Genomic DNA, 55,302 nt, shown 5'->3' with positions numbered 1-55,302 from the left:
GCTGCGCCGTGTACGCGATCAGCCCGATCTGGACGGCCGCCATCGCGACCAGGATCAGAATGGGGATGAACCCGAGGTACTCCAGGGCGACCTGGCCCCGGTCATGGCGTCTGCGGGTGTACGGCATGTCAGTCCGTCGCCTCCTCCACGGCGCCGGCGTGACCGGCGACCGTGAACGGGAAGTCGATCAGCCCCGGGAAGAGGACGGGGACCCGGAGTTCGACGTCGGCCGTGACGTAGCCGCCGCCGGTCGCGCAGTCCACCCCGGCCCCGCCCCGCCAGGCGTCCGACAGGTCCGCAAGGCCCGCCCGCCGGCACGCGGCCGGCCGGCTGCCGCGGTCCGCCGCGGTGCCCGCCCGTACCGCTTCGTCCGCGGCGTTGCCCGCGAGCGTGTACGTGTATCCCAGCAGCACGCACTGCCACAGCAGCACCAGCGTGACGAGGATGGCCGGTGTCATGCCGAGGAACTCGACGGCGACCTGGCCGCGGTCCGACCGCAGCCGCCGCGTCACGGCCGTGCGCACGGTCATCCTCCTCCCCCTCCCCCTGTCTCCCGGCGCCGCCGGAAGCTGACCGCGCCGCGGTCGCCGCCCCGCACCCGGCCGCCGCTCCTCGCGGCGCGTCCGCCCGCCTTGACGATGCCCAGTTCGCCCGCGAGGGACCACAGGGCCTGCTTCACCGTGCTCCTGCCGTCCAGCTCGTGCACGCGCCCGGCGTCGACGGCGCCCTGCAGCTCCTTGAAGTTCGCGGGGACCTGGGTGCCGGCCACGACGGTGCCGGTGATCCGCTGGATGAGCGGCGGCTGGATCTCGGTGCCGCGGGTGTGCCGGTTGACGACGATCGTCGTCTCCTCGGCCTTGCGGATCTGCAGCCGGTCCCACATGCGCACCGTCCGCTTGGCCGCGCGGACGGCGACCACGTCCGGGGTGGTCAGCAGCAGGGCGGTGTCCGCCATCTCGATCGCGGCCGCGCCGGCGCCGCTGAGCTGGGCGCCGCAGTCGAGGACGACGACCTCGTAGCGGGAGCGCAGGGCGCTGACGATCTGGCGGGCGGCGCGGTCGGTGACCTCCTCGCCGCGTTCGCCCTCGCCGGGGGCGAGCAGCAGGGCGACTCCGGTGTCGTGGCGGAAGACGGCGTCGGCGAGGACGCGCGGGGAGATGTCCGTGATGGCGGCGAGGTCGACGACGGAGCGGCGGAACTGGACGTCGAGGTAGGAGGCGACGTCACCGGCCTGGAGGTCCATGTCGACGAGGGCGGTGCCGTACCCGGAGGCCTGCGCGGCGAGGGCCAGCTGGACGGCGGTCAGCGTGGTGCCGACGCCGCCCTTGGCGCCGCTGACCGTGACGACCCGGCCGCCGACGCCGGTGAACACGTCCCCGCCGTGGCCGAGGTGACGCCGCACGCCCACCGACCACTGCGCCACCGCCTGGACCCGGCTGGCCACGTCCTCGTAGCCGAGGGGCAGCGCCACGACGCCGCGCGCGCCGGAGTCCATGGCGGCCGAGAACAGCGCCGGGCCGGCGTCGGAGGTGAGGAGGATGACCCCGACGGCCGGGAAGCGCAGGGCGACTTCGCGGATCAGCTCCAGGGCGGGCACCGGGCCGATCCGCTCGTGCACCACCACGACCTCGGGCAGGTCGTCCACGGACTCGGCGGCGAGCCGCGCCAGGGTGTCGATGAGCTGGGTGGAGTCGGCGACGGCGGACACGGGCTCGGCGTCGGGAAGCTGGCTGAGCAGTGTCGTGAGGGACCGGACCGCGTCCGCGTCGCCGACTGCCGGGAGGATCCTGGTGGGCATGCGGGCCTCTCACTTGTCCTTCGCGAGTTCGTAGGTCCGGTCCGTGGCCGGGACGCCCGCTCCGCCGCCGGGTGCGACGAGCGCGAGCCGGACCCGCTGGGCGAACGACTCGGCGTAGGTGATGCGCTGGGCGTCGATCGTGGAGAGCGCGAAGGTGATGGGGACGGCCTCGGTGGGCTGCCGGTTCCGGTCGTCGGCCTGGGGTTCGAGGGCGGTGATCCGGCCGACGTCGAGCACCCTGGCGTTGGTCACGATGATCTTGGACTGGGCGGGGTCGCCCTCCCGCTGCCCCTCGAAGGTCGCGTACACGTTGACCGCGGAACCGGGTGTGATCTTGCCGGCCACGCCGGTCGCCGCGTCGATCATGATGGCGACCTCCTGCTGCCCCGGCTGGAGGGCGGGCCGGTCGACGATCATGTCGCTCTGCAGCAGGGAGCCCTTGCGCAGCGCCGTCACGGCGATCTTGCCCCGGATCCGGTCGAGGTCGGTGACGGCCGTGGACGACAGCCACCGCTCGGGCATCCGCACCTTCTCGAACTGGCTCCTGGTGAGCGTCGTGTACGGCGGCACCCCGGTGCGCACCCGGTACGCGGTGATCTCCGGGCCGACCTTGGACTTCACGTCGCTGATGACGGAGAGCACGCCCGCGAACGCGCCGAGGGCGCAGAGGACGGAGAGGACCAGCAGTATCACGCCGCGGCGCTGACGGGAGTTCATGAACCGTACAACCTCGATTGCGGAGATCGGTCGAGCGGGATCGGTCGGTCTGAGCGGGGGTGCGTGACGGGTTCCCGGCCGCGGGGGCCCGGTGGGCGCCCGGGCGGTGGGGTGCTCACCCGGCGGGGGCCGGGTTCTCGTGGACGGGTGGCGTGGCGCAGCAGAAGACGCAGCGGTCGCCGATGACGTCGATGCCGCACCAGTGGCAGGTGTGCCGGCGCACGGAGGTGACCAGTTGGTAGAGGACCGAGAGGTCGGGCAGGTAGGTGCAGAACTCGGTCAGCCGCCCCGTCCCCCACCAGCGGGCGGACTCGGCCGGCAGGGGTGCCTCGCGCAGCCCGAGCACGTTCCAGGCCGGGGCGAGGGCCGTGGTGATCCAGTCGGTCTGGAGCTGGCCCCTGGCGACCAGCATCCAGCTGCCGAACTCCGGTCCCGGCAGCGTCGCCTCGGGCCCGATCCTGACCAGCCGCGGCTCGGGGTGGGCGATGACGCCGAACTGGCTGCCGGGCACCCAGGACTTGGCGTGGGTCCGCAGGCCGACGGGGACGTGGTCGAGGCGGGTGACGGAGTTCAGGACGGCGCCGGCGTGGAGGTAGTGCGTGAGCAGCCGGCCCGCCGAGGCGAGCACGCCGGGGCCGAGGTCGCAGGAGGCGAGCTGCCGTAACTGGCGGGCCAGGACGGCCAGTCCCAGCGGCGGCAGGGCGGGGCGGAACACGGCGATGCGGTCGCTCTCCAGCAGGGACCGGACGATGTGCAGCCGGCGGGCCACTGCGGCCGGGGCGGCCCGGGAGCACAGGACGATCAGGTGCCCGTGCTGGTCGACCAGCGTCTGCATGGCCGCCAGCGACTGATCCAGCGGCTGCCGGTCGAGGTCCTGCAGGACGACGGCGGGCAGGGTCCGTTCGTCCTGCGCCGGCAGCGCCATGTCGGCACTGGTCACAGCGATGGCAGTTGGCACGCCCAGCTCCCCGTTCCACGCCACCCGGCGCGCCGGCGGTCCTCCGGCTCACCACGTCGACTTCACTGCGTGACTACGTCAGCACTGTATCCACGCCTTCGTGGCCGGAGAACAGCGAATGTCCAGCCGACCGGCAACTCGGGGTGCACAAGCTGCCGCAAAGCGGGACAGGTTGAGCATCCCGCGGACGGGCCGGACGCCCTCGGGCGGCACGGAGCGGGGCGGCGGGGCGCTGCCGCGGGGTGCGCGACGGGGGTGTCGCGGGAGCCGCGGGGCGGGTCGGGCCGGCACGACGCGGGACGCGCGGGGCGGGGCGGGGCCCCGGGACGGGGCAGGGCGCGCGACGGCCGGCCGGGGCCCGAACGGCAGGGAACGCAGGGGCGTTGAGCGCACGCCGAGGGCCGCTCGTCCGATCCGGACCCTTGACAAGCGCATTGGTCTGGACCAACTTGTCTACGACTGAACGGTGGCCACCGTCTTCTGCTCGTCCCCCTCTCCCCCTCTCCCCCTCTCCCCCCACCGGAGGCCCCAGTGGACCGCGCACCAGCCATGCCCAGACCCCTGCCCGGACGCGGGCGCCGGATACGGACCTGGTCGGGGGCCGTCACCGCGGCGCTCGCCCTCTGCCTGCCTCTAGCGGCGGCCGGCCAGGCCTCGGCGGCGGACGTCAACAACGCCCGGAACGCCGGCTTCGAGTCGGGCCTGGGCAACTGGACCTGCTCCGCCGGCAGCGGCACGACCGTCTCCTCCCCGGTGCACGCGGGCTCGGCCGCGCTGAAGGCGGCGCCCAGCGGCCAGGACAACGCGCGGTGCGCCCAGACGGTGGCGGTCAGGCCCAACTCGACGTACACCCTGAGCGCGTGGGTGCAGGGCGGGTACGCCTACCTGGGCGCGAGCGGCACCGGCACCACGGACGTGTCCACGTGGACGCCGGACACGGCCGCGTGGAAGCAGCTGTCGGCCACCTTCACCACCGGCGCCTCCACGACGTCGGTGACGGTGTACCTGCACGGCTGGTACGGCCAGGCCGCCTACTACGCCGACGACGTCTCGGTGTTCGGCCCGGACGGGGGCGGCGGCGGTGATCCGGCGCCGACGGTCCCCGCCGCGCCGGGCGGCGTGCGGGTGACGGGCACGACGTCCTCGTCCGTGTCCCTGTCGTGGAACGCGGTGTCGGGCGCGACGGGCTACACCGTCTACCGCAACGGCACGAGGGCGACGGCGGTGACGGGAACCACCGCGACCGTGACGGGCCTGTCCGCGGCGACGGCGTACTCCTTCCAGGTCACCGCGGCCAACGCGGCGGGCGAGTCGGCGAAGTCGGCGACGGTCACCGGCACGACGGCCGCGACCGGAGGCGGCGGCAGCGGCGCCGCGCTCCCGAAGCACGCGGTGACGGGCTACTGGCAGAACTTCAACAACGTCGCGACGGTCCAGAAGATCGCGGACGTGCCCGCACAGTATGACATCATCGCGGTGGCCTTCGCCGACGCGACGACCACGCCGGGAGCGGTCTCCTTCACCCTGGACTCCGCCGGCCTCGGCGGCTACACGGTGGACCAGTTCAAGGCGGACATCAGGGCGAAGCAGGCGGCCGGCAAGAAGGTGATCGTCTCGGTCGGCGGCCAGAACGGCACGGTGTCGGTCAGCGACGCGACGTCGGCGGCGAACTTCGCCGACTCCGTGTACGCGCTGATGCGGACGTACGGGTTCGACGGCGTGGACATCGACCTGGAGAACGGCATCAACGCCACGTACATGACACAGGCGCTGCGCTCGCTGTCGGCGAAGGCGGGCTCCTCCCTGATCATCACCATGGCGCCGCAGACGATCGACATGCAGTCGACGTCCGCCGGCTACTTCCGCACGGCCCTGAACGTCAAGGACATTCTCACGGTCGTCAACATGCAGTACTACAACAGCGGTTCGATGCTGGGCTGCGACGGCAAGGTCTACAGCCAGGGCACCGTGGACTTCCTGACGGCCCTGGCCTGCATCCAGCTGGAGGGCGGCCTGGCCCCCTCCCAGGTGGGCCTCGGCCTCCCGGCCTCGACGCGGGCGGCCGGCGGGGGCTACGTCTCCCCGGCGGTGGTGAACAACGCCCTGGACTGCCTGACGAAGGCCACCAGCTGCGGCACGTTCAAGCCGTCGAGGACGTACCCGGACCTGCGGGGCGCGATGACCTGGTCGACGAACTGGGACGCGGCGTCGGGCAACGCGTGGTCGGGCGCGGTCGGACCGCACGTGCACGCGCTGCCGTAGGCGTCCGCCCGCGGCCGGCACGGCCGATCCCCGAACGCCCGCTTCCCGGCGACCTGCCGGGAACCGGGCGTTCGGCTGTGGGGCCGGGCGTTCGACTGTCCGAGGGCGTTCGGCTGTCCGTAGGCGTTCGGCTGTCCGGGAGGGGACGGCCCGTCAGGACTCGTCGCCGTCCGCGGTCTTCACACCGTCCCCCGCGGACTTGCCGGACCCGGCTGCCTCGGCGTCCCCGGCGTCCTTGGCGGACTCGGCGTCCCGCGCCCGCTCCGCCTCGCCGTCCTCGAAGTACGCGTCCAGGACCTCGTCCAGCCGCGTCTCCCACTCCTGGAAGCGGCTGCGGGCCGGGGCCTCGATCTCGATCGGGTACCACCGGCGATCGGGAGTGTGCACCGTGACGGTGAACCGCTTGCCGAAGCGCGGGACTTCGGTCTCCACCGCGCCGATCTCGTCCCAGCGGAACTCGCACTCCTGGTCGTCCAGGCGCAGCCGTACGCCCCTGCGGTCGGCGACGATCCTGGCCCGGCGGTCGGACGCCTCGAACACAGGGCCGTCCGCGGCCCCGTCCTCGGTGTCGCCGGCCGGGACGTCGCCGGCCGGGACGGCGTCCGCCGGCTCGCCGGCGCCCGGGGAGCCCCCGGCGGCCTCGGCAACAGGCGCTTCCCCGGCCGGGGAGCCCTCCTCGGCCGGAGATTGATTGTCCGGCCTGGCGTCCCCCGGACCGGCGGCCGCAGCCGCGACGGCGGGGGCGGTGAGCCCGGGGATGAAGGCCGGGTCGAATCCGGCGCCCTTCACGGGCTCGACCTTCAGGGGCTGGCTGCTCGAACCTATGCGCTGCTCCACAGCGGGCAGTATGGTCGACAATCCTGTGTCCGGAACAGCCAGCCCCTACTTCGTTATCGGACGCCTACACCGTCCCGGCGCCCCTCACCGGACGAACACGCTCAGCACCGCGGCCACCGCGAACCCGGCCACCGACAGCACGCTCTCCAGCACCGTCCACGTCCGCAGCGTGTCCCGCTCGCTGATGCCGAAGTACTTCGCCACCATCCAGAAACCGCCGGTCGTGCTCGGCGCCCTTGTAGCCCTCGGGCCCCTCCGGGCCTTTGGTGAGCTGGGCGCCCGTCGCCCGTCGCCGCTCGTCGCGCACGGCCAGCCGCGCGTCCTCCGCGGCCTCGACCATGTCCTGCGGCACGGGGACGAAGATGCGCCGGCCGATCCACGCCGAGAACGCCCACGCGGCGAGCACCGCCGGGATGCCGCAGACGATGCCCATCAGGACGACCCAGCCGCGCGGTACGTGCAGCAGACCGGCGGCGGCCACCGGGCCCGGGTGCGGCCAGCAGTCCGGTGGTGCCGTCGACGAGCAGGAGCAGGCCTCCGGTGTGCGGCGGCGCGTCCGCGGCTGCGGCGAGCGAAGGGGACATACGGGGGTCCTCTGCGTGAATGCATACAGCTTTCGGGCAGGGCGGATCGCGGCACGGCGCGCCGGGATGGGGTGGAGGGCCCCCTGCCGGCCCGGGCGGAGCCGGGAACGTGCGGGTGGGGCGCCGTGCCGTGAGGACGTACGGGAGTGCGGGAAGGTGCGGAGGCACGGCTCGGGGGAGGTACGGGTCGCGCGACGTACGGGACCCGGAAGGCCGGGGCAGGCCGGGAGGCGGGGAGGCGGCGCGCGGGGCCGCCCATCCCGGCGGCACCGGCCGGGTGCGGCGGCCTCAGCCGAGGACGGCCAGGGCGTCGATCTCGATGAGGAGTCCCGCGGGAAGGCCGACGTAGACCGTCGTGCGTGCCGCGGGCGGCTGGGTGAGGCCCTGCTCGTCGAAGTACTGGTCGTAGATGTCGTTCAACTCGGCGAAGTGGTCCACGTCGGTCAGGTAGACGCGGATCATCACCACGTCGTCCCAGCTCGCGCCGCCCTCTTCGAGGATCGCCTTGACGTTGGCCAGGGTCTGGAGGGTCTGCTCGCGCAGGGTGGGGCCGGCGGGTGTGGGGGGCCTGCCCTCCTGGGCGGGCAGGAAGCCGACCTGGCCGGCGACCTGGAGGACGTTGCCCTTGCGCACACCGTGGGAGAACCTCGCGGGCGGGGTGGTGTGGGTGCTCGGGGTGAGCGCGGTCTTGTCGGTCATGCGGTGTCCTTGTCGGTCGGGCCGGCCGGGGAAGTCCGTGCCGTTCACACGGAGTTCCGGCCGGGGTCGGTCACCGGCGTCCTGCCGGAGTACTCGCCGCTGATGGTGTCCGCGGTGGCGCGCACCAGCGGGAGCAGGGTGAGGAGTTCGTCGGCGGTGACGACGACGTTCGGCGCGGAGACCGACATCGCGGCGACCACCCGACCGTCGGCGCCGCGGACGGGGGCGGCGACGCAGTTGATGGACTCCTCGTGGCCGCCGAGGTCGGTGGCCCAGCCCTGTTCGCGCACGGTCGCCAGCTCCTTCAGGAAGGCGGCGGCGTCCGGTGTCGAACGGGCCGTGTAGAGCGGGTATTCGAGCCGCTCGGCGACCGCGCGGCGCTCGGCCTCGGGCAGGTCGGCGAGCAGCAGCTTCGCCACGGCCGCGACGGTGATGGCCACCGGTTTGCCGATGCGCGAGTACATGCGCACCGGGTAGCGGCTGTCCACCTTGTCGATGTAGAGGACCTCGTTCTCCTCGTACACGGCGAGATGGACGGTGTGGCCGCACGCCTCGTTGAGGCGGACGAGGTGGGGGTGGGCGATCTCGCGGACGTCGAGGTTCTCCATCGCCTCCTGGGCGAGGGCGAACAGGCGGGCACCGAGGCGGTAGCGCTGGTCGGACTGCCGGTAGACGAGGCCGTGCTCGTGCAGGGTGCGCAGCAGGCGCAGGGCCGTGGACTTGTGGACGCCGAGGCGGTCGGCGACCTGCCCGAGGTCGGCGGGGCCCTCGGCGAGCAGCGGCAGGATGCTCAGCGCGCGGTCGACGGTCTGGCTCATGGCGTGTGTACCTCCTCCTCGGCCCCCTCGCCGGACCCGTCCCCGGAGCCCTCGACGGACCCTTCGTCCGGGCCCTCGCCGGCGTCTTCGCCGGTCCGCGTCCAGCCGGGGCCGAGTCGCAGTCTCCCCCACGCCTCGTCGTCCAGGGCGGCGAGGCGGTCGGCGTGGTGGCGGGCGGGGGGCCGGGCGAGGTCGCCGGGGACGGTGAGCGCGGCGGAGGCCGTGAGATGGCCGTGCCGCAGGCGATCGTGCAGAGGCAGCCCGCGCAGGGTGGCGGACAGGAAACCGGCGGCGAAGGCGTCCCCGGCTCCGACCGCGGCGACGACGTCGACGCGCGGAGCGGGGACGAAGCACCCGGATCCCACGGCGCCGCCGGGGCGGCCGCCGGTGTCCCCGTGGAACGCGGTGGCACCGGTACTGCCCTGCTTGACGACCACGGTCTCCGGTTCGGGCAGCGCCTCCCGGACGGCCCGGGCGTCGTGCAGGCCCCAGGCCCGGCGGGCCTCGTCCGCCCCGACGAACACGATGTCCGCGCCCCGGGCCAGCTCCAGCAGCACCCGGGGGCCGTCCGCGTCGCGCCACAGTCCGGGCCGGTGGTTGACGTCGAAGGAGACCAGGGGGCGGCCGGGCCGCCGCGCGGTCAGCTCGTGCGTCAGGCGCAGGCACCGCGGGGAGAGCGCGGCCGTGATCCCGGACAGGTGCAGGACGCGTGCGGCGCGCACGGCACCCAGGTCGACGGTGTCCGCCCCCATCGCCGAGGCCGCCGACCCGGCCCGGTAGTAGGCCACCTCGTGCGCGTCGGTGGCGCGGTCCGCGGCGGTGCGGAAGTAGACGCCGGTCGGGCGGGCCGGGTCGCGGCGCACGTAGGTCACGTCGACGCCCCAGGCCCCGATCGCCTCGACCAGGTGGTCGCCGAAGCCGTCCGCGCCGGCCCGGCTCACCCACCGCGCCGAGTGCCCGGCGGCCGCCAGCGCGCAGGCCACGTTGGACTCCGCGCCGCCGATGGCGCGGTCGAAGGAGGGCACGTCGGCGAGGCGGCCCGGGCGGGAGGGCAGGAAGGTGACCATGGACTCGCCGAGCGCGGCGACGTCCACGACGTCGGGGGCGCCTGCGGCGTCGGCGCCGGGACGGCCGTCGGGGGTCACGGTGGCGAACTCCTGGTGGGATCGGCGGGATCGGTGGGGCCGGTGGTCTCGGGGGTCGCCCCGCTCCAGCGGATGCGACAGCGTGGGGAGGGTCGTCGTGGATCCGTTGACCCCCGTCCGCCGAGATGTTAGACAGCCGTAAGCGCGTACCGCAATGAGCGTTGCAGAAGATGCAACGCACCTGATCAGGGAGGTTTCATGGCCGACGCCACGCCCGTCGATCCCTGCGCCCCGCAGACCCTGCCCCCGGCCGCCGGGTCCGCCCGGGCAGGGGGGACGCATCTCGCCGGGGAACGCGTCGACCACCGCTTCAAGGGCCTGCCGCCGGACGCCCACGGCCTGACCGTCGGCGAGCTGGCCGCCGAGCGCCGCAACCTGTTCACCGGCGGCTTCACCACGCCCGTTCTCGCCCTGTCCGCCGAGCGCCTGGAGCACAACCTGCGGCTCATGGAGACCTACGCCGCCCGGCACGGCCTGGCCTTCGCCCCGCACGGCAAGACCTCCATGGCGCCGCAGCTCTTCCAGCGGCAGATCGACCACGGGGCCTGGGGCATCACCCTCGCGGTCCCCCACCAGTTGTGGGTGGCACGGGAGTTCGGCATCCGGCGGATCTTCCTCGCCAACGAACTCGTGGACGGCGCCGCGCTGCGCAGGATCGCCGCCGAGCTCGCCGCCGACCCCGGCTTCCGCTTCGTCTGCTACGTCGACTCCGTCCGCGGGGTGCGGCTGATGGACGCGGCGCTGGCCGGGGCCGGGGGGACCCGCCCGGTCGACGTCGTCGTCGAGCTCGGCGCGGGCGAGGGCGCGCGGACCGGCGCGCGGACGGAGGCGGACTGCGCCGCGGTCGCCGACGCGGTGGCGGCCGCCGGCACGCTGCGTCTGGTGGGCGTGGCGGGGTACGAGGGCGAGGTCCCGCAGGCGGACCCGGAGCGGGTGCGGGCCTGGCTGCGCCGGCTGGTGGCCCTCGCCGCGGACTTCGACGCGGCCGGGCGCTTCTCGGGGACGGGCCTGGAGGAGATCGTGGTGAGCGCGGGCGGCAGCGCCTGGTTCGACGCGGTCGCCGACGTGTTCGCGCAGATTCCGGGACTGTCCCTGCCGGTGCTGAAGCTGCTGCGCTCCGGGGCCTACGTCTCGCACGACGACGGCCACTACCGCAAGGTCACCCCGTTCACCCGCGTCCCCGAGGAGGGCGCCCTGCACCCCGCCTTCCGGCTGTGGGCGCAGGTCGTCTCCCGGCCCACGGCGGAGCAGGCCTTCGCCAACGCGGGCAAGCGGGACGCGGCCTACGACCTCGGCCTGCCCCTCGCCCAGGTCGTGCGCCGGGACGGTGTCGAACGCCCCGCCGACGGCATCTCGGTCACCGGGCTGTCCGACCAGCACGCCTGGCTGAGCACCACACCCGAGGCGGACCTGGAGGTCGGCGACTGGATCGGCCTCGGGCTGTCCCACCCGTGCACGTCGTTCGACAAGTGGCCGCTGATCCCGGTCGCCGAGGCGGACGGCACGGTCGTCGACTACGTCCGCACCTACTTCTAGGGGCGCCGCATGGACCCCGTCGAACTCGCCGATCTCGCCGACCTCGTCGTCCGGGACGCGGACGTCGTCGACGGCACCGGCGCGCCCTCCTACCGCGCGGACGTGGCGATCAGGGACGGCAGGATCGTCTCCGTCGTCAAGGAGGCCGCGGCGGCGGGCTGCCAGCGACCGCACGCACGGCGGGAGCTGGACGCGGAGGGCCTGGTGCTCTGCCCCGGCTTCATCGACATGCACGCCCACAGCGACCTCGCCCTGCTGCGCGACCCCGACCACAGCGCGAAGGCCGCGCAGGGGGTGACCCTGGAGGTCGTCGGGCAGGACGGGCTGTCGTACGCGCCGGTCGACGACCGCACCCTGGAGGAGGTGCGCCGTGCGATCAGCGGCTGGAACGGGTACGGCGAGGACGCCGACTTCACCTGGCGGTCCGTCGGCGCGTACCTGGACCGGCTCGACCACGGCTTCGACGGCGAGGGCATCGCGGTCAACGCCGCCTTCCTCGTCCCGCAGGGCACCGTCCGCGCGCTCGCCGTCGGCTGGGAGGACCGGGCGGCCACGCCCGCGGAGCTTGAGCGGATGCGGCGGCTGGTCGCCGAGGGCATGGAGCAGGGCGCGGTGGGCATGTCGTCCGGGCTGACCTACACGCCGGGCATGTACGCCACCGGCGCCGAACTGACCGAGCTGTGCCGGGTGGTGGCCTCCTACGGCGGCTACTACTGCCCGCACCACCGCTCCTACGGGGCGGGGGCGCTGGAGGCGTACGCGGAGATGGTGGACCTGGCCCGCCAGGCGGGCTGCCCGCTGCACCTGGCGCACGCGACGATGAACTTCGGCCCGAACCGCGGCCGGGCGCCGGAACTGCTCGCGCTGCTCGACGAGGCGCTGGACGCCGGTGCCGACATCACCCTCGACACCTATCCGTACACCCCGGGCTGCACCACGCTCGTCGCCCTGCTGCCGAGCTGGGCGAGCGAGGGCGGCCCGGAGGAGACCCTCCGGCGGCTCGGGGAGGAGGCGACCGCCGAGCGGATCCGCCACCAGCTGGAGGTCACCGGCTCCGACGGCTGCCACGGCGTGCCCGTGGAGTGGGAGACCGTCGAGATCTCCGGCGTCACCGCTCCGGCGCTCGCCGGGTACGTCGGCCGGACGGTGCGGGAAGCCGCGGACCTGCGCGGCGAGGCGCCCTGGACGACCGCCCGCCGGCTGCTGACCGAGGACCGCCTCGGCACGACGATCCTGCAGCACGTGGGCCACGAGGAGAACGTGCGGACGATCATGCGCCACCGCGTCCACACCGGCGGCTCGGACGGCATCCTCCAGGGCGGCAAGCCCCATCCGCGCGCCTACGGCACCTTCCCGCGCTACCTCGGCCGGTACGTGCGGGAGCTGGGCGTGCTGTCGCTGGAGGACTGTGTCGCGCACCTGACGGGACGGCCCGCGGCCCGGCTGCGCCTGCCGGACCGGGGCCTGGTGCGCGAGGAGTACCGGGCCGACCTGGTGCTCTTCGATCCGGCCACCGTCGCGGCGGGCGCCACGTTCGACGCGCCGCGCGTCCTGCCGACGGGCATCCCGTACGTCCTGATCGACGGCCGGTTCGTGATCGAGGACGGGCGGCGGACGGACGTGCTGGCGGGGCGGGCGGTCCGCCGCACCCCGGGGTGACCGCCCGCCCCGCCCGCCGGCGCTCCGCCGCCCGCCCGTCGCGTCAACCGTTCGCCGCCCGCGCGCCGGCCGGCGCGCGGGCTCACGGCCTGGGCAGGGTGCAGCCGCTCGCGCTCAGGTCGAGCCGGTTGCCGGCGCCGAAGCAGGCCGGGATCTGGTAGGTCTCCTGGGCGTAGTTGATGCCCTGGCGGACGGTGACGGTGCCGTTCGCGTCGACCTCGCAGGGATTGTTGTCCGTGCAGCGCCGGCCGTCCTCGTTGCCGGTGTTGTTGACGGCGACGACCCTGCCGGTGGCGGTGTCGACGACGGGCGAGCCGGACGTGCCGCCGATCGTGTTGCAGGCGGAGGTGTAACGGACCGAGTCCTTCCAGGTCCAGGCGCCCTCCTTCAGGCGGTAGACGAAGCCGTCGACGGCGCAGGTGTAGATCCGCTTCCAGTAGCCGGAGACGACCTTGATGCTCGTGCCGGCGACGGGGTGGGTGTTGTTCACGGTCAGCGCGTTGATGCCGTACGTGCTTCTGATCTGCGCGTAGGTGCGGGTGAGCTGGTAGATCGTGACGTCGGTGTCCGTCATGGTCGAGTAGGCGACCTTCGACGCGCGCAGGGTCCCGACCTGGGAGCCGGAGGAGTTGAGCAGGCCGAAGGAGCGGCTGGACGCCTGGTCCACGACGACCTCGCCGGGGTCGGGGAAGCCCGTCTCCAGGCAGTGGCCGTTGGTGAGGACGAGCGCGGGGTCGCTGTCCACCGAGGCGGGGAAGCGGACGACGGAGCCGGAGCAGTTGCTCAGTGCCACGGTGCCGGCGAAGTCGACCGCCTGGATCGCGGGCGCGGCGGCCTTCGCCCGGGCCGCGGGCGCCCCGCCCGGGGCCTGCGGGGCGGCGGCCGCGGGTGCCGCGACCGCCCCGGTGATCACCAGGGTGGCGAGCGCGGCAAGGAGAGGCTTCTTCATGGGGGTCCCCTCTTCAGACGTGAGCGACCGGAGATCTTCCGGTCGCCTGTCTTGTCATGCGCATTGTGATGGCGCAGAGAGGCCGCGACAAGAAGCCGTGCCCGGTGCACAGGGGGCGGACGGGACGTCACACCCGAGGCGCACGGGACTACTTCGGGCGCTTGGGATTGCCCCTGCCCGGCCAGCGGTCGGTGGAGGTGCTGGTCGGCGACGGCGGCTGGGCGGTGGCGCTCGGCCCGGAGGCGGTGGCGGTCACCGGAGCGGAGGGCGCCGGGGTCTCGGGCGCCCCACTCGTTCCCCCTGGCTCCGGGGCGCCCTGCGAGGCGCCGGTGCTCGCGCCCGGCGAGGCGGTGGACGGCTTCGTGTCGCCCGACGGGCCGCCGGCGGCCGGAGCGGCGGACGACGCCGGGGCACCGGACGCCCCGGGTTCGGACACGGACTCCCCGGCCGTCGGGGTGGAGCCGTCCGGCCTGCTCCGCGGCGGGCCGGACGAGGAGTCGAGGGCGGAGAAGCCGGCGATCACGGCGAGGGACACGGCCCCCACCGCTCCGGCGGCGAGGGCCGCGCCCCGCAGCCGCCGGTCACCGCCCCGCCCCTTGCCGCGGCGGCCGCGCCGCCCGCCGCGGTGACCTTGCGGCCGTCCGGCCGGCGCACCGGACCGGTCGTCCGCGACCACGGCCAGTTCGCTGGTCTCGTCATAGGCGTTTTCCCACCCGTGGGCCACCGCTGGATCGGCGTATCCCTCGTAGGACGGGGTGGCTGCGGGCTGCGGCAGGTACACGTTCGGGGGCCCCTCGGGCGTACCGCCCGCCGGAGCCCCGCCGTGGACGTCGGGAGGCGTGGACATGACCGGAAAGTGTAGGGACAAGGCAGGGCCGGCCGGACAGCCCCCGTCCCTCCTGGGTGTGCCGACACGTCCCACGTGGCGGAAAACACCGCCCGGGGACCGTGACCCCGCCGTAAGCTCCCCCCATGCAGGTGATCCAGTCGACCAAGCTCGCCAACGTCTGTTACGAGATCCGGGGCCCGGTGCTCGAGGAGGCGATGCGGCTGGAGGCGGCCGGGCACCGCATCCTGAAGCTGAACACCGGCAACCCGGCCGCGTTCGGCTTCGAGTGCCCGCCGGAGATCCTGGAGGACATCCTCCGCAACGTCTCCTCGGCGCACGGCTACGGCGACGCGAAGGGCCTGCTGGCCGCCCGTCGCGCGGTCGTCATGCACAACCAGACCCTCGGCATCGAGACCGACGTCGAGCACGTCTTCATCGGCAACGGCGTCTCCGAGCTGATCGTGATGGCGATGCAGGGGCTGCTGGACGACGGCGACGAGGTCCTCGTGCCGGCGCCGGACTACCCGCTGTGGACCGCCGCCGTGTCCCTGTCCGGCGGCACCGCAGTGCACTACCGCTGCGACGAGCAGTCCGACTGGATGCCCGACCTCGCGGACGTCGAGCGGAAGGTCACCGACCGCACCAAGGCGATCGTCGTCATCAACCCGAACAACCCGACGGGCGCCGTCTACGACGAGGCGGTGCTCAAGGGCCTGACGGACATCGCCCGGCGCCACAACCTGCTGGTGTGCTCCGACGAGATCTACGACAAGATCCTCTACGACGGCGCCCGCCACACGCCGACGGCCAAGGTCGCGCCGGACCTGCTGACGCTCACCTTCAACGGCATGTCCAAGGCCTACCGGGTGGCCGGCTACCGCGTCGGCTGGATGTCGATCTCCGGCCCGCGGGCGCACGCCGACTCCTACATCGAGGGCCTGACGATCCTGGCCAACATGCGGCTGTGCGCGAACATGCCGGGCCAGCACGGCGTGGTCGCCGCGCTCAGCGGGCGGCAGACCATCAAGGACCTGGTGCTGCCCGGCGGGCGGCTGAAGGAGCAGATGGACACCGCCTACGACCTGCTCACGCAGATCCCCGGGGTCAGCTGCGTGCGGCCGAAGGGGGCGCTGTACCTCTTCCCGCGCCTGGACCCGAAGGTCTTCAAGATCAAGGACGACCGGCAGATGGTCCTCGACCTGCTGCGCCAGGAGAAGATCATGGTCGTCCAGGGCACCGGCTTCAACTGGCCGGAGCCGGACCACTTCCGGGTGGTGACCCTGCCGACGGTGGGCGACCTGCGGGACGCGGTGGGCCGGATCGGGACCTTCCTGGACGGCTACGGGCAGTCCTGACACCCGGAAGGGCACCAGGGCGCTCACGGTACGTACCCCTACCGCCCGGTTCCGCGACCCGACTCAACTTTAGACGGGTTCTAAGCTAGGATGGCTTCTGTCAGCGCACAGGAGGCCGTCTCATGTACGAACCGATCCGCTCAGAGCCCCCCCGGAGCTCCGTCCACAGCACGACGGCCGGCGCCGGCTCCGACTTCCCCCACCGCTCCCGCGAGGAGGAGCTGGACATCCAGCTCGCGGGGCACCTGGCCGCGCTGCTCGCCGTCACGGACGAACTGCGCGCCACGGCCCCGTCCGCCGACCTCGATGCCGCGGCCGAGCGGCTCGCCGGGCAGGTGGCCCGGCTGCGGGGCGCGCGGGCGCCCGTCCGCGCGCCGGGAGCCGGTCCTCAGGACCCCGCCGCCCTGCACCGGCGGGCGCACGCGCTCGCCGGCCGCGCACTCGTCGTGGCGGCCTCCCGTGCGGACACGGCGGCGGCGATCCTCGCGGCGGAGCGGATGGACGCGCACGCGGCGGCCTCGGCCGCCGACGCCGCCTCCCGGAGCGAACGGCAGCCCCTGAGCGGCGCCGCCCGCCGCTGACCTGCCGCCCGCTGATCCGCCGTCCACGGGCGGCCCCCGATCGGCCCCGGCCCGCGTGCACCCGCAGCGACGCGCGGACCGGGCGCCATGACACAGCGCCGGCCAAGGGCCGCCTCTCGAGGCGGCCCTTGGCGGTGCCCGGTCCACGACTCCGGCGCGCCTGTCTGCCGGTGCCCCGATGCCGTGGGCCCGTGCCTTCCGTGTGGCCCCTTCACCTGGGGCCCTGTTGTGTGCGGCCGCCCCGCGCCCGCACGGCGTACCGGGGAGCCCCGCGCCCGGACCCCCGGCGGACGCGCAGCCCTGCACGATCGGACGGCCGGTCACCGCCGGGTGGTGCCGCAGGGGCCGACCGCCGCGGCGCCCGGACCCCCCGACGGACGCGCGGCCCTGCACAGACCGCACGGCCCCGCACGGACCTGGACAGCCAGTCACCACCGGTCGATGCCACAGCGGTTGCGCGCCGCGCACGCGCCCGGATCCCCCGGCGGATGCGCGGACACGGCCCTGGACGGACCTGCACGGCCCCTCACCGCCGGTCGATACCGCAGGGGTCGACTGCCCGCACGCGCCCGGACCCCCCGGCGGGAGCACGACCCTGCGCGGCCCGTCACCGCCGGTCGGTGCCGCAGGGTCCGGCCGCCGCGCGGCGGCCGGACCCATGGGCACGGCTCCGGCCCCCGAGCGGACGGCCGCAGCAGAAGGGGGCGGGAACCGCTTCCCCGCCTCCGCCCCGTTCGGCGCCGGGACAGTCCGCCCCCGTCCGTGGCGGTCACCGTCGCCGCGGGCCCCGGCGGGGCCTCAGCCGAAGAGCACCGTGATAATCACGAACAGCGCGAGGACCCCGAGCACCACGGCCCACACCGGCCAGACGCCGCGGCTGCCCGGCTCGTCGTGGCCGCCGCCGCGCGGGCGGTCCTCCGCCAGATCCGGATGCTTGGGGCGGTCGCGCCGGTAGAAGTTCCCATCTCCAGCCATGCGGCATCACTCCTTCACATGGACGCCCGCCGAGTACCCGCGCGTGACCCAGGTCACACAGAGGGAGCGGCCCGGACGGCGGGACGCGCAGCGCGGGCCGGCCCGGGCAGCCGGACGGGGCGGGGCGCGAGGCAGGGCCGGCCCGTCCGGCGGGGCCGCCGCCCGCCGCCGCGCCATGGGCCGGGGCGTCGCGTGGCGGGCCGGGGCAGGCCCTGCCCGAACCACACGGGCCGGACCCGGAGCCGGCGGGCCGGGCGTTGCGCGAACCGGACGGCCGGGGGCGCGAAGCGGGCGGCCTGGAAGCGCGAAGCGGGCAGCCGGAGGCGCGAAGCGGGCAGCCGGGAGGGGGCGGCACGCGCGCGCCGAAGAGGCCGGGCGCGCACACCGTTGTGCGCGCCCGGCCTCTTGGGGGTGTCACCGCGGCCGGCCTGAGCGACGTCGCAGGTCAGGGCAAGTCGGGGCCGGCCGCGGAGCTCGCGGGGGCGTCAGCCCAGGCGGTCGACCAGCGCGCGGTACTGGTCCCACAGCTCCTTGGGCGTGTGGTCGCCGAAGGTGTTGAGGTGCTCGGGGATGAGCGCCGCCTCCTCGCGCCAGACGTCCTTGTCGACGGTGAGCAGGAAGTCCAGGTCGGACTCCGACAGCTCCAGGCCCTCCGTGTCCAGGGACTCCTTGGTCGGCAGGATGCCGATCGGGGTCTCCACGCCCTCGGCGCGGCCGGCCAGGCGCTCCACGATCCACTTCAGCACGCGGCTGTTCTCGCCGAAGCCGGGCCAGACGAACGTGCCCTCGTCGTTCTTGCGGAACCAGTTGACGTAGTAGATCTTCGGCAGCTTGGACTGGTCCCTGCCCTGGGCCACCTCGATCCAGTGGGCCATGTAGTCGCCCATGTTGTAGCCGCAGAACGGCAGCATGGCGAACGGGTCGCGGCGCAGCTCGCCGACCTTGCCCTCGGCCGCGGCGGTCTTCTCCGACGCCACGTTCGCGCCGAGGAAGACACCGTGGTTCCAGTCGAACGACTCCGTCACCAGCGGCACCGCGCTCGCGCGGCGGCCGCCGAAGAGGATCGCGGAGATCGGGACGCCCTTGGGGTCCTCCCACTCCGGCGCGATGATCGGGCACTGCGCCGCCGGGACCGTGAAGCGGGCGTTGGGGTGGGCGGCCGGGGTCTGCGACCCGGGCGTCCAGTCGTTGCCCTTCCAGTCGGTCAGATGGGCGGGCGGCTCCTCGGTCATGCCCTCCCACCACACGTCGTTGTCGTCGGTGAGGGCGACGTTGGTGAAGACCGCGTTGCCCCACAGTGTCTTCATCGCGTTGGCGTTGGTGTGCTCGCCGGTGCCGGGCGCGACGCCGAAGAAACCGGCCTCGGGGTTGATCGCGTACAGGCGGCCGTCCTCGCCGAAGCGCATCCACGCGATGTCGTCGCCGATGGTCTCGACGGTCCAGCCGGAGATGGTCGGCTCCAGCATGGCGAGGTTCGTCTTGCCGCAGGCACTCGGAAAGGCGGCGGCAACGTACTTGGGTTCGCCCTCCCGTCGCCCACCACCCCCCTCGAACGAGGCCCTGCGGGCCGCAGGGTCGTCCTGCGGCGGGGTGAGTTTGAGGATGAGCATGTGCTCGGCCAGCCAGCCCTCGTCGCGCGCCATGACGGAGGCGATGCGCAGGGCGTAGCACTTCTTGCCGAGCAGGGCGTTGCCGCCGTAGCCGGAGCCGTAGGACCAGATCTCCCGGCTCTCGGGGAAATGCGAGATGTACTTGGTCGAGTTGCACGGCCACGGCACGTCCTGCTGTCCCGGCTCCAGCGGGGCGCCGAGGGTGTGGACGGCCTTGACGAAGAAGCCGCTGTCGCCGAGCTCGTCCAGCACCGGCCGGCCCATGCGGGTCATCGTGCGCATGGAGACGGCGACGTAGGCGGAGTCGGTGATCTCCACGCCGATCGCGGACAGCGGGGACCCGAGCGGGCCCATGCAGAACGGGACGACGTACATCGTCCGGCCCTTCATGGAGCCGCGGAAGATGCCGCCCCGGCCGCCGGAGCCCTGGAAGATCTCCCGCATCTCCGCGGGCGCCTTCCAGTGGTTGGTCGGACCGGCGTCCTCCTCCTTCTCGGAACAGATGAAGGTCCGGTCCTCGACGCGGGCGACGTCCGTCGGGTCGGAGGCCGCGTCGTAGGAGTTGGGGCGCTTGATCGGGTCGAGTCTCCTGAAGGTGCCCTTCCGGACGAGCTCCTCGCACAGTCGCTCGTACTCGGCCTCGGATCCGTCACACCAGACCACGTTGTCCGGCTGCGTCAGCTCGGCGATCTCGTCGACCCACGAGATCAGTTCCTGATGGTTGGTCGGGATGACGGGGGGAGCCGCGATGTCGCGCGCCACGATTGCTCCTAAATGAGGGATTTTTGTCCTTGTCGCCCCGTGGGGGCCGCGACCCGGATGCTTCGTAGCCGCTCATCCGGTGCCGACCGCACTCATTTGATCATCCGACGATACCGCCCATCTGTCCAGAGGGCATCACAGGTGAGCGCAGTGAGGAACGCCACGGTTTCCGTGTTTTTTTGCGTCCGCGTTGGGCACGTCTGGAGAAGTTTTTGCGGTTGCCCCTCCTGGACAATGCCCTGACCCGTGACTTACGGGGGCGTAGGTACCATGCCGCCCATGACTGCGTCCGCTTCCGACGAGCCTTTCGACACGCCGGCCGCCGGCCGCGGCCCGGTGCCGCTCTCCCTGCCGCATCCGGTCAAGCCCAGACTGCGCGGCTGGCTGCACCTCGGCATGTTCCCGGTCGTACTCATCGCCGGACTGGCCCTCACCGCGCTGGCCGACTCCCCCCGCGGGCGTCTTGCCTGCGGGATCTACGCCCTGACCGCCTGCCTGCTCTTCGGCGTGAGCGCGCTGTACCACCGGGGCGACTGGAGCCCGCGCATGGACGGCCTGCTCCGCCGTCTCGACCACGCGAACATCTTCCTGATCATCGCGGGCACCTACACACCGCTGACCCTGCTGCTCCTGCCGGACGCCCAGGGACGCTTGCTGCTGTGGGGCATCTGGGCCGCGGCCGCCGCCGGCATCCTCTTCCGCGTCTTCTGGGTGGGTGCCCCGCGCTGGCTGTACACCCCGTGCTACATCGCGATGGGCTGGGCGGCCGTCTTCTACCTGCCCGACTTCGCGCGCACCGGCGGCATCGCCGTGCTCGTCCTGGTGATCACCGGGGGCGTGCTCTACAGCGCGGGCGGCGTGGTCTACGGCATCAAGCGGCCCAACCCGTCACCGCGCTGGTTCGGCTTCCACGAGGTCTTCCACGCCTTCACCCTGGCCGCCTTCGTCGCCCACTACGTCTGCATCTCGCTGGTGGCCTACCAGCACACGTAGCAGCTCTCCGTCGCCTCCACTCCCCCGGCCACGGCTCCGTCAGGGCCGTGGCCGTTCCGCGTGCCCACCCGACCCGCGGCCTCCCCCGCCGCCCGCCGGACCGCGTGGACGGGTCCCACCGGCGGGCACCTCACAGCCCCGCACCGAATCCCTGGGCTCCCGGCGTGCTTTCCGTGCCATCCTGGCCGGGTGAACGGTCCCGAGATCCACGTGGAGTTCGCGCCCGGCCTGCGCGTCTTCGTGCCCCACGCCCGGCGAGGGGGCGCCACCCCCGTCGTCACCGACGGCGTCTCGACGCTCGGGCACGTCGTCGAGTCCCTCGGCGTACCGCTGACGGAGGTCGGCTCGCTGGTCGTGGACGGCCGCGAGGTGCCGGTGTCGCACGTGCCGAAGGCGGCCGAGACGGTGCAGGTGCGCGCCGTCGAGCGTCCGCAGCGCGTCCCCGGCGCTCCCCTGCGCTTCCTCCTCGACGTCCATCTCGGCACGCTCGCCCGCCGACTGCGCCTGCTGGGCGTCGACACGGCGTACGAGTCCGCGGACATCGGCGACCCGGCGCTCGCCGCCCGCTCGGCGGCCGAGAGGCGGGTCATGCTCAGCCGAGACCGGGGGCTGCTGCGCCGCCGTGAGCTGTGGGCGGGCGCCTTCGTCTACAGCACCCGCCCCGAGGACCAGCTGCGCGACGTCCTCGGCCGCTTCCACCCCCGGCTGCTGCCCTGGACCCGCTGCACCGCGTGCAACGGGCTGCTGCGGGAGGCCACCAAGGAGGAGGTCGCCCCGCAGCTCGAACACGGCACCCACCGCACGTACGACGTCTTCGCCCAGTGCCGCGACTGCGGCCGCGCCTACTGGAAGGGCGCCCACCACGACCGCCTGGAGGCCATCGTGGAGCGCGCCCTCGCCGAGTACGCGGGGCCGCCGTCGACCCGCGCGCCCGGCTGACGTCCCGCACGCGCGGACCCCTCCCGGCGGGCGGGGACGCGCACCGGCATGGCGTCCCACCGGGCAGGACGCGTGGCGTCCCGGCGGGCCGTCGCGCGGCTCAGCCGCCCAGCGCCGTGCGCAGCCGGTCCGGGTCCGTCGTCGGGGCGTCGCAGGTGAAGTTGCGGCACACGTACGCGGTCGCCGCGCCGTCCACCAGCGGCCGGTCGGCAAGGAGCGGGAACTCCTCGCCCCCCGGCGTGCCCCAGGCCACGACGGCTCCCGGGGCCGTGCCCAGGAGCGCCGTCCGGCGCAGGGTCCTCGTCGCCTCGTCGTCGAGCGCGGGGCCGACGACCGCCACCTCGCGCGGCCCGTCCAGCAGGGCCTCGGCGACCGCGAGACCCCAGCCGATGAAGCGCGGGACACGCGGAGCGAGCGCCTGCACGACGCCCAGGGCCCGCTCGGCGGCGGTGCGATGGCGTTCGGAACCGGTGTGCGCCGCATAGCCGAGCAGGGCGCCCGCGGCGGCCGTCCACCCGGACGGCGTGGCGTTGTCGGTGGGGTCCTGCGGCCGGCGGATCAGCCGCTCGGCGTCGGACGCGGTGTCGTAGAGGGTGCCGGAGTCGTCGGTGAACAGGGTGAGGACGTGGTCGAGGAGCAGCCCCGCGAACTCCAGCCAGACGCCCTCCCCGGTGACGGACGCGAGGGCGAGGAAGCCCTCCGCCACATCCGCGTAGTCCTCCAGCACGCCCGCGTTCGCACCGGCCCGGCCGTCCCTGCTGGTGCGGACCAGCCGGGCGTGGTCGTCCAGGTGCAGCCGTACGAGCAGGTCGGCGGCGCCGACCGCCGCGTCGACGAGGTCCGGGCGGTCGAAGTAGGCGCCGGTCTCGGCGAGGGCGGCGACGGCGAGCCCGTTCCACGCGGCCACCACCTTGTCGTCGCGGCCGGGAGCGGGGCGCCGGCTGCGCGCCTCGAACAGCCGGCTCCTGACGGAGGCCACCCGCTGCGCGTCGAAGACCTCCGCCTGCCGCGGAAGCTGCAGGACGGAGGCGCCGTGCTCGAAGGTGCCCTCCTCGGTGACGCCGAAGCAGCGGGCGGCGAGGCCGGCGTCCTCCTCCCCGAGGACCTCGCGCAGCTGCGCGGGCGTCCACACGTAGAAGACGCCCTCCACGTGCCGGCCGGTACCGTCGTCGCTGTCCGCGTCCAGCGCCGAGGCGAACCCGCCCTCGGCGGTGCGCAGTTCGCGGACCATGAAGTCGGCGGTCTCCAGGGCGACCCGGCGGGCCTCCTCCGAGCCGGTGGCGCGCCACAGGTGGGCGTAGACGCGGCACAGCAGCGCGTTGTCGTAGAGCATCTTCTCGAAGTGCGGCACCACCCAGTCGCGGTCCACCGAGTAGCGGGCGAAGCCGCCGCCGAGCTGGTCGTACATCCCGCCGCGCGCCATGCGCTCGCAGGTGTCCTGCGCCATCTGCAGGGCGCCCTCGGAGCCGGTGCGGGCGTGGTGGCGCAGCAGGAACTCGATCACCATGGACGGCGGGAACTTCGGCGCGCCGCCGAAACCGCCGCGCTGCGGGTCGTACTCGCGGGTCAGCCCGAGGAGGGCCTGGGCGAGCTCCTCCTCGCCGGGCACCCGCGTGCCGCCGAAGGACAGCTCGCGTCCGGTGAGCTCCCGCACGATCTTCGTGGCGACCTCGGTGACCTCACCGCGCCGGGTGTCCCAGGCCTGCTGGATGCCTCCCAGCACCTGCCGGAAGGAGGGCGTGCCGTGGCGGGGCGCCGGCGGGAAGTACGTGCCGAAGTAGAACGGCTCGGCGTCGGGGGTGAGGAACACGGTCATGGGCCAGCCGCCCTGCCCCGTGGCCGCCTGCACGGCCTCCATGTAGACGGCGTCGACGTCGGGGCGCTCCTCGCGGTCGACCTTGACGCTGACGAAGTGCTCGTTCAGGAAGTCGGCGGTGGCCCGGTCCTCGAAGGACTCGTGCGCCATCACATGGCACCAGTGGCAGCTGCTGTACCCGACGCTCAGCAGCACGGGCACGTCACGCCGCCGCGCCTCCTCGAAGGCCTCGCCCGACCAGGGCCACCAGTCCACCGGGTTGTCGGCGTGCTGGAGGAGGTAGGGGGACGTCTCATGAGCCAGTCGGTTCGGCATGACCCCATCCTGCCTCACCCGCCCCGGGCGGGCACGGAACGTGACCTCGGCCGGTCCGGCACACGGCCGCGGCCCGCGCGCGGGACACGCGGGGCGCGGCCGGACGCGGGCGCGGCGGCGCCGGGGACCCGTCGGCGGCGGTCCCCGGCCCGCCCCGTGTCAGTTCCGGCGGGGCCGGGAGTCCACCGCGGCCGCGGACTCCGCCTTCGGATCCGGGGCCTCCTTGAAGTCGACCTTGCCCATGTGGCGGCTCATGGACTTCATCAGACCCCACACGGCGAGGCCCATCACCGCGAAGACGATGAAGCCGAGGATGCCGGGGGTGACCTTGTCCTGGTCGACCTCGGCGAGGTGGACCAGCTGCGTCATTGCCAGGCTCGCGCTTGCGCTCATGCAGGTATTGTCCCTCAGCTCCGCCGGACGCCCGCGAAGAGGTCGTCCTCGGGGAGCGAGGTGTCGACGAGGGACTTCGCGAGCTCGTACTCCTCCGTCGGCCAGACCTCCTTCTGCACCTCCATCGGCACCCGGAACCAGCCGCCGTCGGGGTCGATCTGGGTGGCGTGCGCGATCAGCGCCTTGTCGCGGATCTCGAAGAAGTCCGCGCAGGGGACGTGCGTGGTGAGGGTGCGCTCCTTGTGGCCGGACTTCTCCCAGCGCTTGAGCCACTCGCCGTAGGGGGACTCCAGGCCGCGGTCCAGCATGGCCTGGTGCAGCGCCTCCGTGCGGGGGCGGTTGAAGCCCTGGTTGTAGTACAGCTTCAGCGGCTGGTACGCGGGACCGAACTCCTCCTCGGGGTACTTCTCGCGGTCCGCCGCGCCCTCGAACGCCACCATGGAGATCTTGTGGGTCATGATGTGGTCGGGGTGCGGGTAGCCGCCGTTCTCGTCGTAGGTGGTGATCACCTGCGGGCGGAAGGAGCGGATCTGCTTCACCAGCTCGCCGGCCGCCTTGTCGACGTCCTCCAGGGCGAAGCAGCCCTCCGGCAGCGGCGGCAGCGGGTCGCCCTCGGGCAGGCCGGAGTCGACGAAGCCGAGCCACTCCTGCCGGACGCCGAGGATCTCCCGGGCCTCGTCCATCTCCTTCTTGCGCACCTCGTGGATGTGCTCCTCGACGTACTTGTCGCCCTGGAGCTTGGGGTTGAGGATGGAGCCGCGCTCTCCGCCCGTGCAGGTCACCACCAGCACCTCCACCCCCTCGGACACGTACTTCGCCATGGTGGCCGCGCCCTTGCTCGACTCGTCGTCGGGGTGCGCGTGCACGGCCATCAGTCGCAGCTGGTCAGTCAAGGCTCAATCCTCAGGTAAGTCGGCGCCCGTGTCGGCGCAGTCAACAGGGGCCGTCCCGCCGGAACGTCTTCCGGGGTGGCGGTCGGGCTGCGGTGCGGGGGCTTCTATAGTGACCGAATCGGGGGGCGAATAATTCCGGGGTGCCCCTCCGGGCGCCCCCGCGGGACCGTCGTCCCGCACCTGCCGAGAGGACGATCATGAGCACGGCGAGCACCCGGCTGCCCGAGGGCCGCTACGGCCGCTCCCCGGACGGGCGTGCCGACCGCACGCTCAAGATCGTCGGTGCCGTACTGGGCGGGGTCCTCGTCGCCCTGATCGGCTGCTTCGCCTACACCTACGTCGGCGGCACCGAGATCAGCGGCCAGGTGATCACCTTCGAGGCCTCCGACAACGCGGTCAGGGTCCACCTGGAGGTCCGCAAGGACGCCGACGCGCGCGGCTACTGCACGCTGCGTTCGCAGGACGAGAACCGCTCCGAGGTGGGCCGCGCGGACTTCCGCTTCGACGAGCACGCCACCCGGATCGACAAGGTCGTCACGCTGCGTACGACAGCGCGGGGAAGCACGGCCGAACTGCTCGGCTGCCACGCCGGCTGACGCACCGCCTCAGCCGGAATACGTAGTCGCCGAGCTGTGTTGACGCCAGTCTGTGGGCTTATGTCCTCCCCCTTCGGGCCGTGAATTGTTAGGCTCGTGGTTTCGCCCATCCATGAGTGAACATCCTTCTGGGTAGGGCGATGCTTTGTATTCCCAGCACCGACGAGGAGCACCTGTGACCCAGACCAGCGAGAACGTCACCTGGCTGACCCAGGAGGCGTACAACAAGCTCAAGGACGAGCTTGAGTACCTTACTGGTCCTGCGCGCACGGAGATCGCCGCCAAGATCGCGGCCGCGCGCGAGGAGGGCGACCTGCGCGAGAACGGCGGGTACCACGCGGCCAAGGAGGAGCAGGGCAAGCAGGAGCTCCGCGTACGCCAGCTGACCCAGCTCCTCGAGAACGCCAAGGTCGGCGAACCGCCGGCCGCGGACGGTGCCGTCGCGCCCGGCATGGTCGTCACGATCGCCTTCGACGGCGACGAGGACGACACCCTGACCTTCCTGCTCGCCTCGCGCGAGTACGCGAGCGCCGACATCGAGACCTACTCGCCGCAGTCGCCGCTCGGCGCCGGCGTGATCGGCCACAAGGTCGGCGAGGACGCGGAGTACGAGCTGCCCAACGGCAAGAAGGCCTCCGTCAGGATCCTGAAGGCCGAGCCCTACACGGGCTGAGTCCGGCCGGTCACGGGACCGGCCCCGCGCATCGCCTGCGCCCCTTCGACGAGCCCCCGGCGCGAATCCCTCGCCGGGGGCTCCACCATGTCCGCCACCGGACGTCCCGGCGGGCGCTCCTCCGCTCTAGGCGCCGGCCGAGCGGTACTTCCGTACGGCGAGGGTGCGGAAGACGACGATGATGACGGCCGAGTAGATCAGCGAGGCCCAGACCGGGTGCTGCATGGGCCAGGCGTCCGACTGCGACTGGCCGGGGTTGGCGAACAGCACCCGGCAGGCCTGCACCGTGGCGCTGAACGGGTTCCACTCGGCGATGTGCCGCAGCCAGGGGGTCATGTTGCTCGAGTCCACGAAGGCGTTCGAGATGAACGTGACCGGGAAGAGCCAGATCAGCCCGCCCGACGTGGCCGCCTCCGGCGTGCGGACCGACAGGCCGATCAGGGCGCCGATCCAGGTGAAGGCGTAGCCGAGGAGGAGCAGCAGGCCGAAGGCGCCGAGCGCCTTGCCGACGTTCGTCTCGCCGTTCGACCCGACGCGCCAGCCGACCAGCAGGGCGACCACGGCGAGGACCAGCAGGGTCAGCGCCGTCTGCACCAGGTCGGCGAAGGTGCGGCCGGTCAGCACGGCGCCCCGCGCCATGGGCAGCGAGCGGAAGCGGTCGATCAGCCCCTTGTGCATGTCGTCGGCGATGCCCGCCCCGGCGCCGGCGGTGGCGAACGTGACCGTCTGCGCGAAGATGCCCGCCATCAGGAAGTTCCGGTAGGCCTCGGGGTCCGTGGTGTCGCCGATGCGCATCGAACCGCCGAAGACGTACGAGAACAGCACCACGAACATGATCGGCTGGATGAGCCCGAAGATGACCATCTCGGGGATCCGCGACATCCGGATCAGGTTGCGCTTGGCCACGACCAGCGAGTCGCGGACGGACTGGCTGACGGCGTTGCCGGGCGCGGCGGTGCGCGCGGTGTCGGTGAGGGCGCTCACTGGGCGGTCTCCTTCTTGCGCCGGCGGTCCCTGGTGGCCGCGCCGCCGTCGTGGTCGTCGTGGTCGTCGTGGTCGTCGAAGGCGTCCTTCGATTCGGCGACGTGACCGGTCAGGGACAGGAACACGTCGTCGAGGGTGGGGCGGCGCAGACCGATGTCGTCGATCTCGATGCCGCGGGCGTCCAGCTCGCGGATGACCTCGGCCAGCAGCTTCGCGCCGCCGGTGACGGGCACCGTGAGGCGGCGGGTGTGCTCCTCGGTGGTCACGTCCCCCTTGCCGAAGCCGCGCAGCACCTCGGCCGCGGTGGCCGTGTGCGCGCGCTCGTGCACCACGACCTCCACGCGCTCCCCGCCCGTGCGGGCCTTGAGCTCGTCGGACGTGCCGCGGGCGATGACCCGGCCGTGGTCGACGACCGCGATGTCGTGTGCGAGGTGGTCGGCCTCTTCGAGGTACTGCGTGGTCAGCAGCAGCGTCGTGCCGCCGGAGACGAGCTGCTTGATGACCTCCCACAGCTGCTGGCGGTTGCGCGGGTCGAGTCCGGTCGTCGGCTCGTCCATGAACATCACCGGCGGGGAGACCACGAGCGCGGCCGCGAGGTCCAGCCGGCGGCGCATACCGCCGGAGTACGTCTTCGCGGGCCGGTCGGCGGCGTCCGCCAGGTTGAACTGCTCCAGCAGCTCCGCGGCCCGGGCCTTCGCCGCCCCGGCCCTCATCTGGTAGAGCTGCCCCACCATCTGGAGGTTCTCGCGGCCGGTCAGGTATTCGTCGACCGCGGCGAACTGGCCGGACAGCCCGATCGAGCGCCGTACCTCGTTGGGCTGGGTCATCACGTCCAGGCCCGCGACGACGGCCCGGCCGCTGTCGGGGCGCAGCAGGGTCGTCAGGCAGCGGACGGCGGTCGTCTTGCCCGCGCCGTTGGGCCCGAGCAGCCCCAGCACCGTGCCCTCGGGCACGTCGAGGTCGATGCCGTCCAGAGCCCTTACGTCACCGAAGGTCTTCACCAGGCCTTCGGCATGGATGGCACCTGGCATGTGAGTCTCCCCGTCCTTGGTCGTGGTCGTGGGTCGCAGGAATTCGGTTGAAAAAGTCTGGGTTCGCGCGTATTGAGACACCAGCGGAGTGGTGCGCGCCACACAGTAACGCGATGTATCGCGTCTGTCGACGGACTTTCCCGAACCAGTGACGAAGGAGGCGCTGCCCGTCCCGCGGACCGACGTCGCCGGCAGGCGGCACACGCGGGCCGCGCCGGGGCAGAGGGCGTCGCACCGCGCCCCCGGCCGGGGCGCGCCCCGGCCGCTGCCCGCCGCGGCCCGTGCGGCACCGGCGGACTCAGTCGATGACCGTGTAGCCGGCGTCGCGCAGTGCCTGGTCCACCTCGGCGCAGTGCGCCGGACCCTTCGTCTCCAGATGCAGCTCCACCTCCGCCTCCGTGAACCCGAGCCGTGGATCGGTCCGTACATGGCTCACGTCGAGGACGTTAGCGTCGGCCACTGACAACACCCCGAGAAGCGTCGCGAGCGCGCCGGGCCGGTCCGGCAGACGCAGCCGGACGGCCAGGTAGCGGCCCTGCGCGGCCATGCCGTGCCGCAGCACGCGCTGCAGCAGCACCGGATCGACGTTGCCGCCGGACAGCACCGCCACCACCGGCCCCTCGAAGGCGTGCGGGTCGCTCAGCAGCGCCGCCACCGGACTGGCCCCCGCCGGCTCGACCACCAGCTTCGCCCGCTCCAGGCACAGCAGCAGCGCGGCGGACAGCGCGTCCTCACTGACCGTGCGCACCTCGTCCACCAGGTCGCGGACGAGCCCGAAGGGCACGGCGCCCGGCCGCCCGACCCTGATGCCGTCGGCCATCGTCACCGGGTGCTCGATCGACACCGGGCGCCCGGCCTCGAGCGAGGGCGGGTACGCCGCCGAGCCCGCCGCCTGCACCCCGACGATCCGCACGTCCGGCCGCAGTCCCTTCACCGCCACGGCGACACCGGCCGCGAGCCCCCCGCCGCCGACGCCGACCACGACCGTGCGCACCTCCGGGCACTGCTCCAGGATCTCCAGCCCGACCACGCCCTGGCCCGCGATGACGTCGGGGTGGTCGAACGGGTGGATGAACACCGCGCCGGTCGCCGCCGCGTACTCCTGGGCCGCGGCCAGCGTCTCGTCGACCACCTGGCCGTGCAGGCGCACCTCGGCCCCGTACTCACGGGTGGCACTGATCTTGGGCAGCGGCGCGCTCCTCGGCATGAACACCGTGGCGTGCACACCGAGCAGCGACGACGCCAGGGCGACGCCCTGCGCGTGGTTCCCGGCGCTCGCGGCCACCACCCCGGCCGCACGCTCCTCGGGCAGCAGCCCGGCGATGCGCACATAGGCGCCGCGCAGCTTGAACGACCCCGTACGCTGCAGGTTCTCGCACTTGAGCTGCACCGGCGCGCCCACGAGGCGGGACAGGTGCCTGCTGCCCTCCATCGCGGTCACCCGTGCGACACCCGAGAGCATCTTCTGGGCGCCGCGGACGTCGTCGAGGGTGACGAGCGGCAGGATGTCGGCCGTGCGGTAGTTCATGACGCCAGTCTCGCAGTTCACCGGCGCGAAACGGCGGTGTGACCAACCTCCGGGACGGGTTCCCGCAGCGCCGGTACGCCCCGCCACCCGGCCGCGTACCCTGTCCCCCAACCCAGCACCCCCTTCATGAAGTGAGCCCCCGGCCATGCCCACACCTGAAATGTCGATGGACATGACGACCGTCGGTGATCCCGGTCTTCTCGACACGCTGCAGCACGAGGTGGCACTGTTCGCCCGCCGTGCCGAACAGACCCGGCTCGGCGGGGTCGGGCAGGTGCGCAACTCCATGGACCGCGCCGCCTACCTGCTGCTCAACCGCCTCGACACCGAGGGCCCGATGGGCGTCAAGGCGCTCGCCGCCAGCATGGGCATCGACTCCTCCACGGTCACCCGGCAGGTGGCTCCCCTCGTCGACACCGGGCTCGTCAAGCGGACCTCGCACCCGGAGGACGGGCGGGCGGTCGTCCTGCAGCTGTCCCCGCGCGGGCTGGCGCGGCTGGAGGAGGTGCGCTCGTCCCGGCGCCGGCTGATGGCCGAGCTGACCCACGACTGGACGCCCGAGGACCGCGAGACCTTCTGCGCCCTGCTCACGCGCTTCAACCGGGCCCTCTCCGCCCGCCAGGCGGCCCAGGGCACGCCGGGCACGGACACCCCGCCGGCGTCCTGACCCGCTGCCGCGGCTCTTGACCCGGGGCCGCGCCTGGCCTCAGATGGGACCGGGTCCCCGTCGTGCGCGGCCGCGCGGTCCGCACGCGCACGGGGTCCCCTTTCGGAGGTCGCCCTCGGCGGGGAGGCGCGGTGCGGAGACGGCAGGCGTCCCACGGGGCTCGCCGGGACGGCGAGTTCGAGGCCTTCGTCGCCGGAGCGGCGGGCCGGATGCTGCACACCGCCACCCTGCTCACCGCGGAGGCCCTGGACGACAACCCGCGCGCGCGGCGCCTGCTGACCCTGGCCCTCGCGCGCACGTACGCGGACTGGGACCGGCTGCGCGGCGAGGACCCCTACGACCGGGCCCGCCGGCACCTGGCCACCCGCTTCTGGCGCGAGGCGTGGCACCGGCCCGGCCCCCGGCACGGCGGCCCCGGCCGCTCCCGCCCGCAGCACGTCGGCGTGCTGGCCGCCCTGAGTCCCCAGGAGCGCCTGCTCCTCGTCCTCAGACTGTACGAAGGCGTCGCCGAGGAGCAGGCGGCGGCGCTGCTCGGTCTGCCCACGGACCGGGTCCGCACCCTCTGCGAACGCGCGACCGTCACCCTCACCCGCGCGCCCCGCGCCTCCCACGCCCCTCCCGCGCCGGGCGTCCGCGGCCGGAGGGTGGCTTCGCCGTGACGGGGCGCGGGAGCGCGGCGCGCCGACGACGACGGTGTGGTGGGTGGGCTCGTGAGGGTGGCCGAGGGGGTGGCCGGTGTGAACCGGGCGGAGCGTGAGGCGGCCGTGCGGCGGATGCTGGAGCAGTCCTCACCCCCGGTACCGCCGGATCTGTGCGCGGAGGCCGTACGGCGCGGCGGGCGCGTGCTGCGCCGCCGGACGCTCGCGCTCCGGGTGATGGGGCTGCTGCTGCTCGCCGCCTGCGTGGCCTCCGCCGTGTGGGCCCTGACGGCCCGGCCGTGGGCGGAGCCGCCGTCGCAGACGACTCCGCCCGTGACCGGCTGGTGAGACGGGCGACGACCGCGCTCCTCCCGGCACGGCCGCCGCCCACCGCCGTGACCGTGTAGGTGTGGGTGTCACCGTCGTCGCCGCGGCCGTCGTCGTCTGTCGTCACCGTCGCCGCAGAGCCACAGCCACCGTGTCGGCGCCGTCGCCGTCGCCGTCGCCGTCTTCCCGGCGGGCGGGGATGGGCGGACCGCGCAGGCGGCGGCCCGGCTCTGCCCGGACGCGACGGGGAGGGCCGGGCCGACGGCGGGCGCACCTGCTAGCCGAGGGCCTGCTTCAGGTCCTCCAGCAGGTCGTCGGCGTTCTCGATGCCCACGGAGAGGCGGACCAGGTCGCCGGGGACCTCCAGGGCGGAACCGGCCGCGGAGGCGTGCGTCATGCGTCCCGGGTGCTCGATGAGCGACTCGACACCGCCGAGCGACTCGCCGAGCGTGAAGACCTGGGCGCGGTTGCAGACCTCGACGGCCGCCTCCTCGCCGCCCTCGACGCGGAAGGACACCATGCCGCCGAACGCCCTCATCTGCTTCGCGGCGATCTCGTGACCGGGGTGCTCGGGCAGGCCCGGGTAGAGGACGCTCGTCACGCGCGGGTGCCGCGACAGCAGGTCGGCGACCTTCGTGGCGTTCTCGCTGTGCCGGTCCATGCGCACCGCGAGGGTCTTGGTGCCGCGCAGCACCAGCCAGGAGTCGAACGGTCCCGCGACCGCGCCCATCGCGTTCTGGTGGAACGCCAGCTCCTCGCCCAGCGCCGCGTCGTCCACGATCAGCGCGCCGCCGACGACGTCGGAGTGGCCGCCCATGTACTTGGTCAGCGAGTGCACGACCACGTCCGCCCCCAGGCTGAGGGGCTGCTGCAGGTACGGCGTCGCGAAGGTGTTGTCGACGACGAGCCTGGCGCCGCCGTCCCGGGCGACCTGGGCGACGGCGGCGATGTCGGTGATGCCGAGCAGCGGGTTGGAGGGGGTCTCCACCCACACGACCTTGGTCTTCGGAGTCATGGCGGCACGCAGAGCTGCCGGGTCGCTGCTGTCCGCGACCGACCACTCCACGCCCCACCGGGCGACGACCTTGGCGAAGAGACGGAACGTTCCGCCGTACGCGTCGTTGGGGATGACGACGTGATCACCGGGCGAGAGCAGCGTACGCAGCAGGCAGTCCTCGGCCGCCAGTCCGGACGCGAACGCGAGGCCGCGGCGGCCGCCCTCCAGGGCGGCGAGGTTCTCCTCGAGGGCCGTGCGGGTCGGGTTGGCGCTGCGGCTGTACTCGTAACCGCCGCGCAGGCCGCCCACGCCGTCCTGCTTGTAGGTCGAGACCTGGTAGATCGGCGGGACGACCGCGCCGGTCGCCGGGTCGGCGGTGTTGCCCGCGTGGATCGCGAGGGTCTCGAAGTGCTGACTGATGTGCCTGTCGCTCATGGGCACCGAGGGTAGTGCGCCCGCGGAGCGAGTGGCGCACGGCGCCGCCGGGCGCGCGGCGCCGCCCCCACCGGACGGTCCGCTCGCCGCGCCCCGCTGGGCCCCCCGCCCTGAGGCCGGACACCCCGTCGACCTGAGCCCGGGAACCCGTCGCCCCCGGCTCGGACGTCCCGGTCGCCCCAGCCCGGGCACCCCGTTGCGCGAGCCGTTCGGACGATCCGCCGGCCCTCGCCGCCCGCCGCCGGAAGGGCGCCCGCCCGGCCGTTTTCCACAGGTTCGCGGCACGGGTTGGCCAATTGCCGGCACGGTCTGGAACGCTGGGGACATGGAGATTCTCTGGGTCCTGATGGCGCTGGTCATGCTGGGCTTCGTGCTGCTTCCCCTGCTCAGGCGCCGGCGCGGCGTCATCGAGCAGGTGCCGCCCGGACACCCGGACGCAGCGGACCCGGCGACCTACGGCTTCGTCCGCCAGGAGGAGCTGGACGTCCGCCTGCCCGGCCCGGACCAGGACCTGCTCGACGTCCTGGACGTGGTGCGGCGCACCCAGGACTACCGCGCCGCGTCCCAGCTCCTCGCGGGCACGGAGGCGGAGGGCGAGCTGCGCTGGCAGCGCGTGCAGGCCTTCGCCGGTGCCGCGGCGCTGGAACTGCAGGAGCGGCCGGGCGGGGTAGGCGAGACGCCCGGCGGGCAGTGGCTCAGGGTGTGGCGGGCCGAGGCGCCCAAGGACCCGGGCGGTGCGGCGGTGCACGCCGAGTTCCTGGTGCAGCAGGCCTGGCGGACGTCGGCACCGGGGACGGACGAGTTCCGGATCATCATGGAAGAGGCCCGGGACGCGTGCGGCCAGGCGGCACTGCTGGCCCCCGGCGACCCCGTCCCGTACATCGTCGAGCTGTCGGTGGCGCGCGGACTGGCGTACTCGCGGGGCGAGTTCGAGAAGCTCTGGCTGAAGATCCTGGACCGGGCGCCGGCCCACATGGGCGCGCACCTGGCCGCCCTGCACTACTGGTGCGAGAAGTGGCACGGCTCGCGGGAGCTGGCCATGGAGTTCGCCCAGGCGGCCGCCGCCCGCGCTCCCCGGGGTTCGCTCCTGGCGGCCATGCCCCTCTTCGCGGTCTTCGAGCACCTCCCCGAGGTGAACCTGGTCAGCGGCTTCTACCGGAGCGAGGTCGTGACGAAGGCGATCCACGGCGCCCTCTTCGCCGCCCAGTCGGCCCGTTCCGACGACCCGGTGGCGGCGCACGTCCGTCACCTGCTGGTCTTCTTCCTGGTGCGGTCCGAGCGCTGGGCGGAGGCCATGGGCCAGCTGATACACGTCGACGGCCACGTGGGCGCCCTGCCGTGGAGCCTGTCCGAGGACCCGGCCGCGGAGTTCGCCGTCTACCGGGCCCTGGCCGTGGCGGGCTACGAGGCCAACGGCGGCAGCCCGGCGACACTGCTCCACTGAGAGCTCGGGGCACGAGGAGCGCACCGCCGCCACGTGCCGACGGCGGGGGCGGGGGCGGAGGCGGAGGCGGAATGCCGGACGCCCCCGATTCGTTCAACCTGAAGCCACCTCCAGGTCGTGACACCGGGCGACCGGGGAAGCAGGCGACAAGACGAAGGAGCCCGCTCATGCTGTTCGGCCGTACACCCGTCCTGCCCACGCCCGAGCAGGCGCTGAAGGGCCGCCCGGAGCCGGCGTTCACGGTCCCGGAGCGCCACACGGTCCTCGGCACCCCGCTGCGCGGCCCGTACCCCGAGGGCCTGGAGATCGCCGACTTCGGCCTGGGCTGCTTCTGGGGCGCGGAGCGCGCGTTCTGGCGGCTGCCGGCCGGTGTGTGGACCACCCTCGTCGGCTACCAGGGCGGCTACACCGAGAACCCCACCTACGAGGAGGTGTGCTCGGGCCTGACCGGCCACACGGAGGCGGTCCGCGTGGTCTACGACCCGAAGGTCATCTCCTACGCGCAGCTGCTGAAGACCTTCTGGGAGTCCCACAACCCCACGCAGGGCTTCCGCCAGGGCAACGACGTGGGCACCCAGTACCGCTCCGCGATCTACACCCACACCCCCGCCCAGGCGGAGACGGCGGAGGCCTCCCGCGCCGCCTACCAGGAGGTCCTGACCTCCTCCGGCTACGGCACGATCACCACGGAGATCCTCCCGGCCGCCGGCCGCCCGTTCTACGCGGCTGAGGCCTACCACCAGCAGTACCTGGACAAGAACCCGGCGGGCTACTGCGGCCTCGGCGGGACAGGCGTCGAGCTGGCCGAGCCGTTCGAGACGAACTGGGGCGCGTCCTGCCCGACCGGGGTCGCGCCCGCCCCCGAGGTCACGGACCGGTAGACCACCCGACAAACCGGGAACCGCGGCGTCGCCGGCGGACGTGAGGCGCCCCGAACGACACGCGTCGCCCCGTCGACTGCAGCCGAGGTCGTCCCCTCATCCGGTCCGAGGGGACGGCCTCGGCTGCAGGATCGCTTCTCCCTCACTCGTTCGAGCGGTGCGGAAAGACCCATGCCCGATACGCTGAGGCGCGGGATCAGAATCATGCCCATGGGAGCAGCCATGACCACCTCCGCCGCTGGGCAACCGCTCATCCCCCAGCCCCCTGCCACGGTCGCCGCACTGCGGCAGGCCATTCGTCAGATCGCGCCTGCCGCCCTTCCGGCCTTCACCCGTGAGCTGGACCAGGCTGCCGACCAGTCCCGGCAGGGCTCGGACCTGGGGCCGCTCCAGCGGTTCGTCGCCCAGTGGGCGGTCTACGTCCACATCCAGCGCCAGCCTCGCCTGGCAGCGGCGCTCCGGCGCTGTGAAGACGCCGCCGAGTCGGGCGACGCCGCCGAGGCACGATGCGCCGCCTCCGAGATCGGGCGGATCCTGGACGAAGCCCACGCCGCCATCGGCCTCCCGGCCCGGTGAGCACGGACTGGCGCTGGGAGTACGACCCCGACCACGCCCACGTCGCGGGCGGCGTGCCTGCTCACGTGGTGGCGGAAGTGGAACGTCTGGCCGGCCAGTTGGTCGAGCTCGCCAGTACGGGCATCGACGTCAGCGATCTCGGCAACGGTCCCCGGCCGGGCGGCCTACGCCGCTTGGACGCTGCCGGAGGCTGGTTCTACTTCCTGGTGGCACCGCGGGACCCCCTGATCATCGTTGTCCGCATCGTGCCGCCGTTCGACTCGCTGTAGCAATCCGGCCCCGTCTCCGCAGGCCGGGGGCCCGGTCCGATCCGGGGGCGTCCTGCCCACCGGGTTCGCGCCCGCCCAGGCCACAAGCAAGTGGCCGATGGTGCGAGCCGTGGGATTGGATGAGCCTCCGCCACCTTGTCGCCCGTGCGCCCGGGTACGGGTCGAGACGGGACCGCCGGCCCGGCGGCACCCCGCCTCGCGGAGTGCCGCCGGGCGTCGCCGTCCGGCTCAGATGGTCGCCGTGTCGATCACGAAGCGGTAGCGGACGTCGCTGGCGAGGACCCGCTCGTACGCCTCGTTGATCTCCTCGGCGCGGATGAGCTCGATCTCGGCGCCGATGCCATGCTCGGCGCAGAAGTCGAGCATCTCCTGGGTCTCGGCGATGCCGCCGATGCTGGAGCCGGCCAGCGTCCTGCGGCCGCCGATGACCGAGAACAGGTTGAGGGAGATGGGCTCCTCGGGGGCGCCCACGTTGACCAGGGCGCCGTCCGTGCGCAGCAGCGACAGGAACGCGCCGAAGTCGAGCGGGGCGGAGACCGTGGAGACGATCAGGTCGAAGGTGCCCGCGAGCTCCTCGAAGGTCTTCGGGTCGCTGGTGGCGTAGTAGTGGTCGGCGCCCAGCTTCAGCCCGTCGTCCTTCTTGCGCAGCGACTGGGACAGGACGGTCACCTCGGCGCCGAGCGCGTGCGCGATCTTCACGGCCATGTGGCCGAGGCCGCCCATACCGAGGACGGCGACCTTCTTGCCCGGACCGGCGTTCCAGTGCCGGAGCGGGGAGTACGTGGTGATGCCGGCGCACAGCAGCGGCGCGGCGACGTCGAGGGACAGGCCGTCGGGGATGCGCACGACGTAGTTCTCGTCGACGACGATCTTCTCCGAGTAGCCGCCGTGGGTGGGCTGCCCGTCCCGGCCGATGGCGTTGTACGTCATCGTCGCGCCCTTGGCGCAGTACTGCTCCAGGCCTGCCGTGCAGTTGTCGCACTCGCGGCAGGAGTCGACCATGCAGCCGACGCCCACGCGGTCGCCGACCTGGAACTTGGTCACGCCCGGTCCCACCTCGGAGACGACACCGGCGATCTCGTGGCCCGGGACCATCGGGAAGATCGCCTCACCCCAGCCCTCGCGGGCCTGGTGGATGTCGGAGTGGCAGATACCGGCGAACTTGATGTCGATCTCCACATCGAACTCGCCGACGGCACGGCGCTCGATGGTGGTGCGCTCCAGCGGAGCCTTGGCGGCGGGTGCGGCGTACGCGGCGACAGTGGTCATGCCGGGGGGCTCTCCTCGGTGTTGTCAATTCCCGGCCGCCTTCCGGCCGGGTACGGTCTCCAGACTGCCCGGCGATCGGGGATCCACCCAGGCCCCGCCTTTGCCTACGTTGCCGGTGCGTACCACTGGCGGGGTCAGGCTCGGGTGCGTACGACCGTGAATACTGGACGTATGGACACACAGCCCGACACCGCGCCGGAGCCGGCCCCCGGCGGCGCCGCAGGCACCTCCGCGGGAGCCGGTGGGGACACCGGTGCGGGGCTGGACCGGCGGGCCGAGCTCAGCGAGTTCCTGCGTACCCGGCGCGCCCGGCTGACGCCGCAGGACGTCGGCCTGCCGGACTACGGCCGGCAGCGCAGGGTGCCGGGGCTGCGCCGGGAGGAGCTGGCCCGGCTGGCCGGGGTGTCGGTGGCGTACTACACGCGCCTGGAGCAGGGCAACGGGCGGAACGTGTCGGCCGAGGTGCTCGACTCCATCGCCCGCGCGCTGCGTCTCACCGACGCCGAGCACGCGCACCTGACGCACCTGGCGAAGCCGAAGCCGAAGCACAAGAAGAAGGCGGCGGTGCGCACCCAGCAGGTGCGGACGTCGCTGCGCCGGCTGCTGGACACGCTGGACGGCGTACCGGCCTACGTCGTGGGCCGGCGGGCGGAGATCCTGGCCTGGAACCGGATGACGGCGGCGGTCTTCGGCGACTGGTCGGACCGGCCCGTGCAGGAACGCAACTGGGCGCGGCTGGTCTTCCTCGACGCCTACTACCGCGATCTGTACGTGGACTGGGAGCAGAAGGCGATCGACATCGTCTGCGCGCTGCGCATGGAGGCGGGCTGCTATCCGGACGACCCGCGGCTGTCGGCGCTGGTGGGCGAGCTGTCGGTCAAGAGCGAGGACTTCCGCCGGCTGTGGGCCAAGTACGACGTCAAGGAGAAGAGCCACGGCGTCAAGCACCTGCGTCATCCGCTCGTCGGCGAACTGGTCCTGTACTACGACTCGTTCCGGCTTTCCGACGACAGCGAGCAGTCCATGATCGTGTACCACGCCGAGCCGGCCTCCCCGTCGGCGGAGGCCCTGCGCCTGCTGGCGAGCTGGGGGACGGACGCCACCCGGGCGGGCACCGTGAGCTGACTGGGCGGCGGGGCGCCGCGCCGGGCGCCTGTCGCCCGGCGGACGCTCGCGGGACGCCGGGCGCCGCCCCCCTTCGGGAAGACACCGATGCCGCCTCGAAGGAGGCGGCATCGGCGAGGGGGTGAGGGGCGGTCAGACGGCGGAGCCGGCCTTCCACTCGGACCAGCTCATGTTCCAGCCGTTGAGGCCGTTGTCGGGAGCGACGGTCTTGTCACCGGTGTTGGAGACGACGACGACGTCACCGACGATCGAGTTCTCGTAGAACCACGCGGCCGGCGTGCTGGGGTCGTTCGCGCCCTTCTTGTCCTGCAGGCCCACGCAGCCGTGGCTGGTGTTGACGTTGCCGAAGACGGAGGGGGAGCCCCAGTAGTTGCCGTGGATGAAGGTGCCGGAGGTGCTCAGGCGCATGGCGTGCGGCACGTCCTTGATGTCGTACTCGCCCTTGCCGTCGTCGTCCGTGAAGCCGACGGTCGCGCCGTTCATCCGGGTCTCCTTGAACTTCTCGGAGATCACCATCTGGCCCTGGTACGTCTTGTTGTCGGGCGAGCCGGCGGAGATCGGGATGGTCTTGACGACCTTGCCGTCCTGCGTGACCTTCATCTGCTTGGTCTTCGCGTCGACGTAGGAGACCTGGTTGCGGCCGATGTGGAAGGTGACCGTCTTCTGCTGCACGCCGTAGACGCCCTGGGCGCCCTCGACGCCGTCGAGCGCGAGCTTCAGCGTGACGGTGGAGTTCTCCGTCCAGTACTCCTCGGGCCGGCAGTCCATGCGGTTGGCGTTGAACCAGTGGCAGGCGACCTCCTGGCCGCTGCTGGAGGTGACGGTGACGCCCTTCTGGACGGCCGCCTTGTTGGTGATCGCCTTGTCGAAGTTGATCGACACGGGCATGCCGACGCCGACCGTGGAGCCGTTGTCCGGCGTGAAGCTGCCGATGAAGCTGTGCGCGGGGGCGACCGTGGTGAACGAGGCGTTCTCGTGGGCGGCGCGGCCCTTGGCGTCCGTGGCGGTCGCCGCGATGCGGTAGGTCGTGGCCCGCTCGAGCTGGCCGCTGGGCTTCCAGCTCTTCTTGTCGGCGGATATCCGGCCCTCGACGGTCTCGCCGTCGGTGGTGGTCATCGTCACCTCGGTCAGCGTGCCCTTGGCGACGGTGACGGCGGCGGCGTTGTTGATGGAGGCGTTGTCGGAGCCGTCGGCGGGTGTGATCTTGATCTGGGCCTCAGAGGTCTGCTGGGCCGCCGCCTTGTCGGCGCCGGCCTGCGAGGCGCCCTTGTTCGCGTCGGTGGCGTCCGCGTCGCCGCCGGAGCACGCCGTGAGCATCAGGACACCACCGAGCAGCGCGGACGCGGTCATCAGACACTTGCGCCGCTTACTGTTCGTCATCACACATTTCTCCATCGTCGCCGAATCCCCATGACCCCGAGTCCCCCGCTGAGAACCATCAACGTTACGACCGGTTCGTCCCGTTCCCGGGCCGCGCGGCTGTGGGACACGCCACGTCCGCCGGTCCGGGCCGGTGCGTGAAGTGAGACGACGGAACCCCGGGTCGCGGTTGCCCCCGGGGTCGCCGTGATCCGGGCGGCGTCAGCCGGGGTGACCGCGGTACTCCGTGGCGCCGTCGCCGCCCCCTTCGTCGTCGTGGTCCTCGTCGACATCATCCTCGTCGACGTCCCAGTCCGGAGCGTCGGGGTCGTACTCGATCCGCTCGCCGGACCAGGAGGCCTGCTGCAGTTCGACCCCCGGCACCTCCGCCACCAGCGCGAACGGGTCCACGAGGTAGGCGAGGGCTTCCGCGGTGTCTTCCGTCACAGCCTGCTGGGCGTGTACCCGTTCTTCCGCGGACATGTCACCGTTTTCGGTCTCGTCGCTGAGGCGGCGCCGGGCGGCCCGGCTCACGGCCTCCTCGTCGTCGATCTCCAGGACGAGCTCCACGCGAAGGCGGACGAATCGTGATGTCTCTTCAGTACTCATGCGGGGAGCGTACGGCTCAAACGTCCCGTGACTTTCCTGTGACCCGCCACCTTCACTAACATCGCCTCACACGGCCAATTCGCCAGCGCCACAAGGGGATCGATATTCCGTGTCATCCGCTCGCCGTACGTTGCTGACCGCCACCGCCGCGGGGACCCTGCTGGGCGCCCTGTGGTTCGTCCCGTCCGCGAACGCGACGGTGGGGGCGCCGGCGAGAGAGGCCGCCCCGGCGGCGCCGACGACACAGGTCACGGTGCAGGCCAGGGCCGCGTCCACGGCCACGGAGGTGTCCGGCGAGCAGTCGGGCGACGGCACCGAACTCGCCGACACGGGCAGCTTCGACACCACCCCCTACGTGATGGGCGGCACGCTGTTCCTCGCGGTGGGGGCCGGGTTCGTGGTCTATTCGGTGCGCCGGGAACGCCTCGGATTCTGACGCCGGTCCCACCGGACCTCTTCTTCCGGCGGGGGCGCGGAGGTGCCGGGACCCCGTCGCCGGACGGGGCCCCGGACGGCTCAGCGCAGCGGGCCGGTGACCGTCTCCACCGCGGCGACGAGTCCGCCGTCGCGCACGAAGGCCTCCGCGGCGGCGAGGTCGGGCGCCAGGAACCGGTCCGGGCCGGGCCCGCGCACCCCCGCCTCCCGCGCGGCCTCGATCACGGCGCGCGTCGCTGGGGCCGGGGTCAGCCCCTCGCGCAGCTCGACGGCGCGGGCCGCGGCGTACAGCTCGATCGCGAGGACCCGGGCCAGGTTCCCGACGGCCGTGCGCAGCTTGCGCGCCGCGGACCAGCCCATGGAGACGTGGTCCTCCTGCATGGCGGAGGAGGGAATCGAGTCGGCGGAGGCGGGGACCGCGAGCCGCTTCATCTCGCTGACCAGGGCGGCCTGCGTGTACTGGGCGATCATCAGCCCCGAGTCCACGCCGGCGTCGTCGGCGAGGAACGGCGGCAGGCCGTGGCTGCGGTTCTTGTCGAGCAGCCGGTCGGTACGGCGCTCGGCGATGGAGCCGAGGTCGGCCACGGCGATGGCGAGGAAGTCGAGGACGTACGCCACCGGCGCGCCGTGGAAGTTGCCGTTGGACTCCACCCGGCCGTCGGGCAGGACGACGGGGTTGTCGACGGCGGAGGCGAGTTCGCGCTCGGCGACGAGCCGGGCGTGGGCCAGGGTGTCCCGGCCGGCGCCCGCGACCTGCGGGGCGCAGCGCACGGAGTAGGCGTCCTGGACGCGGGGGGCGTCGTCCTGGTGGTGCCCGGTGAGCTCCGAACCCCTCAGCACCGCCAGCATGTTGGCGGCGCTGGCCCCCTGGCCCGGGTGCGGGCGGATGGCGTGCAGCTCGGGGGCGAGGACCTTGTCCGTGCCGAGGAGCGCCTCCAGGCTGAGGGCGGCCGTGACGTCGGCGGACTTGTACAGGGTGTCGAGGTCGGCGAGGGCCATGACCAGCATGCCGAGCATGCCGTCGGTGCCGTTGAGGAGGGCCAGGCCCTCCTTCTCGCGCAGCTCGACCGGCTCGATGCCGTGTGCGGCGAGCAGTTCGCCGGCGGGCCGCACGACCCCGTCGGGGCCCTCGGCGTCGCCCTCGCCCATCAGCGTCAGCGCGCAGTGGGAGAGCGGCGCGAGGTCGCCGGAGCAGCCGAGGGAACCGTACTCGTGCACCACCGGGGTGATGCCGGCGTTCAGGACGTCCGCCATGGTCTGCGCGACCTCGGGACGCACGCCGGTGTGCCCGGAGCAGACCGTCTTGAGCCGCAGGAACATCAGCGCGCGCACGACCTCGCGCTCGACCCGCGGTCCCATGCCGGCGGCGTGCGAGCGGACGATGTTGCGCTGGAGCTGAGTGCGCAGCTCCTGGCTGATGTGCCGGGTCGCGAGCGCGCCGAAGCCGGTGCTGACGCCGTAGACGGGCTCCGGCTTGGCCGCCAGCGCGTCGACGATCTCCCGGGCCGCGGCGAGGGCCGCCACCGCCTCCCCGGCGAGTTCGACCCGGGCGCCGCCGCGCGCCACGGCGAGAACGTCGGACGCGGTGACACCGGACGTCCCCACCACCACAGTGTGCATATCCATATTCAGGAGCGTACGCAGTGAATTCGCTGGTGTCACCAGCGGGGGGCGGGTTCGCCCCTTACCGGAGGGTAGGCGCTCCCCCCGCGGCGCGGGGACCGCCGGCGGCACGCCCAGAGGCCTCCGGGACCGCCGCGGCACCGCCGGGGGCGTGCGCCTGCGTCGCGGCGTCGGGGCCGGCGGCGGCGTCAGGGCCGGCGCCCGCGGAAGCGGCGGCGTTCGGACGGCGCTCCGGGGGACGGCTCGTCGGCGAGGCGGACGACCGGATCGCCGGGCCCCTCCCGCCCGGCGACGACCGGCCTCTCGGAGCGGAGCGCCTTGGCCCGGTACTGCGCCGCGTCGGCGAGCCGGAACAGCCGCCGGGCCGAGCGCACCGGCCCGACGGCGTCCTCGGTGGAGGCGATCCCGCAGGCGACCCCCTCGCCCAGCTCCAGCTCCGTCGCCCGGCGGCACAGCTCGTCGGCCGCCTTCACCACCTCGTCGGCGGGCACCCCCACCGCGAGCAGGCAGAACTCGTCGCCGCCGAGCCGCGCGGCCAGCGCCCCGGGCACCATCGCCCCGCACAGCGACAGCACCGACCCGAACCGTTCCAGGAGCCGGTCGCCGGCGGCGTGCCCGAACGTGTCGTTGACCCGCTTGAGCCCGTTCAGGTCGCAGACGGCCAGGCTGACCACGGCACCGTCCCGGCGGTGCCGCTCGATGGCCTCCTCCAGCCGTACGTCGACCGCGCGCCGGTTGGCGAGCCCGGTGAGCGCGTCGGTGAACGCCAGCCGGCGGGCCTCCTCCACCTGCTCGGTCTGCGCCATGCCGGCCGCGACGACGGCGGCCAGCACCGTGGCGAAGTCGGCGTCCGCCCGGTCGAAGGCGGGCGCGCCGGCGGAACGGGCGACGTAGAGCTCGCCCCAGGCGCGCCCGTGCAGCACGATCGGCGCGACCACGCACGAGCCGCGCCCGCGCCGCCGCAGCGCCGCGACGCGCTGGTGGCAGTAGCCGGAATGACCGGCGGCCGGGCCGGCCGCGGTCTCGACCCAGGCGTCGGGCTCGCCGCCCGCGGCCCACCGCTCGTGCAGGAACTCGGTGATCTCCGGGAACTGGTGCACCGGATACGTCTCGTCCTCCGGGAACTCCTCCTCCTCCGGCGACCTGTCCCCCACGTTCACGAGGACCCGCAGCCGGCCGCGGTCCCGTTCCCAGACCGACAGCGCGGCGAAGCTGCCGGCCAGCGCGCGGCACGCGCCGAGCGCCGCCGCCCGCCAGGAGTCACGCGGGGTGTGCGTCGCGGCCATGCCCTGCGCCAGCGCCACCACGGCAGCCAGCCGCCTGTTGTCGCCCATCACCCCAGGCTAGGGACGTTTTGCCGCGCATGGGACATTTGGGCGTCTGACAGGGCTCCGGTCACGGGACGCCGCCGGAGCGGTCCCGGCGCACCACGCCGACCGGGCCCGGTCCGCCGCCGCGCGGCACCGGAGGCGGCCGGGACACCGGCGATCCGGTGCCGCGGTTCCGAGCTGTCCACCCGGAGTCCCGGCGTCCCGGTTCCGAGTCGTCCGCCCGCGCTCCGGGGTCACGCTCCCGGGTCTTGCGCGACGGGCACTCCGGCGCACGCTCGCGGATCTTCCAGCGACCGGCACTCCGCGTCACGCTCCCGGATCTCGCACGCCTGGGCTTCGGCGTCACACTCCCGGATCTTCCAGCGACCGGCACTCCGGCGCACACTCCCGGGCCTTTCGCGGCCGGCGCTTCGTCGTCGTGCTCCCGGGTCTTCCGTGATCGGTACTCCGCTGCCCGCTCCCGGGTCCGGCGTTCCGCCCGTATGCGGGCCGTGCACGCCCGGCCGTTGACGGGTCGTGCACGCCCGGCCCGTATACGGGTCGTGCACGCCCGGCCCGCATACGGGCCGTGCACGCCCGGCGCTCCGCCCGTTGCCGAGTCGTCGCGCCCGGCGCTCTTCCCGCCCCCGGGCCGCGCACGGCGCCGGCGGGGCTGCGGTCACTCGCCCGGCCAGCGGGCCGGACGCTTCTCGTTGAACGCCGCCACGCCCTCGGCGCGGTCCCCGGAGAAGGCCACCGCCCGCCAGGCGGCGTCCTCGACCTCGAGTCCGGCCCGCAGGTCCATCCCGTGCCCCAGCCGCAGCGCCCGCTTGGCCGCCCGCAGACCGACCGGCGAGTTCGCGGCCATCCGGGCGGCCAGCGCCAGCGCCTCCTCCCGGTCCCGTCCGTCGTCCACGAGCTGGTCCACCAGTCCGAGCTCGCGGGCCTCCTCGGCGTTCACCCTGCGCGCCGTGAAGATCAGCTCGGCCGCCCGCGCCGCCCCCACGCGGCGCGGCAGCAGCTGAGTGCCGCCGCCTCCGGGGATGACGCCCACGGAGACCTCGGGGAGCCCCACCAGGGCCGTCCGGTCAGCCACGATCACGTCACAGGACAAGGCCAGCTCGAAACCGCCGCCGAGCGCGAACCCGTGCACCGCGGCGATCGTCGGCATCGGCAGCTCCAGTACGCCGGTGTACGCCCCGCGCGCGACGGGCCGCTGCCGCACCAGGTCGGCGTCGCTGAAGGAGTTGCGCTCCTTCAGATCGGCGCCGACGCAGAACGCCCGCTCGTGGGACGACGTCAGCACGACCACGCGCGCGTCCCGGTCGGCGGCGAGCGCGGCGCACGCCGCGGCGATCGAGCGGGCCATGTCGGTCGACACGGCGTTCATGGCCTTGGGCCGGTCGAGGACGAGCTCCGCGACATGGTCGTGCCGCCGCACCAGCACGAACTCCCCGAACCGCTCCTCGCTCATGAAGACCCTCCAGGTTAACGCGGGTTAACAACAGGTCTCCCGATCATCGCAGCCGCGCCCCGGTCGGGGGAAGGGCCGGCAGGGTGTGCCGGCGCGGGCGCCGTCGGCGCCGGCCACGGCAGAGCGGCCCTCCGTGTCCAGGACCGATTACCCGTTCGAGTGACATCCCGCCCATCCTCCGCCGAAGCCCCACGGGAGCGCATAGCGTGCGTCCGCCACGGCGCATCGGGGGCGCAAGCGCACCGGGGAGGGGATCGCGATGACGACGGACACGACCAGAGCGCGGGACGCCGGGGGCGCCGGAACACACGGCACGCGGGGCGTGCCGCCCGCGGGAGCCGGGGCCGAGGGGACCGCGGGCTCCGGGCCTGGCGCTGGACAGGCCGGCGCAGGCGAGGCGCGGGACGCCGGAGGCACGGCGGACACCGAAGGCCCCACCGCCGGCACGGTGGCGGGGGGCGGCGTGGAGGGGGGTGCCGACGACGTCCGCGCCGCCGACGCACGGGCGGGGAAGGGCCGGAATGAAGCACCGCACCCGCCGGGCTCCCGCGCTCACGGCGCGCATCCCGGGAAGATACGGACCGTGGGCTCGCGGGGTGACGCCGGACGAGCCACGGCCACGGACGAGGGCGCCGGGGACACCGACGACTCACGACCCGCACCTCCCTCGGACGGTCCGCAGACCGGGGCGCCCGCGAACCCCGGCGCACGGGCCGGTGACGCCGCCCTCGTCGGTGAGGTCGATACCGCCGGCGAAGCGGCCGCCACCGGCACCTGCGGGGCCGGCGTCCGCGACCCGCTCGGGGGCCTGCGGGTGCGGGGGCGTCACCGTCGGCCCCGGCACCGCAAGGTGTTGCTCGCCGCCGGGGGTCTCGCCCTGGCCGCCGGTGCGCTGAGCCTCGTGCGGCTGGCGCCCGAGTCCGGAGTCGGCGGCCTGGGCGCCGCCGAGGCCGAGCCCCAGCCGGGCCACGGCGGGGTGACCCACGGATCGGTCACTTCGACCGCCGCCGTCACCCCCGGCCCGGCGGACCTGCCCCCGACGGCCGCGCCCTTCGGCGGGGGGAGCTCCCTGCCGGTCCCGGGCACCGGCACCACGCCGGCCGCGTCCTGGTTCCCGGCCACGGGAGCCCGCCCGTCGTACCCGCCGGGCAGTACGCCCCTGCCGGAGGCCCCGAAGGCGCCGCACGCCCCTGCCCCCGGCCCGGCGACCCGGCCGCCCGCCACCTCGGATCCGGAGCCGCGCCCGACCCCGACCTCGGCACCGAGCCGGGAGACACCGGGCCCGGGCACCCACTCCCCCGCCCCGCCGCCGGGCAACCCGGGACTGTGCCTGCCGGTCATCGGGCTGTGCGTGGACCTGGGACTCGGCGGAGCCGGCCACTGAACACCGGCCATGCCGTCACCCACCCCACGCCGCAGCCCGCCCACACCCCGCAGGCGCGGCGGTCAGCGCGCGGACAACCGGATCGAGCGACGACGGGAGCGGCACCGGCGGCCGACCGCCCACGCGATCGCCGGCGGCGAGCCGACCGGGCGGCCTCCGACCGCGACGGCCACCCGAGTGGCCACAGGCCACTGAACACCGGCCACGCCGTCACCCACCCCACGCCGCAGCCCGCCCACACCCCGCAAGCGCGGCGGTCAGCGCGCGGACAACCGGATCGAGCGACGACGGGAGCGGCACCCGCGGCCGACCGCCCACGCGATCACCGGCGGCGAGCCGACCGGGCGGCCTCCGACCGCGACGGCCACCCGAGTGGCCACAGGCCACTGAAACACCAGCCACGCCGTCAGCCACCCCACACCGCAGCCCGCCCACACCCCGCAGGCGCGGCAGTCACCACGGGACCGACGGGATCGTGCGGCGACGGGGTCGGCACCTGCGGCCGGCCACCGCCACGGCGGCCGGTGCCACCCCAGTGACCGGTGCCACCCCAGTGACCGGTGCCGGCAAGACGGCCGGGCGGCCGCCCCCGCGGTCACGGTGTCCTGTCGTCCCGCCGGGTGAGCAGCCAGGGCTCGACCACGCCGAGGCCGCGCACCGGGCGCTGCCACATCGGCTGGAGGGCGAACCGGTAGACCGGGGGCTCCTCGCCCTCCTTCTCCGCGGCGGCCGCGGCCTCGGCCGCCGCCGCCTCCGAGGGCGGGGCCTCACCCATGCGGATCAGTTCCTCGGCGAAGGCGGTGTCGACGAGGACCGCGTCACGCGGGGCTATCGACGTCAGCCGGGAGGCGAGGTTGACGGTCGTGCCGAAGACGTCGCCCATCCGGGTGGTGACCGTGCCGAACGCCATGCCCACCCGCAGCTCGGGCATCGTCTCGTCGTGCGCCATCGTCTCGATCAGGCGCAGCGCGATCTCCGCCGCGACACCCGCGTCGTCGGCGGCGTACAGGACCTCGTCGCCGAGGGTCTTGATGAGCCGCCCGCCGTGCGCGGCCACCAGGTCGGCGGCGGTCGTCTCGAAGGCCTCGACGAGTTCGCCGAGCTCCTCCTCCTCCATGCGGCGGGTCAGCCGGGTGAAGCCGACGAGGTCGGCGAAGCCGACGGCGAGGCGCCGGTCGACCATCTCCTCGTCGTCGGCGGCCTGCACGACGCGCCCGGCGGACGCGGCGAGCTGGCGGCGCCAGACGTAGACGAGGAACTCCTCCAGCTCGGGCAGCAGCAGCTCGACGATCGGGTACGTCACCTCGGTGCGGGTCATCCCCGGCTCGGGCGGCTCGGTCAGGCCCTCCAGGAAGGAGTCCATCTGCCATTCCGCCAGCCGGGCGGTGGTCTGCCCGGTGGACCGGGCGACCTGCACGGCCATGGCCTCGCTGAGCAGTCCCGCCTCGACGAGACCGGCGAGGCGGCGCAGGGCGAGCACGTCGGCCTCGGTGAGCGCCTTGGCCTGCCCTATGTCGGCGAAGCCCATGGCCCGCCAGAAACGGGAGGCGAGCTCCATGGAGACACCGGCGCTGCGCGCCGCCTGGAAGGGGGTGTAGCGCCGGTCGGCGCCCAGGATGAGCTGCTCCAGACGCAGGGCGAGAGGGTCCTCGCCGGGGTCGGCGGCGTGGGGGTCCACCCGGCCGTCCCCGTCCGCGCCGGAGCCCGTGTCGTCGACGGTCACGCCTGCTGCCTTCCGATCTGTCACGGTCAGGTATCGACCGGCCTCAACTCTACGGCAGGTGTGCGCCAGCTCACTCCGTCAGGTCGCGCCGGGGGGTGACGTGACCTGGGTCCCTGAGCCGGCGGCGGGCCCCGCGGCGGGCGGGACGTCTCACGCCGGCCGCAGGTGCACGATGTCCCCCGCGCCCACCGGTTCCTGCACGCCCTCCTTCGTCGCCAGGACCAGGCGTCCGTCGCCGTCCACCGCGACCGCCTCCCCGACGAGCGAGCGGTCCCCGGGCAGCTCGGCGCGCACCATGCGCCCCAGCGTGGCGCAGCCGGCCGCGTAGGTCTCCTGCAGCCCGCTGGCGACCGGATCGCCGCCGGCGGCCCGCCAGCGCCCGTACCAGTCCTCCAGGGACCGCAGCACCGCCCGCAGCAGGGGGTCCCGGTCGGTGTTCCGGGCGCCGGCCAGGGCCAGGGAGCCGGCCTGCGGCACCGGCAGTTCGTCCGCGTGGAGCGAGACGTTGATGCCGACGCCGACGACGACGGCGTCGTCCCCGGCCCGTTCGGCGAGGATGCCGCCGGCCTTGCGCTCCTCGCCGCCGACGGTCACCAGCAGGTCGTTCGGCCACTTCAGGGACGTGTCCACGCCGGCGGCGCGGGCCAGGCCGGTGGCGACGGCGACCCCGGTGAGCAGCGGCAGCCAGCCCCAGCGGGACACCGGCACCTCATCGGGCCGCAGGAGCACGGAGAAGAACAGACCGGAGCGGGGCGGCGCGGTCCAGCGGCGGTCCAGCCGGCCCCGCCCGGCGGTCTGCTCCTCGGCGACCAGGACGGCGCCCTCGGCCACCCTGCCCGCGGCGGCCCGGGCGACCAGGTCGGAGTTGGTGGAGCCGGTGCGCTGCACCACGTCCAGTGCCGACCACAGGCCGTCCTCGCGCACCAGCCCCCGCCTGAGCGCCGTGGCGTTCAGCGGCGGGCGGCCGAGGTCGGACCAGCGCCTGCCGCCGGGTCCGTCGTTGCGGCCCGGGTCGTTGCCGGGGGTGTCGTCTGCTGCATCTCGCGGCGTCATGCAAGCCACACTAGGTGTGGTAAACGCCGCACTGCCGATCAGTGGGGCCACCACTACGCTACGGATGAGTAACCGTCCCCCCTTTTGAGCAGGCAGGGAGCCGCATCCCGATGTCCGAGCCGGAAGAGATCGACATTCACACGACCGCTGGGAAACTCGCGGACCTCCAGCGCCGTATCCAGGAAGCGACACATGCCGGCTCGGAACGCGCTGTGGAGAAGCAGCACGCCAAGGGCAAGCTGACGGCACGTGAGCGGATCGAGCTGCTGCTCGACGAGGACTCCTTCGTCGAGCTCGACGAGTTCGCCCGGCACCGCTCCACCCACTTCGGGCTGGAGCAGAACCGCCCGTACGGGGACGGCGTGGTGACCGGGTACGGCACCGTGGACGGCCGCCCCGTCGCGGTGTTCTCGCAGGACTTCACCGTCTTCGGCGGCGCCCTCGGCGAGGTGTACGGGCAGAAGATCGTCAAGGTGATGGACTTCGCCCTGAAGACCGGCTGCCCGGTCATCGGGATCAACGACTCCGGCGGCGCCCGCATCCAGGAGGGTGTGGCCTCGCTCGGCGCGTACGGCGAGATCTTCCGCCGCAACACCCACGCCTCGGGTGTGATCCCGCAGATCAGCCTGGTCGTCGGGCCGTGCGCGGGCGGTGCGGTGTACTCGCCCGCGATCACCGACTTCACGGTCATGGTCGACCAGACGTCGCACATGTTCATCACCGGCCCCGACGTCATCAAGACGGTCACCGGCGAGGACGTCGGCTTCGAGGAGCTCGGCGGCGCGCGGACCCACAACTCCGCCTCCGGCGTGGCCCACCACATGGCCGGGGACGAGAAGGACGCCATCGAGTACGTCAAGCAGCTGCTGTCGTACCTGCCGTCCAACAACCTCAGCGAGCCCCCGGCCTTCCCGGAGGAGGCGGACCTCGCCGTCAGCGCCGAGGACCTGGAGCTGGACACGCTCGTCCCGGACAGCGCGAACCAGCCGTACGACATGCACACGGTGATCGAACACGTCCTCGACGACGCCGAGTTCTTCGAGACGCAGCCGCTGTTCGCGCCGAACATCCTCACCGGCTTCGGGCGGGTGGAGGGCCGGCCGGTCGGCATCGTCGCCAACCAGCCGATGCAGTTCGCCGGCTGCCTGGACATCGACGCCTCCGAGAAGGCCGCCCGCTTCGTGCGCACGTGCGACGCCTTCAACGTCCCGGTGCTCACCTTCGTCGACGTGCCCGGCTTCCTGCCGGGCGTCGGCCAGGAGCACACCGGCATCATCCGCCGCGGCGCCAAGCTGATCTTCGCCTACGCCGAGGCCACCGTCCCGCTGATCACGGTGATCACGCGGAAGGCGTTCGGCGGCGCGTACGACGTCATGGGCTCCAAGCACCTGGGCGCCGACCTCAACCTGGCCTGGCCGACCGCGCAGATCGCCGTGATGGGCGCGCAGGGCGCGGTGAACATCCTGCACCGCCGGACCATCGCCGAGGCGGAGGACGCCGACGCGACGCGGGCGCGGCTCATCCAGGAGTACGAGGACACCCTCCTGAACCCCTACGTCGCGGCCGAGCGCGGCTACGTCGACGCCGTCATCATGCCGTCCGACACCCGCGCCCACATCGTGCGTGGTCTGCGTCAGCTGCGCACCAAGCGGGAATCCCTGCCTCCGAAGAAGCACGGCAACATCCCCCTCTAGGCCTGCTGGGAGCGGACATGACGATCAAGGTCGTACGAGGAAATCCGACCCCGGAGGAGCTCGCCGCCGCCCTGGCGGTGGTCCGGGCGCGCGCCGCGGCGGCGGCCGCCCTGCCGCCCGGCGCGCCCCGACCGCGCGACTCCTGGGCGGACCCGGCGCGCCTGGCCGGGGCCCGGGTGCCCAGCCCCGGGCCCTCGGCGTGGGCCCGCACCTACTGGCCGGGCTGAGCCGGTCCGCGGCACGGCGTGACGCCCCGGCGGGAATCCCCGCCCGGGAAACCGGCGGCCGCCCCCGCCCGGCGAAGTCCGTCCGGGTGCAGGGCGGCCACCGGCGTCGTGTGCCGCCACGGCGGTCCGCGGGCCGGGCCGGCAGCATGCCCTCGATCGTCCGGCCGGGCACCCAAGTTGAGTACGCGTACTCAGGCGCCGGAGCCCGTCCCGGCCGGACGATCGAGGGCATGCTGTGGTCCGACCCCGAGAACGAGCCGCCCGAGGAACTGCGTGCCACGCAGGAGATGGTGCGGCGGCTGGGCGTTCTCATGGCCCTCGGCATGGTGCTGGCCATGGTCGTCATCGGTCTGAGGTGAGGCCGTCCCGCCGCGCCGATACGCTGACCGCATGACAGATCAGCCGCGCCGCCGACTCGTGCTCGCTTCCCAGTCCCCCGCCCGGCTCGGGCTGCTGCGCCAGGCCGGACTGCATCCCGAAGTGATCGTGAGCGGCGTCGACGAGGACGCGGTGTCCGCACCGACCCCCGCCGAACTGGCGCTCGCGCTCGCCGAGGCGAAGGCCTCCGTGGTGGCGGCCAAGCCCGAGGTGCACGGCGCGCTGGTGATCGGCTGCGACTCGGTGCTCGACCTCGACGGGCAGGCACTCGGCAAGCCCGCCGACGCGGAGGAGGCCGCCGCGCGCTGGAAGGCGATGCGCGGGCGGGCCGGGACGCTGCAGACCGGGCACTGCGTCTGGGACACGCGCAGCGGGCGCCACGCCTCCGCCACCGCCTCCACCGTCGTCCACTTCGGCGAGCCGACGGACGAGGAGATCGCCGCGTACGTCGCCTCGGGCGAGCCGCTGTACGTCGCCGGCGCCTTCACCCTGGACGGCCGTTCGGCCCCGTTCATCGACGGCATCGAGGGCGACCACGGCAACGTCATCGGCATCAGCCTGCCCCTGGTGCGGCGGCTGCTGGCCCAACTCGGCGTGGGCATCACCGACTTGTGGGCGCCGGCGGCGGACTGAGCGCCAGGGCCTGTGCCGAGTTCCGCGCCGTCCGCGTGGAGCGCGGGCGCTGCGGCGTTCGGCGCGTGCGATCGGCGCGTGCGATCGGCGTGCGGTGCCGCGTGGCGCGTGCGGCCGGCTTACGGTGCCGCGGCGATCGGTGCGTGCGACCGGCTCGCGGTGCCGCGGGTTCAGGTGACGGAGCCACCTTTCCCGCGGCACCGTGCGGCGAGCGTGCGTGCCGGGCGCCGGGGCGCGGGCGGGGAACCCGGAACAGGCCCCGAGGGGGCGCTCAGGAGGCGCTGGGCTCCGCCGGAGGGGTGAGCGGGGCGTGGCGGCCGCCGTCCGCGGGGCCCGTCCCGCCCTCCGCCGGTCCGTGACCGGCCGGGCCGCCTGGGCCGGCCGGCACGTCGCGCGCGGGGTCGTCGCCGTCCTGCGGCCCGTCGCCCGGCACCGGTCCGGCGGGGCCTGCCTCGGCCCGGTCGTACGTCATCAGCAGCAGCACGATGAGGCCGAGCACGACCATCATGAACAGGAACGCGGTCGCGCCCACCAGACCCCACGCGAACGCGCCGAGCAGCCCGTGCACCACGGCCGCGCTGATCAGCAGCACGCGGCCGAAGCCGGCGGGGCGGCGGCCGCGCAGGGCGACGAGGAGGGCGACCAGACCGCACACGGCGAAGTACAGCCCGAAGACCACGCCGGCGGCCTTGGAGGACGTCGCCATGGCGTCCGGGTCGAGGCCGGCCAGGGACATGTGCTGCTGGTCGACCATCGTGCCGAGCATCCAGTTCAGCCCCGCCACGCCGACCGCCTCGGCGAACAGCACGACCGCCACCACCCACGCCACCGGCCTGCGCACCACCGGTCCCCACCCACTTCCGCATGTCGTTCCGACGAGCGTGTTACCCCAGGTATGTTCGGGCCGCCCCGAACGCTACTCACCGGTAAACCGGGGGACAAGGGTCCCGCGAACGGCAAAGATTCGTTGGGCCATTCGTAGGGACTCCACAAAGAAACGAAGTGGGCCGCAGCACGCTGCCACAGAGACCTTGACCACACGTGGAAGCTAGGGTTTCCGGGAAGAGGTCCTGCGTACCGCGGTACGACAAGGGATTTCGCGGGTCGAGCGAGCCTCGAATCACGCTCCGTGTGGGCAAGCTCACCATTGGGGACGGGTCGAAGTGCCGTGTCGGCAGTCCCTAAACTCGGCTTGTTTCAAGGAGGGAGCCTCAATCGTGCGCAAGGTGCTCATCGCCAACCGTGGCGAAATCGCTGTCCGCGTGGCCCGGGCCTGCCGGGACGCCGGGATCGCGAGCGTGGCCGTCTACGCCGACCCGGACCGGGACGCTCTGCATGTCCGCGCCGCGGATGAGGCGTTCGCCCTGGGCGGTGACACCCCGGCCGGCAGCTATCTCGACATCGAGAAGGTGCTGAAGGCCGCGAAGGAGGCGGGCGCGGACGCGATCCATCCGGGCTACGGCTTCCTCTCGGAGAACGCCGAGTTCGCCCAGGCGGTCCTGGACGCCGGCCTCATCTGGATCGGCCCGCCGCCGCAGGCCATCCGCGACCTCGGCGACAAGGTCGCCGCCCGCCACATCGCCCAGCGCGCCGGCGCCCCGCTGGTCGCCGGCACCCCCGACCCGGTGTCCGGCGCCGACGAGGTCGTCGCCTTCGCCGAGGAGCACGGCCTGCCGATCGCCATCAAGGCCGCCTTCGGCGGCGGCGGGCGCGGCCTGAAGGTCGCACGCACCCTCGAAGAGGTGCCCGAGCTGTACGACTCCGCCGTGCGCGAGGCGGTGGCCGCCTTCGGCCGCGGCGAGTGCTTCGTCGAGCGCTATCTCGACAAGCCGCGGCACGTCGAGACCCAGTGCCTGGCCGACCAGTACGGCAACGTCGTCGTCGTGTCCACCCGTGACTGCTCCCTGCAGCGCCGCCACCAGAAACTGGTGGAGGAGGCTCCGGCGCCGTTCCTGTCCGAGGAGCAGCTCGCCGAGCTGTACCGGGCGTCGAAGGCCATCCTGAAGGAGGCCGGCTACGTCGGCGCCGGCACGGTGGAGTTCCTCGTCGGCACGGACGGCACGATCTCCTTCCTGGAGGTCAACACCCGTCTCCAGGTCGAGCACCCGGTCACCGAGGGGGTCGCCGGCATCGACCTCGTGCGCGAGATGTTCCGCATCGCCGACGGCGAGGAGCTCGGTTACGACGACCCGGTGCTGCGCGGCCACTCCTTCGAGTTCCGCATCAACGGCGAGGACCCGGGCCGCAACTTCCTGCCCGCCCCGGGCACCGTCACCGTCTTCGCCCCGCCGTCCGGCCCCGGCGTGCGCCTGGACGCCGGCGTGGAGTCGGGCAGCGTGATCGGCCCGGCGTGGGACTCGCTGCTGGCCAAGCTGATCGTCACCGGCCGCACCCGCAAGGAGGCCCTGGAGCGCGCCTCCCGCGCGCTGGAGGAGTTCCAGGTCGAGGGCATGGCCACCGCCATCCCCTTCCACCGCAAGGTGGTCCGGGACCCGGCCTTCGCGCCGGAGCTCACCGGCTCCGACGAGCCGTTCACG

General features: G+C 73.5%; 53 protein-coding genes and 1 pseudogene (2 of these 54 only partly in view). 24 read left to right on the top strand and 30 right to left on the bottom strand.

Translation table 11 applies throughout. The features are described 5' to 3' along the window. The 5 genes from ABZ920_RS09810 to ABZ920_RS09790 all read right to left on the bottom strand — a co-directional run. Window positions 1-127, bottom strand: partial view of a TadE/TadG family type IV pilus assembly protein gene (locus ABZ920_RS09810; RefSeq protein WP_361500928.1) — the 5' end (the start) only. It extends 230 nt beyond the left edge of the window; only the first 127 of its 357 coding nucleotides appear in the window; its start codon is at window positions 125-127; the stop codon falls past the left edge of the window. Window position 128: 1 nt separating this feature from the next. Beyond that, window positions 129-530, bottom strand: a complete 402-nt coding sequence (locus tag ABZ920_RS09805; protein ID WP_361500925.1) for a TadE family protein — start codon at window positions 528-530, stop codon at window positions 129-131. After that, window positions 527-1,798 (bottom strand): AAA family ATPase, encoded by a 1,272-nt coding sequence (locus ABZ920_RS09800; protein ID WP_361500922.1) that lies wholly within the window; start codon window positions 1,796-1,798, stop codon window positions 527-529. Before ABZ920_RS09800 ends, ABZ920_RS09805 begins: the two co-directional genes overlap by 4 nt. Before the next feature lie 9 nt (window positions 1,799-1,807). Further along, window positions 1,808-2,515, bottom strand: coding sequence for a Flp pilus assembly protein CpaB (gene cpaB / locus ABZ920_RS09795; RefSeq protein WP_361500919.1), 708 nt, complete (start codon window positions 2,513-2,515; stop codon window positions 1,808-1,810). A 115-nt stretch (window positions 2,516-2,630) separates the two neighbouring features. Continuing rightward, window positions 2,631-3,473: a hypothetical protein gene (locus tag ABZ920_RS09790; protein WP_361500916.1), complete on the bottom strand. Its 843-nt coding sequence runs from the start codon at window positions 3,471-3,473 to the stop codon at window positions 2,631-2,633. A gap of 549 nt (window positions 3,474-4,022) precedes the next feature. Between ABZ920_RS09790 and ABZ920_RS09785 the strand changes: the two genes are divergently transcribed. Continuing rightward, complete coding sequence (locus ABZ920_RS09785) at window positions 4,023-5,735, top strand: glycoside hydrolase family 18 protein (RefSeq protein WP_361500913.1); 1,713 nt, start codon at window positions 4,023-4,025, stop codon at window positions 5,733-5,735. A gap of 153 nt (window positions 5,736-5,888) precedes the next feature. Here ABZ920_RS09785 and ABZ920_RS09780 read toward each other — a convergent pair whose 3' ends face one another. The 5 genes and pseudogenes from ABZ920_RS09780 to ABZ920_RS09760 all read right to left on the bottom strand — a co-directional run bounded on the left by ABZ920_RS09780 (window position 5,889) and on the right by ABZ920_RS09760 (window position 9,818). Next, window positions 5,889-6,572, bottom strand: a complete 684-nt coding sequence (locus ABZ920_RS09780) for a hypothetical protein (RefSeq protein WP_361500910.1) — start codon at window positions 6,570-6,572, stop codon at window positions 5,889-5,891. A gap of 84 nt (window positions 6,573-6,656) precedes the next feature. Further along, window positions 6,657-7,068, bottom strand: a pseudogene (locus ABZ920_RS09775) (hypothetical protein); the annotation flags it as partial. 376 nt (window positions 7,069-7,444) lie between these two features. Then, window positions 7,445-7,855 (bottom strand): RidA family protein, encoded by a 411-nt coding sequence (locus tag ABZ920_RS09770; protein WP_361500908.1) that lies wholly within the window; start codon window positions 7,853-7,855, stop codon window positions 7,445-7,447. A gap of 44 nt (window positions 7,856-7,899) precedes the next feature. Next, the gene (locus ABZ920_RS09765) at window positions 7,900-8,673 is read right to left on the bottom strand and encodes an IclR family transcriptional regulator (protein WP_361500905.1); all 774 of its coding nucleotides are present in this window, start codon (window positions 8,671-8,673) and stop codon (window positions 7,900-7,902) included. Further along, window positions 8,670-9,818 (bottom strand): sugar kinase, encoded by a 1,149-nt coding sequence (locus ABZ920_RS09760; RefSeq protein WP_361500903.1) that lies wholly within the window; start codon window positions 9,816-9,818, stop codon window positions 8,670-8,672. The genes ABZ920_RS09765 and ABZ920_RS09760 overlap by 4 nt, the downstream gene beginning before the upstream one ends. A gap of 198 nt (window positions 9,819-10,016) precedes the next feature. Between ABZ920_RS09760 and ABZ920_RS09755 the strand changes: the two genes are divergently transcribed. Beyond that, a complete protein-coding gene (locus ABZ920_RS09755; protein ID WP_361500900.1) occupies window positions 10,017-11,354 on the top strand; it encodes an amino acid deaminase in 1,338 nt (445 codons plus the stop codon). A 9-nt stretch (window positions 11,355-11,363) separates the two neighbouring features. Next, complete coding sequence (locus ABZ920_RS09750) at window positions 11,364-13,013, top strand: D-aminoacylase (protein WP_361500897.1); 1,650 nt, start codon at window positions 11,364-11,366, stop codon at window positions 13,011-13,013. A gap of 82 nt (window positions 13,014-13,095) precedes the next feature. Here the strand turns inward: ABZ920_RS09750 and ABZ920_RS09745 are convergent, their stop codons facing one another. Then, complete coding sequence (locus ABZ920_RS09745; protein ID WP_361500894.1) at window positions 13,096-13,962, bottom strand: serine protease; 867 nt, start codon at window positions 13,960-13,962, stop codon at window positions 13,096-13,098. A 148-nt stretch (window positions 13,963-14,110) separates the two neighbouring features. Beyond that, window positions 14,111-14,809 (bottom strand): hypothetical protein, encoded by a 699-nt coding sequence (locus ABZ920_RS09740; RefSeq protein WP_361500891.1) that lies wholly within the window; start codon window positions 14,807-14,809, stop codon window positions 14,111-14,113. Between the two features lie 125 nt (window positions 14,810-14,934). Between ABZ920_RS09740 and ABZ920_RS09735 the strand changes: the two genes are divergently transcribed. Continuing rightward, window positions 14,935-16,146 carry a pyridoxal phosphate-dependent aminotransferase gene (locus tag ABZ920_RS09735; protein WP_361500888.1) on the top strand — a complete coding sequence of 404 codons (1,212 nt, stop codon included), beginning with the start codon at window positions 14,935-14,937 and terminating at the stop codon, window positions 16,144-16,146. A 122-nt stretch (window positions 16,147-16,268) separates the two neighbouring features. Beyond that, the gene (locus tag ABZ920_RS09730) at window positions 16,269-16,727 is read left to right on the top strand and encodes a hypothetical protein (protein ID WP_361500885.1); all 459 of its coding nucleotides are present in this window, start codon (window positions 16,269-16,271) and stop codon (window positions 16,725-16,727) included. Between the two features lie 798 nt (window positions 16,728-17,525). On the opposite strand, the gene ABZ920_RS09725 is transcribed toward ABZ920_RS09730, so the two are convergent. Both ABZ920_RS09725 and ABZ920_RS09720 read right to left on the bottom strand, forming a co-directional pair. Next, entirely contained in the window at window positions 17,526-17,702 is a 177-nt protein-coding gene (locus ABZ920_RS09725; protein ID WP_361500882.1) for a hypothetical protein, read from the bottom strand. A 485-nt stretch (window positions 17,703-18,187) separates the two neighbouring features. Next, on the bottom strand, window positions 18,188-20,074 hold the full coding sequence (locus tag ABZ920_RS09720) for a phosphoenolpyruvate carboxykinase (GTP) (RefSeq protein WP_361500880.1): 1,887 nt from the start codon (window positions 20,072-20,074) through the stop codon (window positions 18,188-18,190). A 279-nt stretch (window positions 20,075-20,353) separates the two neighbouring features. Between ABZ920_RS09720 and ABZ920_RS09715 the strand changes: the two genes are divergently transcribed. After that, window positions 20,354-21,067 (top strand): hemolysin III family protein, encoded by a 714-nt coding sequence (locus ABZ920_RS09715; RefSeq protein ID WP_361500877.1) that lies wholly within the window; start codon window positions 20,354-20,356, stop codon window positions 21,065-21,067. A 189-nt stretch (window positions 21,068-21,256) separates the two neighbouring features. Continuing rightward, a complete protein-coding gene (locus ABZ920_RS09710) occupies window positions 21,257-22,006 on the top strand; it encodes a Mut7-C RNAse domain-containing protein (RefSeq protein ID WP_361500874.1) in 750 nt (249 codons plus the stop codon). A 100-nt stretch (window positions 22,007-22,106) separates the two neighbouring features. Here ABZ920_RS09710 and ABZ920_RS09705 read toward each other — a convergent pair whose 3' ends face one another. The 3 genes from ABZ920_RS09705 to mca all read right to left on the bottom strand — a co-directional run bounded on the left by ABZ920_RS09705 (window position 22,107) and on the right by mca (window position 25,423). Next, window positions 22,107-24,137 (bottom strand): thioredoxin domain-containing protein, encoded by a 2,031-nt coding sequence (locus ABZ920_RS09705; protein WP_361500871.1) that lies wholly within the window; start codon window positions 24,135-24,137, stop codon window positions 22,107-22,109. Window positions 24,138-24,296: 159 nt separating this feature from the next. Then, entirely contained in the window at window positions 24,297-24,530 is a 234-nt protein-coding gene (locus ABZ920_RS09700) for a hypothetical protein (RefSeq protein ID WP_361500868.1), read from the bottom strand. 14 nt (window positions 24,531-24,544) lie between these two features. Further along, window positions 24,545-25,423: a mycothiol conjugate amidase Mca gene (gene mca / locus ABZ920_RS09695; RefSeq protein ID WP_361500865.1), complete on the bottom strand. Its 879-nt coding sequence runs from the start codon at window positions 25,421-25,423 to the stop codon at window positions 24,545-24,547. Between the two features lie 197 nt (window positions 25,424-25,620). Between mca and ABZ920_RS09690 the strand changes: the two genes are divergently transcribed. After that, a complete protein-coding gene (locus ABZ920_RS09690; protein WP_361500862.1) occupies window positions 25,621-26,019 on the top strand; it encodes a DUF4307 domain-containing protein in 399 nt (132 codons plus the stop codon). A 175-nt stretch (window positions 26,020-26,194) separates the two neighbouring features. Continuing rightward, a complete protein-coding gene (gene greA / locus ABZ920_RS09685; RefSeq protein WP_030989689.1) occupies window positions 26,195-26,692 on the top strand; it encodes a transcription elongation factor GreA in 498 nt (165 codons plus the stop codon). Window positions 26,693-26,818: 126 nt separating this feature from the next. On the opposite strand, the gene ABZ920_RS09680 is transcribed toward greA, so the two are convergent. The 3 genes from ABZ920_RS09680 to ilvA all read right to left on the bottom strand — a co-directional run bounded on the left by ABZ920_RS09680 (window position 26,819) and on the right by ilvA (window position 30,235). Then, complete coding sequence (locus ABZ920_RS09680; protein WP_361500859.1) at window positions 26,819-27,676, bottom strand: ABC transporter permease; 858 nt, start codon at window positions 27,674-27,676, stop codon at window positions 26,819-26,821. Beyond that, on the bottom strand, window positions 27,673-28,707 hold the full coding sequence (locus ABZ920_RS09675; RefSeq protein ID WP_361500856.1) for an ATP-binding cassette domain-containing protein: 1,035 nt from the start codon (window positions 28,705-28,707) through the stop codon (window positions 27,673-27,675). The genes ABZ920_RS09680 and ABZ920_RS09675 overlap by 4 nt, the downstream gene beginning before the upstream one ends. A 298-nt stretch (window positions 28,708-29,005) precedes the next feature. Next, the gene (gene ilvA, locus ABZ920_RS09670; protein WP_361500854.1) at window positions 29,006-30,235 is read right to left on the bottom strand and encodes a threonine ammonia-lyase; all 1,230 of its coding nucleotides are present in this window, start codon (window positions 30,233-30,235) and stop codon (window positions 29,006-29,008) included. A 145-nt stretch (window positions 30,236-30,380) separates the two neighbouring features. On the opposite strand from ilvA, the gene ABZ920_RS09665 reads away from it, so the two are divergent. The 3 genes from ABZ920_RS09665 (at window position 30,381) to ABZ920_RS09655 (ending at window position 31,888) form a co-directional block, all read left to right on the top strand. Next, the gene (locus ABZ920_RS09665) at window positions 30,381-30,902 is read left to right on the top strand and encodes a MarR family transcriptional regulator (RefSeq protein WP_361500851.1); all 522 of its coding nucleotides are present in this window, start codon (window positions 30,381-30,383) and stop codon (window positions 30,900-30,902) included. A 131-nt stretch (window positions 30,903-31,033) separates the two neighbouring features. After that, the gene (locus ABZ920_RS09660; protein ID WP_361500848.1) at window positions 31,034-31,561 is read left to right on the top strand and encodes a sigma factor-like helix-turn-helix DNA-binding protein; all 528 of its coding nucleotides are present in this window, start codon (window positions 31,034-31,036) and stop codon (window positions 31,559-31,561) included. Window positions 31,562-31,639: 78 nt separating this feature from the next. After that, window positions 31,640-31,888, top strand: a complete 249-nt coding sequence (locus ABZ920_RS09655; RefSeq protein ID WP_361501003.1) for a hypothetical protein — start codon at window positions 31,640-31,642, stop codon at window positions 31,886-31,888. Between the two features lie 256 nt (window positions 31,889-32,144). On the opposite strand, the gene ABZ920_RS09650 is transcribed toward ABZ920_RS09655, so the two are convergent. Next, entirely contained in the window at window positions 32,145-33,299 is a 1,155-nt protein-coding gene (locus tag ABZ920_RS09650; RefSeq protein ID WP_361500845.1) for a cystathionine gamma-synthase, read from the bottom strand. 325 nt (window positions 33,300-33,624) lie between these two features. On the opposite strand from ABZ920_RS09650, the gene ABZ920_RS09645 reads away from it, so the two are divergent. The 4 genes from ABZ920_RS09645 to ABZ920_RS09630 all read left to right on the top strand — a co-directional run bounded on the left by ABZ920_RS09645 (window position 33,625) and on the right by ABZ920_RS09630 (window position 36,469). Further along, window positions 33,625-34,743, top strand: coding sequence for a hypothetical protein (locus tag ABZ920_RS09645; RefSeq protein ID WP_361500842.1), 1,119 nt, complete (start codon window positions 33,625-33,627; stop codon window positions 34,741-34,743). A gap of 167 nt (window positions 34,744-34,910) precedes the next feature. Continuing rightward, window positions 34,911-35,624: a peptide-methionine (S)-S-oxide reductase MsrA gene (msrA, locus tag ABZ920_RS09640; protein WP_361500839.1), complete on the top strand. Its 714-nt coding sequence runs from the start codon at window positions 34,911-34,913 to the stop codon at window positions 35,622-35,624. Window positions 35,625-35,846: 222 nt separating this feature from the next. Further along, a complete protein-coding gene (locus ABZ920_RS09635) occupies window positions 35,847-36,200 on the top strand; it encodes a DUF6247 family protein (protein WP_361501000.1) in 354 nt (117 codons plus the stop codon). Beyond that, window positions 36,197-36,469, top strand: a complete 273-nt coding sequence (locus tag ABZ920_RS09630) for a hypothetical protein (protein WP_361500836.1) — start codon at window positions 36,197-36,199, stop codon at window positions 36,467-36,469. The genes ABZ920_RS09635 and ABZ920_RS09630 overlap by 4 nt, the downstream gene beginning before the upstream one ends. Window positions 36,470-36,697: 228 nt before the next feature. On the opposite strand, the gene ABZ920_RS09625 is transcribed toward ABZ920_RS09630, so the two are convergent. Beyond that, entirely contained in the window at window positions 36,698-37,738 is a 1,041-nt protein-coding gene (locus tag ABZ920_RS09625; protein ID WP_361500833.1) for an NAD(P)-dependent alcohol dehydrogenase, read from the bottom strand. Between the two features lie 171 nt (window positions 37,739-37,909). Between ABZ920_RS09625 and ABZ920_RS09620 the strand changes: the two genes are divergently transcribed. Then, window positions 37,910-38,863, top strand: a complete 954-nt coding sequence (locus ABZ920_RS09620; RefSeq protein WP_361500830.1) for a helix-turn-helix transcriptional regulator — start codon at window positions 37,910-37,912, stop codon at window positions 38,861-38,863. Window positions 38,864-38,995: 132 nt separating this feature from the next. On the opposite strand, the gene ABZ920_RS09615 is transcribed toward ABZ920_RS09620, so the two are convergent. Further along, complete coding sequence (locus ABZ920_RS09615) at window positions 38,996-40,243, bottom strand: Ig-like domain-containing protein (protein ID WP_361500827.1); 1,248 nt, start codon at window positions 40,241-40,243, stop codon at window positions 38,996-38,998. Between the two features lie 201 nt (window positions 40,244-40,444). Next, on the bottom strand, window positions 40,445-40,831 hold the full coding sequence (locus tag ABZ920_RS09610) for a hypothetical protein (RefSeq protein WP_361500824.1): 387 nt from the start codon (window positions 40,829-40,831) through the stop codon (window positions 40,445-40,447). Window positions 40,832-40,940: 109 nt separating this feature from the next. Here ABZ920_RS09610 and ABZ920_RS09605 point away from each other — a divergent pair, with 109 nt between their 5' ends. Continuing rightward, window positions 40,941-41,267: a hypothetical protein gene (locus ABZ920_RS09605; protein WP_361500821.1), complete on the top strand. Its 327-nt coding sequence runs from the start codon at window positions 40,941-40,943 to the stop codon at window positions 41,265-41,267. Between the two features lie 80 nt (window positions 41,268-41,347). Here ABZ920_RS09605 and hutH read toward each other — a convergent pair whose 3' ends face one another. From hutH to ABZ920_RS09590, 3 genes are all read right to left on the bottom strand, one after another. Next, the gene (hutH, locus tag ABZ920_RS09600; protein WP_361500997.1) at window positions 41,348-42,886 is read right to left on the bottom strand and encodes a histidine ammonia-lyase; all 1,539 of its coding nucleotides are present in this window, start codon (window positions 42,884-42,886) and stop codon (window positions 41,348-41,350) included. A 191-nt stretch (window positions 42,887-43,077) separates the two neighbouring features. After that, on the bottom strand, window positions 43,078-44,223 hold the full coding sequence (locus tag ABZ920_RS09595; RefSeq protein WP_361500818.1) for a GGDEF domain-containing protein: 1,146 nt from the start codon (window positions 44,221-44,223) through the stop codon (window positions 43,078-43,080). A 655-nt stretch (window positions 44,224-44,878) separates the two neighbouring features. Next, window positions 44,879-45,673 (bottom strand): enoyl-CoA hydratase-related protein, encoded by a 795-nt coding sequence (locus ABZ920_RS09590; RefSeq protein ID WP_361500815.1) that lies wholly within the window; start codon window positions 45,671-45,673, stop codon window positions 44,879-44,881. 583 nt (window positions 45,674-46,256) lie between these two features. On the opposite strand from ABZ920_RS09590, the gene ABZ920_RS09585 reads away from it, so the two are divergent. Next, window positions 46,257-47,057: a hypothetical protein gene (locus ABZ920_RS09585; RefSeq protein ID WP_361500813.1), complete on the top strand. Its 801-nt coding sequence runs from the start codon at window positions 46,257-46,259 to the stop codon at window positions 47,055-47,057. 595 nt (window positions 47,058-47,652) lie between these two features. Here ABZ920_RS09585 and ABZ920_RS09580 read toward each other — a convergent pair. Further along, window positions 47,653-48,780 (bottom strand): adenylate/guanylate cyclase domain-containing protein, encoded by a 1,128-nt coding sequence (locus ABZ920_RS09580; protein ID WP_361500810.1) that lies wholly within the window; start codon window positions 48,778-48,780, stop codon window positions 47,653-47,655. Window positions 48,781-48,930: 150 nt separating this feature from the next. Further along, complete coding sequence (locus ABZ920_RS09575; RefSeq protein ID WP_361500808.1) at window positions 48,931-49,833, bottom strand: biotin--[acetyl-CoA-carboxylase] ligase; 903 nt, start codon at window positions 49,831-49,833, stop codon at window positions 48,931-48,933. 110 nt (window positions 49,834-49,943) lie between these two features. Between ABZ920_RS09575 and ABZ920_RS09570 the strand changes: the two genes are divergently transcribed. From ABZ920_RS09570 to ABZ920_RS09555, 4 genes are all read left to right on the top strand, one after another. Next, window positions 49,944-51,527, top strand: a complete 1,584-nt coding sequence (locus ABZ920_RS09570; protein ID WP_361500805.1) for an acyl-CoA carboxylase subunit beta — start codon at window positions 49,944-49,946, stop codon at window positions 51,525-51,527. 17 nt (window positions 51,528-51,544) lie between these two features. Beyond that, window positions 51,545-51,754, top strand: a complete 210-nt coding sequence (locus tag ABZ920_RS09565; protein WP_361500803.1) for an acyl-CoA carboxylase epsilon subunit — start codon at window positions 51,545-51,547, stop codon at window positions 51,752-51,754. 230 nt (window positions 51,755-51,984) lie between these two features. Further along, complete coding sequence (locus ABZ920_RS09560; protein WP_361500800.1) at window positions 51,985-52,113, top strand: hypothetical protein; 129 nt, start codon at window positions 51,985-51,987, stop codon at window positions 52,111-52,113. Window positions 52,114-52,144: 31 nt separating this feature from the next. Continuing rightward, window positions 52,145-52,765 (top strand): nucleoside triphosphate pyrophosphatase, encoded by a 621-nt coding sequence (locus ABZ920_RS09555; protein ID WP_361500797.1) that lies wholly within the window; start codon window positions 52,145-52,147, stop codon window positions 52,763-52,765. Between the two features lie 271 nt (window positions 52,766-53,036). Here ABZ920_RS09555 and ABZ920_RS09550 read toward each other — a convergent pair whose 3' ends face one another. Beyond that, on the bottom strand, window positions 53,037-53,609 hold the full coding sequence (locus ABZ920_RS09550; protein ID WP_361500795.1) for a hypothetical protein: 573 nt from the start codon (window positions 53,607-53,609) through the stop codon (window positions 53,037-53,039). A gap of 373 nt (window positions 53,610-53,982) precedes the next feature. Between ABZ920_RS09550 and ABZ920_RS09545 the strand changes: the two genes are divergently transcribed. Further along, on the top strand, window positions 53,983-55,302 hold the 5' portion of the coding sequence (locus ABZ920_RS09545) for a biotin carboxylase N-terminal domain-containing protein (protein WP_361500792.1). It continues 453 nt past the right edge of the window; 1,320 of the gene's 1,773 nt are visible here — the first part of the coding sequence; it begins with the start codon at window positions 53,983-53,985; its stop codon lies off the right edge, out of view.

The sequence above is a fragment of the Streptomyces sp. NPDC046831 genome (assembly GCF_040645305.1).
Taxonomy (GTDB): Bacteria; Actinomycetota; Actinomycetes; order Streptomycetales; family Streptomycetaceae; genus Streptomyces.
The sequence above is the reverse complement of the archived record's forward strand: the minus strand, read 5'-3'. Positions and strand labels throughout refer to the sequence as shown.

What these genes read in the sequence shown, in the direction of transcription:
- ABZ920_RS09575 (WP_361500808.1), bottom strand. Translation starts at nt 49,833, where the DNA reads ATGACGCCGCGAGATGCAGCAGACGACACCCCCGGCAACGACCCGGGC.
- ABZ920_RS09555 (WP_361500797.1), top strand. Translation starts at nt 52,145, where the DNA reads ATGACAGATCAGCCGCGCCGCCGACTCGTGCTCGCTTCCCAGTCCCCC.
- ABZ920_RS09610 (WP_361500824.1), bottom strand. Translation starts at nt 40,831, where the DNA reads ATGAGTACTGAAGAGACATCACGATTCGTCCGCCTTCGCGTGGAGCTC.
- ABZ920_RS09665 (WP_361500851.1), top strand. Translation starts at nt 30,381, where the DNA reads ATGCCCACACCTGAAATGTCGATGGACATGACGACCGTCGGTGATCCC.
- ABZ920_RS09770 (WP_361500908.1), bottom strand. Translation starts at nt 7,855, where the DNA reads ATGACCGACAAGACCGCGCTCACCCCGAGCACCCACACCACCCCGCCC.
- ABZ920_RS09755 (WP_361500900.1), top strand. Translation starts at nt 10,017, where the DNA reads ATGGCCGACGCCACGCCCGTCGATCCCTGCGCCCCGCAGACCCTGCCC.
- ABZ920_RS09690 (WP_361500862.1), top strand. Translation starts at nt 25,621, where the DNA reads ATGAGCACGGCGAGCACCCGGCTGCCCGAGGGCCGCTACGGCCGCTCC.
- ABZ920_RS09645 (WP_361500842.1), top strand. Translation starts at nt 33,625, where the DNA reads ATGGAGATTCTCTGGGTCCTGATGGCGCTGGTCATGCTGGGCTTCGTG.
- ABZ920_RS09705 (WP_361500871.1), bottom strand. Translation starts at nt 24,137, where the DNA reads ATGCCGAACCGACTGGCTCATGAGACGTCCCCCTACCTCCTCCAGCAC.
- ABZ920_RS09590 (WP_361500815.1), bottom strand. Translation starts at nt 45,673, where the DNA reads ATGAGCGAGGAGCGGTTCGGGGAGTTCGTGCTGGTGCGGCGGCACGAC.
- ABZ920_RS09595 (WP_361500818.1), bottom strand. Translation starts at nt 44,223, where the DNA reads ATGGGCGACAACAGGCGGCTGGCTGCCGTGGTGGCGCTGGCGCAGGGC.
- msrA (WP_361500839.1), top strand. Translation starts at nt 34,911, where the DNA reads ATGCTGTTCGGCCGTACACCCGTCCTGCCCACGCCCGAGCAGGCGCTG.
- ABZ920_RS09615 (WP_361500827.1), bottom strand. Translation starts at nt 40,243, where the DNA reads ATGACGAACAGTAAGCGGCGCAAGTGTCTGATGACCGCGTCCGCGCTG.
- cpaB (WP_361500919.1), bottom strand. Translation starts at nt 2,515, where the DNA reads ATGAACTCCCGTCAGCGCCGCGGCGTGATACTGCTGGTCCTCTCCGTC.
- ABZ920_RS09715 (WP_361500877.1), top strand. Translation starts at nt 20,354, where the DNA reads ATGACTGCGTCCGCTTCCGACGAGCCTTTCGACACGCCGGCCGCCGGC.
- ABZ920_RS09700 (WP_361500868.1), bottom strand. Translation starts at nt 24,530, where the DNA reads ATGAGCGCAAGCGCGAGCCTGGCAATGACGCAGCTGGTCCACCTCGCC.
- ilvA (WP_361500854.1), bottom strand. Translation starts at nt 30,235, where the DNA reads ATGAACTACCGCACGGCCGACATCCTGCCGCTCGTCACCCTCGACGAC.
- ABZ920_RS09765 (WP_361500905.1), bottom strand. Translation starts at nt 8,673, where the DNA reads ATGAGCCAGACCGTCGACCGCGCGCTGAGCATCCTGCCGCTGCTCGCC.
- ABZ920_RS09725 (WP_361500882.1), bottom strand. Translation starts at nt 17,702, where the DNA reads ATGGCTGGAGATGGGAACTTCTACCGGCGCGACCGCCCCAAGCATCCG.
- ABZ920_RS09635 (WP_361501000.1), top strand. Translation starts at nt 35,847, where the DNA reads ATGACCACCTCCGCCGCTGGGCAACCGCTCATCCCCCAGCCCCCTGCC.
- ABZ920_RS09625 (WP_361500833.1), bottom strand. Translation starts at nt 37,738, where the DNA reads ATGACCACTGTCGCCGCGTACGCCGCACCCGCCGCCAAGGCTCCGCTG.
- ABZ920_RS09745 (WP_361500894.1), bottom strand. Translation starts at nt 13,962, where the DNA reads ATGAAGAAGCCTCTCCTTGCCGCGCTCGCCACCCTGGTGATCACCGGG.
- ABZ920_RS09740 (WP_361500891.1), bottom strand. Translation starts at nt 14,809, where the DNA reads ATGTCCACGCCTCCCGACGTCCACGGCGGGGCTCCGGCGGGCGGTACG.
- ABZ920_RS09805 (WP_361500925.1), bottom strand. Translation starts at nt 530, where the DNA reads ATGACCGTGCGCACGGCCGTGACGCGGCGGCTGCGGTCGGACCGCGGC.
- ABZ920_RS09735 (WP_361500888.1), top strand. Translation starts at nt 14,935, where the DNA reads ATGCAGGTGATCCAGTCGACCAAGCTCGCCAACGTCTGTTACGAGATC.
- ABZ920_RS09560 (WP_361500800.1), top strand. Translation starts at nt 51,985, where the DNA reads ATGCTGTGGTCCGACCCCGAGAACGAGCCGCCCGAGGAACTGCGTGCC.
- ABZ920_RS09785 (WP_361500913.1), top strand. Translation starts at nt 4,023, where the DNA reads ATGCCCAGACCCCTGCCCGGACGCGGGCGCCGGATACGGACCTGGTCG.
- ABZ920_RS09570 (WP_361500805.1), top strand. Translation starts at nt 49,944, where the DNA reads ATGTCCGAGCCGGAAGAGATCGACATTCACACGACCGCTGGGAAACTC.
- ABZ920_RS09730 (WP_361500885.1), top strand. Translation starts at nt 16,269, where the DNA reads ATGTACGAACCGATCCGCTCAGAGCCCCCCCGGAGCTCCGTCCACAGC.
- ABZ920_RS09565 (WP_361500803.1), top strand. Translation starts at nt 51,545, where the DNA reads ATGACGATCAAGGTCGTACGAGGAAATCCGACCCCGGAGGAGCTCGCC.
- ABZ920_RS09750 (WP_361500897.1), top strand. Translation starts at nt 11,364, where the DNA reads ATGGACCCCGTCGAACTCGCCGATCTCGCCGACCTCGTCGTCCGGGAC.
- ABZ920_RS09800 (WP_361500922.1), bottom strand. Translation starts at nt 1,798, where the DNA reads ATGCCCACCAGGATCCTCCCGGCAGTCGGCGACGCGGACGCGGTCCGG.
- ABZ920_RS09650 (WP_361500845.1), bottom strand. Translation starts at nt 33,299, where the DNA reads ATGAGCGACAGGCACATCAGTCAGCACTTCGAGACCCTCGCGATCCAC.
- ABZ920_RS09675 (WP_361500856.1), bottom strand. Translation starts at nt 28,707, where the DNA reads ATGCCAGGTGCCATCCATGCCGAAGGCCTGGTGAAGACCTTCGGTGAC.
- ABZ920_RS09620 (WP_361500830.1), top strand. Translation starts at nt 37,910, where the DNA reads ATGGACACACAGCCCGACACCGCGCCGGAGCCGGCCCCCGGCGGCGCC.
- hutH (WP_361500997.1), bottom strand. Translation starts at nt 42,886, where the DNA reads ATGCACACTGTGGTGGTGGGGACGTCCGGTGTCACCGCGTCCGACGTT.